The sequence below is a fragment of the Buttiauxella noackiae ATCC 51607 genome, assembly GCF_001654865.1.
Lineage (GTDB): Bacteria > Pseudomonadota > Gammaproteobacteria > Enterobacterales > Enterobacteriaceae > Buttiauxella > Buttiauxella noackiae.
In genome coordinates, this window is the sequence record NZ_LXEO01000014.1 from 115,344 (window position 1) to 173,014 (window position 57,671).

Annotated in this window: 52 protein-coding genes and 2 pseudogenes (2 of these 54 cut by a window edge); 31 read left to right on the top strand and 23 right to left on the bottom strand. The window is 52.5% G+C overall.

The features are described from left to right. Positions 1 to 412, top strand: partial view of an AraC family transcriptional regulator gene (locus tag M979_RS05785; protein WP_064554079.1) — the end only. It extends 533 nt beyond the left edge of the window; only the last 412 of its 945 coding nucleotides appear in the window; its start codon lies off the left edge, out of view; the stop codon is at positions 410 to 412. On the opposite strand, the gene tam is transcribed toward M979_RS05785, so the two are convergent. Beyond that, entirely contained in the window at positions 402 to 1,163 is a 762-nt protein-coding gene (gene tam, locus M979_RS05790; protein ID WP_064554080.1) for a trans-aconitate 2-methyltransferase, read from the bottom strand. The two genes, M979_RS05785 and tam, sit on opposite strands and share 11 nt — an antisense overlap. Before the next feature lie 118 nt (positions 1,164 to 1,281). Between tam and M979_RS05795 the strand changes: the two genes are divergently transcribed. Next, positions 1,282 to 2,301, top strand: coding sequence for a DUF2157 domain-containing protein (locus M979_RS05795; RefSeq protein ID WP_064554081.1), 1,020 nt, complete (start codon positions 1,282 to 1,284; stop codon positions 2,299 to 2,301). A 49-nt stretch (positions 2,302 to 2,350) separates the two neighbouring features. Here the strand turns inward: M979_RS05795 and M979_RS05800 are convergent, their stop codons facing one another. Beyond that, a complete protein-coding gene (locus M979_RS05800) occupies positions 2,351 to 2,758 on the bottom strand; it encodes a GFA family protein (RefSeq protein WP_034455707.1) in 408 nt (135 codons plus the stop codon). A gap of 137 nt (positions 2,759 to 2,895) precedes the next feature. Between M979_RS05800 and M979_RS05805 the strand changes: the two genes are divergently transcribed. Beyond that, positions 2,896 to 3,189, top strand: a complete 294-nt coding sequence (locus M979_RS05805; protein WP_064554082.1) for a hypothetical protein — start codon at positions 2,896 to 2,898, stop codon at positions 3,187 to 3,189. 52 nt (positions 3,190 to 3,241) lie between these two features. Here M979_RS05805 and M979_RS05810 read toward each other — a convergent pair whose 3' ends face one another. Together M979_RS05810 and ftrA are read right to left on the bottom strand one after the other, a co-directional pair. Then, complete coding sequence (locus M979_RS05810) at positions 3,242 to 3,604, bottom strand: RcnB family protein (protein ID WP_034455704.1); 363 nt, start codon at positions 3,602 to 3,604, stop codon at positions 3,242 to 3,244. 53 nt (positions 3,605 to 3,657) lie between these two features. Further along, the gene (gene ftrA, locus M979_RS05815; RefSeq protein ID WP_064554083.1) at positions 3,658 to 4,647 is read right to left on the bottom strand and encodes a transcriptional regulator FtrA; all 990 of its coding nucleotides are present in this window, start codon (positions 4,645 to 4,647) and stop codon (positions 3,658 to 3,660) included. Between the two features lie 108 nt (positions 4,648 to 4,755). Here ftrA and M979_RS05820 point away from each other — a divergent pair, with 108 nt between their 5' ends. Next, the gene (locus M979_RS05820) at positions 4,756 to 5,145 is read left to right on the top strand and encodes a rhodanese-like domain-containing protein (RefSeq protein ID WP_064554084.1); all 390 of its coding nucleotides are present in this window, start codon (positions 4,756 to 4,758) and stop codon (positions 5,143 to 5,145) included. 78 nt (positions 5,146 to 5,223) lie between these two features. Next, positions 5,224 to 5,727 carry a DUF1993 domain-containing protein gene (locus M979_RS05825; protein WP_064554085.1) on the top strand — a complete coding sequence of 168 codons (504 nt, stop codon included), beginning with the start codon at positions 5,224 to 5,226 and terminating at the stop codon, positions 5,725 to 5,727. Positions 5,728 to 5,742: 15 nt separating this feature from the next. On the opposite strand, the gene M979_RS05830 is transcribed toward M979_RS05825, so the two are convergent. Further along, entirely contained in the window at positions 5,743 to 6,660 is a 918-nt protein-coding gene (locus M979_RS05830; protein WP_064554086.1) for a bestrophin family protein, read from the bottom strand. Between the two features lie 239 nt (positions 6,661 to 6,899). On the opposite strand from M979_RS05830, the gene M979_RS05835 reads away from it, so the two are divergent. Continuing rightward, on the top strand, positions 6,900 to 8,012 hold the full coding sequence (locus M979_RS05835) for a cobalamin-independent methionine synthase II family protein (RefSeq protein WP_064554087.1): 1,113 nt from the start codon (positions 6,900 to 6,902) through the stop codon (positions 8,010 to 8,012). Between the two features lie 92 nt (positions 8,013 to 8,104). On the opposite strand, the pseudogene M979_RS23950 reads toward M979_RS05835, so the two are convergent. Then, positions 8,105 to 8,289, bottom strand: a pseudogene (locus M979_RS23950) (IS481 family transposase); the annotation flags it as partial. Between the two features lie 162 nt (positions 8,290 to 8,451). Here M979_RS23950 and M979_RS05840 point away from each other — a divergent pair. From M979_RS05840 to M979_RS23910, 8 genes are all read left to right on the top strand, one after another. Further along, positions 8,452 to 9,618, top strand: a complete 1,167-nt coding sequence (locus M979_RS05840; protein WP_064554088.1) for an efflux RND transporter periplasmic adaptor subunit — start codon at positions 8,452 to 8,454, stop codon at positions 9,616 to 9,618. Then, the gene (locus tag M979_RS05845; protein ID WP_064554089.1) at positions 9,615 to 12,803 is read left to right on the top strand and encodes an efflux RND transporter permease subunit; all 3,189 of its coding nucleotides are present in this window, start codon (positions 9,615 to 9,617) and stop codon (positions 12,801 to 12,803) included. Before M979_RS05840 ends, M979_RS05845 begins: the two co-directional genes overlap by 4 nt. Further along, positions 12,787 to 14,241, top strand: coding sequence for an efflux transporter outer membrane subunit (locus tag M979_RS05850; RefSeq protein ID WP_064554090.1), 1,455 nt, complete (start codon positions 12,787 to 12,789; stop codon positions 14,239 to 14,241). Before M979_RS05845 ends, M979_RS05850 begins: the two co-directional genes overlap by 17 nt. Positions 14,242 to 14,333: 92 nt before the next feature. Beyond that, positions 14,334 to 16,853 (top strand): heavy metal translocating P-type ATPase, encoded by a 2,520-nt coding sequence (locus M979_RS05855; RefSeq protein ID WP_064554091.1) that lies wholly within the window; start codon positions 14,334 to 14,336, stop codon positions 16,851 to 16,853. Between the two features lie 61 nt (positions 16,854 to 16,914). After that, positions 16,915 to 17,394, top strand: a complete 480-nt coding sequence (cueR, locus tag M979_RS05860) for a Cu(I)-responsive transcriptional regulator (protein WP_064554092.1) — start codon at positions 16,915 to 16,917, stop codon at positions 17,392 to 17,394. Positions 17,395 to 17,509: 115 nt separating this feature from the next. Then, entirely contained in the window at positions 17,510 to 17,707 is a 198-nt protein-coding gene (locus M979_RS05865) for a heavy-metal-associated domain-containing protein (protein WP_034455695.1), read from the top strand. Positions 17,708 to 17,838: 131 nt separating this feature from the next. Beyond that, the gene (gene bhsA, locus M979_RS05870; protein WP_064554147.1) at positions 17,839 to 18,099 is read left to right on the top strand and encodes a multiple stress resistance protein BhsA; all 261 of its coding nucleotides are present in this window, start codon (positions 17,839 to 17,841) and stop codon (positions 18,097 to 18,099) included. A 16-nt stretch (positions 18,100 to 18,115) separates the two neighbouring features. Next, a complete protein-coding gene (locus M979_RS23910) occupies positions 18,116 to 18,238 on the top strand; it encodes a hypothetical protein (RefSeq protein ID WP_280643557.1) in 123 nt (40 codons plus the stop codon). Positions 18,239 to 18,258: 20 nt separating this feature from the next. Here the strand turns inward: M979_RS23910 and M979_RS05875 are convergent, their stop codons facing one another. Beyond that, a complete protein-coding gene (locus M979_RS05875; protein ID WP_064554093.1) occupies positions 18,259 to 19,797 on the bottom strand; it encodes a methyl-accepting chemotaxis protein in 1,539 nt (512 codons plus the stop codon). A 188-nt stretch (positions 19,798 to 19,985) separates the two neighbouring features. On the opposite strand from M979_RS05875, the gene M979_RS05880 reads away from it, so the two are divergent. Continuing rightward, the gene (locus M979_RS05880; protein WP_064554094.1) at positions 19,986 to 21,344 is read left to right on the top strand and encodes an esterase-like activity of phytase family protein; all 1,359 of its coding nucleotides are present in this window, start codon (positions 19,986 to 19,988) and stop codon (positions 21,342 to 21,344) included. 44 nt (positions 21,345 to 21,388) lie between these two features. Here M979_RS05880 and M979_RS05885 read toward each other — a convergent pair whose 3' ends face one another. Beyond that, positions 21,389 to 22,324 carry a LysR substrate-binding domain-containing protein gene (locus tag M979_RS05885; protein ID WP_034455692.1) on the bottom strand — a complete coding sequence of 312 codons (936 nt, stop codon included), beginning with the start codon at positions 22,322 to 22,324 and terminating at the stop codon, positions 21,389 to 21,391. 102 nt (positions 22,325 to 22,426) lie between these two features. On the opposite strand from M979_RS05885, the gene M979_RS05890 reads away from it, so the two are divergent. Then, complete coding sequence (locus M979_RS05890; RefSeq protein WP_064554095.1) at positions 22,427 to 22,852, top strand: ester cyclase; 426 nt, start codon at positions 22,427 to 22,429, stop codon at positions 22,850 to 22,852. Between the two features lie 100 nt (positions 22,853 to 22,952). Here M979_RS05890 and M979_RS05895 read toward each other — a convergent pair whose 3' ends face one another. Beyond that, positions 22,953 to 23,924 carry a LacI family DNA-binding transcriptional regulator gene (locus M979_RS05895; RefSeq protein ID WP_064554096.1) on the bottom strand — a complete coding sequence of 324 codons (972 nt, stop codon included), beginning with the start codon at positions 23,922 to 23,924 and terminating at the stop codon, positions 22,953 to 22,955. A gap of 186 nt (positions 23,925 to 24,110) precedes the next feature. Between M979_RS05895 and M979_RS05900 the strand changes: the two genes are divergently transcribed. Genes M979_RS05900 through M979_RS05915 form a run of 4 tightly spaced genes read left to right on the top strand, consistent with a single transcriptional unit; the run spans position 24,111 to position 28,613 of the window. Beyond that, complete coding sequence (locus M979_RS05900; protein ID WP_034455689.1) at positions 24,111 to 25,358, top strand: MFS transporter; 1,248 nt, start codon at positions 24,111 to 24,113, stop codon at positions 25,356 to 25,358. Continuing rightward, the gene (locus tag M979_RS05905) at positions 25,348 to 26,436 is read left to right on the top strand and encodes a Gfo/Idh/MocA family protein (protein WP_064554097.1); all 1,089 of its coding nucleotides are present in this window, start codon (positions 25,348 to 25,350) and stop codon (positions 26,434 to 26,436) included. Before M979_RS05900 ends, M979_RS05905 begins: the two co-directional genes overlap by 11 nt. After that, positions 26,436 to 27,494 (top strand): sugar phosphate isomerase/epimerase family protein, encoded by a 1,059-nt coding sequence (locus M979_RS05910; protein ID WP_064554098.1) that lies wholly within the window; start codon positions 26,436 to 26,438, stop codon positions 27,492 to 27,494. Before M979_RS05905 ends, M979_RS05910 begins: the two co-directional genes overlap by 1 nt. Before the next feature lie 3 nt (positions 27,495 to 27,497). Then, positions 27,498 to 28,613, top strand: a complete 1,116-nt coding sequence (locus M979_RS05915; RefSeq protein ID WP_064554099.1) for a Gfo/Idh/MocA family protein — start codon at positions 27,498 to 27,500, stop codon at positions 28,611 to 28,613. Between the two features lie 70 nt (positions 28,614 to 28,683). Here M979_RS05915 and M979_RS23510 read toward each other — a convergent pair whose 3' ends face one another. Next, positions 28,684 to 28,839: a type II toxin-antitoxin system RelE/ParE family toxin gene (locus M979_RS23510; RefSeq protein ID WP_122973980.1), complete on the bottom strand. Its 156-nt coding sequence runs from the start codon at positions 28,837 to 28,839 to the stop codon at positions 28,684 to 28,686. Further along, positions 28,826 to 29,156, bottom strand: a pseudogene (locus M979_RS05920) (type II toxin-antitoxin system ParD family antitoxin). The gene M979_RS23510 and the pseudogene M979_RS05920 overlap by 14 nt, the downstream one beginning before the upstream one ends. A gap of 249 nt (positions 29,157 to 29,405) precedes the next feature. Here M979_RS05920 and M979_RS05925 point away from each other — a divergent pair. The 7 genes from M979_RS05925 to M979_RS05955 all read left to right on the top strand — a co-directional run bounded on the left by M979_RS05925 (position 29,406) and on the right by M979_RS05955 (position 37,869). Continuing rightward, positions 29,406 to 30,671, top strand: coding sequence for an ABC transporter substrate-binding protein (locus M979_RS05925; RefSeq protein ID WP_034455684.1), 1,266 nt, complete (start codon positions 29,406 to 29,408; stop codon positions 30,669 to 30,671). Next, the gene (locus tag M979_RS05930; protein ID WP_064554101.1) at positions 30,672 to 31,589 is read left to right on the top strand and encodes a carbohydrate ABC transporter permease; all 918 of its coding nucleotides are present in this window, start codon (positions 30,672 to 30,674) and stop codon (positions 31,587 to 31,589) included. It begins immediately after the preceding gene. Beyond that, a complete protein-coding gene (locus M979_RS05935; protein ID WP_064554102.1) occupies positions 31,589 to 32,434 on the top strand; it encodes a carbohydrate ABC transporter permease in 846 nt (281 codons plus the stop codon). Before M979_RS05930 ends, M979_RS05935 begins: the two co-directional genes overlap by 1 nt. A gap of 2 nt (positions 32,435 to 32,436) precedes the next feature. Beyond that, entirely contained in the window at positions 32,437 to 33,531 is a 1,095-nt protein-coding gene (locus M979_RS05940; RefSeq protein ID WP_064554103.1) for an ABC transporter ATP-binding protein, read from the top strand. 66 nt (positions 33,532 to 33,597) lie between these two features. Then, on the top strand, positions 33,598 to 35,238 hold the full coding sequence (locus M979_RS05945; RefSeq protein WP_064554104.1) for a glycoside hydrolase family 13 protein: 1,641 nt from the start codon (positions 33,598 to 33,600) through the stop codon (positions 35,236 to 35,238). A gap of 3 nt (positions 35,239 to 35,241) precedes the next feature. Beyond that, a complete protein-coding gene (locus M979_RS05950) occupies positions 35,242 to 36,891 on the top strand; it encodes a glycoside hydrolase family 13 protein (protein WP_034455680.1) in 1,650 nt (549 codons plus the stop codon). Positions 36,892 to 37,068: 177 nt separating this feature from the next. Beyond that, entirely contained in the window at positions 37,069 to 37,869 is an 801-nt protein-coding gene (locus tag M979_RS05955) for a YdcF family protein (RefSeq protein ID WP_064554105.1), read from the top strand. A 4-nt stretch (positions 37,870 to 37,873) separates the two neighbouring features. Here the strand turns inward: M979_RS05955 and M979_RS05960 are convergent, their stop codons facing one another. The 8 genes from M979_RS05960 to M979_RS05995 all read right to left on the bottom strand — a co-directional run bounded on the left by M979_RS05960 (position 37,874) and on the right by M979_RS05995 (position 46,836). Continuing rightward, positions 37,874 to 39,292 carry an L-fucose/L-arabinose isomerase family protein gene (locus M979_RS05960; protein WP_034455678.1) on the bottom strand — a complete coding sequence of 473 codons (1,419 nt, stop codon included), beginning with the start codon at positions 39,290 to 39,292 and terminating at the stop codon, positions 37,874 to 37,876. A gap of 20 nt (positions 39,293 to 39,312) precedes the next feature. Then, positions 39,313 to 40,803 carry an FGGY family carbohydrate kinase gene (locus M979_RS05965; protein WP_064554106.1) on the bottom strand — a complete coding sequence of 497 codons (1,491 nt, stop codon included), beginning with the start codon at positions 40,801 to 40,803 and terminating at the stop codon, positions 39,313 to 39,315. A 2-nt stretch (positions 40,804 to 40,805) separates the two neighbouring features. Then, the gene (locus M979_RS05970) at positions 40,806 to 41,750 is read right to left on the bottom strand and encodes a transketolase family protein (RefSeq protein WP_034455676.1); all 945 of its coding nucleotides are present in this window, start codon (positions 41,748 to 41,750) and stop codon (positions 40,806 to 40,808) included. Continuing rightward, a complete protein-coding gene (locus M979_RS05975; RefSeq protein WP_034455675.1) occupies positions 41,743 to 42,573 on the bottom strand; it encodes a transketolase in 831 nt (276 codons plus the stop codon). The genes M979_RS05970 and M979_RS05975 overlap by 8 nt, the downstream gene beginning before the upstream one ends. 86 nt (positions 42,574 to 42,659) lie before the next feature. Beyond that, positions 42,660 to 43,760 carry an ABC transporter permease gene (locus M979_RS05980; protein WP_064554107.1) on the bottom strand — a complete coding sequence of 367 codons (1,101 nt, stop codon included), beginning with the start codon at positions 43,758 to 43,760 and terminating at the stop codon, positions 42,660 to 42,662. Between the two features lies 1 nt (position 43,761). Beyond that, positions 43,762 to 45,279: a sugar ABC transporter ATP-binding protein gene (locus M979_RS05985; protein WP_083963892.1), complete on the bottom strand. Its 1,518-nt coding sequence runs from the start codon at positions 45,277 to 45,279 to the stop codon at positions 43,762 to 43,764. Continuing rightward, the gene (locus tag M979_RS05990) at positions 45,279 to 45,881 is read right to left on the bottom strand and encodes a DUF2291 family protein (protein WP_064554108.1); all 603 of its coding nucleotides are present in this window, start codon (positions 45,879 to 45,881) and stop codon (positions 45,279 to 45,281) included. The genes M979_RS05985 and M979_RS05990 overlap by 1 nt, the downstream gene beginning before the upstream one ends. Before the next feature lie 13 nt (positions 45,882 to 45,894). After that, on the bottom strand, positions 45,895 to 46,836 hold the full coding sequence (locus tag M979_RS05995) for a D-ribose ABC transporter substrate-binding protein (protein ID WP_034455672.1): 942 nt from the start codon (positions 46,834 to 46,836) through the stop codon (positions 45,895 to 45,897). Positions 46,837 to 47,047: 211 nt separating this feature from the next. On the opposite strand from M979_RS05995, the gene M979_RS06000 reads away from it, so the two are divergent. The 3 genes from M979_RS06000 (at position 47,048) to yncE (ending at position 50,816) form a co-directional block, all read left to right on the top strand. Continuing rightward, the gene (locus M979_RS06000) at positions 47,048 to 47,992 is read left to right on the top strand and encodes a sugar-binding transcriptional regulator (RefSeq protein WP_034455671.1); all 945 of its coding nucleotides are present in this window, start codon (positions 47,048 to 47,050) and stop codon (positions 47,990 to 47,992) included. A 214-nt stretch (positions 47,993 to 48,206) separates the two neighbouring features. Beyond that, positions 48,207 to 49,646, top strand: coding sequence for an aldehyde dehydrogenase (aldA, locus tag M979_RS06005; RefSeq protein WP_064554109.1), 1,440 nt, complete (start codon positions 48,207 to 48,209; stop codon positions 49,644 to 49,646). Positions 49,647 to 49,754: 108 nt separating this feature from the next. Continuing rightward, positions 49,755 to 50,816, top strand: coding sequence for a 7-bladed beta-propeller protein YncE (yncE, locus tag M979_RS06010; RefSeq protein WP_064554110.1), 1,062 nt, complete (start codon positions 49,755 to 49,757; stop codon positions 50,814 to 50,816). Between the two features lie 97 nt (positions 50,817 to 50,913). Here yncE and paeX read toward each other — a convergent pair whose 3' ends face one another. Both paeX and nifJ read right to left on the bottom strand, forming a co-directional pair. After that, a complete protein-coding gene (paeX, locus tag M979_RS06015) occupies positions 50,914 to 51,858 on the bottom strand; it encodes a pectin acetylesterase PaeX (RefSeq protein ID WP_064554111.1) in 945 nt (314 codons plus the stop codon). A 183-nt stretch (positions 51,859 to 52,041) separates the two neighbouring features. After that, positions 52,042 to 55,572 (bottom strand): pyruvate:ferredoxin (flavodoxin) oxidoreductase, encoded by a 3,531-nt coding sequence (gene nifJ / locus M979_RS06020; RefSeq protein ID WP_064554112.1) that lies wholly within the window; start codon positions 55,570 to 55,572, stop codon positions 52,042 to 52,044. Between the two features lie 292 nt (positions 55,573 to 55,864). On the opposite strand from nifJ, the gene M979_RS06025 reads away from it, so the two are divergent. Continuing rightward, positions 55,865 to 56,131 (top strand): putative hemolysin, encoded by a 267-nt coding sequence (locus tag M979_RS06025; RefSeq protein WP_034455667.1) that lies wholly within the window; start codon positions 55,865 to 55,867, stop codon positions 56,129 to 56,131. Positions 56,132 to 56,136: 5 nt separating this feature from the next. Here M979_RS06025 and hslJ read toward each other — a convergent pair whose 3' ends face one another. Further along, on the bottom strand, positions 56,137 to 56,562 hold the full coding sequence (gene hslJ / locus M979_RS06030; protein ID WP_034455666.1) for a heat shock protein HslJ: 426 nt from the start codon (positions 56,560 to 56,562) through the stop codon (positions 56,137 to 56,139). A 190-nt stretch (positions 56,563 to 56,752) separates the two neighbouring features. Then, positions 56,753 to 57,671: the 3' portion of a 2-hydroxyacid dehydrogenase gene (locus M979_RS06035; protein WP_034455665.1), read on the bottom strand. It continues 71 nt past the right edge of the window; the window shows 919 of its 990 coding nt (coding positions 72–990); its start codon lies beyond the right edge, outside the window — the gene reads right to left on this strand; its stop codon occupies positions 56,753 to 56,755.

Genomic DNA, 57,671 nt, shown 5'->3' on the forward strand with positions numbered 1-57,671 from the left:
ACAGGAAATTCTTTATCGTCTGGTGACGTCGCCATCAGGTGCGACGTTCTGGAAACAGACGCTCTCCTGGAATCAGGGGAAAGGCGTGGGTGAGGCTCTGGCGTGGATTAAGCGCCATTTCGCCGAGCCGCTAAAAATTGATGAGCTGGCAAAGCGTGTCGGTATGAGCACTTCAAGCCTGCATCATCGCTTTAAAGCCCTGACTGTGATGAGCCCGTTGCAATATCAAAAGCAGATCCGTCTGCTCGAAGCACGGCGGTTATTACTCAGTGGAGGCCAGGATGTAGCGAACATCGCCTGGCAAGTAGGCTATGAATCCCCATCGCAGTTTAACCGTGAGTACCGTCGTTCGTTTGGCGCAGCGCCGTTGCAGGATGTCGAAACGCTACGTCAGATGGGCGTTACGCTTTAGTTTTTCTTGCCACAATAAACAGGCGAGGGAACAGCATTAACACATTACCATCGTGTCGCGGCGGGTACGCCTGTTGCAAAAGCGTGTGATAACGCTCCAGAAACGCCTGTTGTTGAATGTTGTCCAGGCTTGCGAGATAAGGCCTTAAACCGGTAGAACTTAGCCATTCAATAATCGCCTGTGCTGACGGCATCACATGGAAATAGGTGGTACGCCAGATATCCACCGTGCAACCCGATTGCGCCAGCAAATCGTAATACTGTTGTGCTGGGAGCAACGCTTCGCGCCCGGAGTCAGGGCTCCCCAATTGGGCGGCGACCTGGCGCATTAATGTATGCGTGGGCTCTTGCCAGTTATCCGGCATTTGCACCGCTAACACTCCATTTTCGGCAAGTTGCGCAGCCAGGTGGGGAAACAGCTCCGGGTGGTTACTTACCCACTGCAATGACGCATTTGCATAGATAACATCTTGTTTTACCGCAGGCGTCCAGGATGTCACATCAGCCTGTTCAAACTGGCAATTCGGCAGAGCAGCGCGCGCTTTTTCCAGCATCGCCGGAGAGCTATCGATACCGGTCACTGCGGCATTCGGGAAGGCCTGGTGCAGTAAAGCAGTACTGTTTCCCGGGCCGCATCCTAAATCTGCAATATGTTTTGCACCGGGGTGTTGAATACGTGCGGCGAGTTCTGCTGCCGGGCGCGTACGTTCTGCTGCAAACTGCAAGTAAAGCGCGGGGTTCCAGTCCTGCATAGGTTTCTCCGGTGGCTTAATTGCATTAAGCGTAGTGATGAATTAAGAAGTTGTGCATGGTTTAGAATCTGATTAATTACTGTAACGTAGTGGCTAAACTCAGGTAAGGAAAACCGCAATGAAAGTGACTCGCAAACAGGAAAAGGTCGTCAAGCGCACACTGGAGGGATGGCGTCAGGAAGGGGTGATTGATGCCGCAGAGCAACAGCGTCTGCAACAAAACCTCTCGGTTCAACTGTTCGACTGGCAACGAATGAGCCGCTATGCATTCTGGGTAGCGCTGGCCTGTTTCATTATTGCGATTGGCAGCCTGGTTGCTGATGAATATTTGATGGCGTTGCTGTTTAATTTTGGCTACCTCACGCGTGCTGTGATTCTGCTGCTTATCGCTATAGCGTTTTATGTCTGGGGATTTTATCGGCAGAAGAGGACGCCGGATAAACGCTACAGCAATGAAGCCATTCTTTTCTTAGGTGCATTATTTACCTCGTTATTTTTGTGGCAGCTCGGCATGGCGCTGGATAACGGCAGTGGGAATGTGGCCCCGCTATTTTTGCTCGGTTGCGCGATATATGGCGCTATTGGCTACCTGGGCCGTTCGGGGCTTATCTGGCTGTTTTGCCTGCTGGCGTTGGGGAGTTATTTCGGCACTTCGACAGGCTATTATTCCGGCTGGGGCGCTTATTGGCTCGGTATGAACTATCCCATTCGCTTTGTATTATTCGGTGGATTGTTACTTGCGGCATGTTATCTGCTTAAAAAACCTTTGCTGCAACGTAACCTGTTTGCGGTCAGCAAAGCGATGGGGCTGCTGTATCTGTTTATCGCTTTGTGGATTTTGTCGATCTTTGGGAATTACGATTTGGATATCTGGCAAAGTGTGCGCCAGATTGAGCTGCTGCACTGGTCATTGCTCTTTGCCCTGGCGGCAGGCGTATGTATCTGGATTAGCCTGAAAACTGATGATGGCATGCTGCGCGGATTCGGCCTGACGTTCCTCGGTATTAACCTCTACACCCGCTATTTCGAGATGTTCTGGGACGACACCAATAAAGTGATTTTCTTCCTGCTGCTTGCCATTTCGCTGGCTCTTGTCGGGCGCTACGCCGAGAAAATTTGGCGGCTCGGGGAGAAATGACATTCGCCGGGCGGGTCAATGCTGAAAACCCGCCAGCGAATGGCAAAGATTACTCAGATGTAAAAGTCAGATACCCGGCCACGCCACCGCCGCCATCTTTGGGATGATGGACGCCGTCCATTACCGTGACTTTCGGGAAGTCGAAAGGTGACACGCCTTCAATGCAGGCGACATTCACGCCATATTGCTCAGGGTTTGAGCGGCGCTGGTGAAAAGTATAAATCCCGCACACGGAACAGAAGAAATGCACCGCCGCTCCGGTGTTAAAACGATATTCGGTGAGTTTATCCTGGCCTTTAGTCATCTTAATCCCCGACAACGGAGCAGAAACAGCAACCGCGCCGCGCATTCGGCAAAATGAACAGTTACAGCGGCGGATAGTGTTAAAACCATCACTCAGTTCGACGGTAAAAGCGACAGCACCACAATGACATTGGGCAGAAACTTTTTGTTGCATAGCCACCTCAATCCAGATTTTTAATCCTCCTGAGTTTAGTGGTTAACTGAGGCTTGTCATTACGCTTAGGCTGTCTTTTCGCGTCATCTTTTGCGAGGATAGCGCGGAATTTACAGCTATCAACAAAAGGTAACGATATGGCTAAGCATCCAACGGGTAAATATTTGCGCGCCCCAATTACATCCAACGATAAAAATCTGCTGATTTACGTGGTGCGTGGCTCAAAAATTGACGATATGCCACCCGATGAAGATGAGGATTACCCAGGTGATATGCAGATGTTGATGCCGCAACTGTCTAAAGAGTTCGATGGCGAATTAAATATCGCACTTGAAGAGAGCCAGTCAGGTGATGTGATTGTCTTTATGTGTACGACGGATATGATTTTTGAGTACGGTTACTCGAAGATTAAAGCCATGCTCCGCGCTTAATTAACGCCTGTTTGAAAACTAAACCCCGGTACGATGACCGGGGTTTGTTCTATTAATGACCGTAAAAAATCTCGCCTTTCATAGCGCGTAAAATCTTCCCTTCAGCGTCGGTAATCAGCACGTAATTCCCGCCCATGTACGTCCAGTGGCTTCCTGCTACTGGTGCTGGCAGGTGCCTGATTTGCCAGGCATCAATCTGATAAGGCTTAGTACGGTATAAATCAGGCACGATGTCGCCAATTTTAAATGGCTTGTAATCGGCATGAAATTCCTGAATTTCAAACGAGGACGTTGGCTGTGGCGCGGCGGGTGCCGGTGCGGCAACCGGTGCATCAGCTGCCTGAGCAGTCATCGCCAATGGCAAAGAACCGGCCATCAGAGCCGCAGAAAAAACAAATACATTCAATTTACGCATATCTTCTCCAGATACCTTCATCTGCTAACTTTCAAATAATGCCGTTATCTCTATCACGTTGTTTCACTGGTGATAATCAATTTTTCGTTACTTGAAGTAAATGACTTGCGGTATGTGGCGGGTGTGGTGGAAAACTTAGCGCGGAAATGGTGGCGCAGAGTCGCCGCACTGCCAAACCCGACTCGCTCGGCAATTTCATCAATGGAGAGTGTGCTGCTTTCCAGTAAATCCCGACAGTGCGTCAGGCGCATATTCAGCAGCCAGCGTGCGGGCGTGGTGCCGGTTGTTGCGGCAAAACGGCGTAAAAATGTTCTCGGACTCATGCCGGTGAACGCCGCCAGCGATTCTACCGAGTGTTCATCAGCCAGATGAATTTGCAAATAATCGAACAGTGGGCTTAGACGCTTGCTTTCATAAGCAACCGGAATAGGTTGTTCGATAAACTGTGCCTGACCGCCAACGCGATGAGGGGGAACAACCAGGCGGCGCGCCACACTGTTTGCGGCAGCCTGGCCGTAATCACGCCGCACCAGGTGCAAACTCAAATCGATACCGGCGGCACTTCCGGCTGAGGTCAGCACCGATCCGTTATCGATATACAACACATCTGGCATCACCTGAATGGCAGGATACCGTTGCTGCAACTTTTCAGTGTAACGCCAGTGGGTTGAAGCTTGTAACCCATCGAGCAGGCCGCTGGCTGCCAGCACGAATACACCGGAGCATATCGACATGATCCGCGCTCCGCGTGCATGTGCAGTACGTAAAGCTTCACACAACTGTGGCGGAACCGGTTCGTCAGCACCTCGCCAGCCGGGCACAATAATCGTCCCTGCGTCCTCCAACAAAGAAAGACCGCCATCAACCGCCAGCCGGATACCGCCGGTCGCTCTAAGCTCGCCAGGTTCGATTCCTGCGACCGCAAATCGATACCAATTATCGCCCATTTCCGGGCGCGGCAGACCAAACACTTCAACCACGACACCGAATTCAAAGGTGCACAGGCCGTCATACGCCAAAGCGACAACAAGAGGATTTTGCATGAGTATTCCAGACGATTGTCATGATCTTCACGTTATCTGTCATTTCTGCCATACGTCAAGCCATACGCTGCGCTCTATAGTGAGATCTCACCACCATGAGGAGTGTTTATGAGTTACGTTACTGATTATCCAGCCGCTGCCCCAGAAATCGCCGCCGCTCATTTTCTACAGCGTTTGAACCTTGAAACAGACTGCGATGATGTTCACAGTGCCATAAAAGAAGGGGACGTAGATTTTGTTCTGCTGCATGTTGTGGGCTCGCCAGAAGCCTTTGCGCGTCGCCATATTCCAGGAGCATTGCATTTGCGCCATCGGGATATGACGGCCGAGCGCATGGCAGAATGGCCTACGGACACGCTATTTGTGGTTTATTGCGCGGGACCGCATTGTAACGGCGCTGACCGTGCCGCGTTAAAACTGGCACGTCTTGGCCGTCCGGTGAAAATTATGATTGGAGGATTAACCGGTTGGGCGGATGAAGGATTTAGCTTTGCCTGAGCTGTGAATTTGCTACCCGCAGGGCGCTAACAGGGTGTAATCTTTGGCTCAAATTTGTCATATCTAAAGGAAGTCACAATGTCGATTTACAGTGAAACCAATGCACAGTTCATCCTGGGTTTAAGTAACCTGTCTGCAATCCTTGAGAAAGCGGCTGGCTGGGCGAAAGAGAACGGTAAAACGGAAGAGAGCCTGCTTACGGCGTCGCTTGCAGAAGATATGTATCCGCTGGTGCGCCAGGTGCAGATTACAACCGATATGGCCAAACGTGCTGTTGCGCGTCTGGCAGGTGTTGATGCTCCGGTGATGGAAGATAACGAAACCACTATTGAACAGCTTCAAGCGCGTATTAAAGCGACCGTTGCTTTCATGAAAGGCATTAGCGATGAGCAACTTGCTGGTGACGACGAGCGCCCAATTGTCGTGATGGCACGTGAACACGAACTGCGTTTCACCGCTCGCGGCTATGTGTATAAATTCGCCACCCCGAACTTCTACTTCCATTTCACCACCGCTTACGACATCTTGCGCCAGGCGGGTGTGCCATTGGGCAAACGTGATTTCGTCGGCCCGATCTTCTAAATAATTGTGCGCCTGCTAACTTAGCTGATAATGGCGGTTCGGGCGCAACTTCTCAGGCAGTTCCTCACGCTCATCCATATCCTGTAAATCCCGCTCAATAGTGTTGCAAATGGCATCCAGCGGCAGGTCGTTGTCTTCTGTGCCAAACGGCTCTTCCAGCTCTTCAGCCAGCGTATCAAGCGAAATAAAGGTATAGGAAACAAATACCGACAAGAACGGTGTCATGTAGTGTAGGTCGGTGACCAACGCGAACGGCAGCATAATGCAAAACAGGTACACGGTACGATGCAAAATCAGCGTATAGGCGAATGGCAACGGTGTGTTGGCAATGCGCTCACAGCCCCCAGAAACCGCTGAAAGATCGTTCAGATGATGATTCAGACTGCTCCACACCACATCAGAAATCAGACCCTGTTTGCGTTTATCGGCGAGCCATTCGCCCATCAGCAATAGTATGCGGTTACAGGGCGCGTGGCTTTTCATCACCCACTGTAATTCATCGGCAGTTAAGAATTTTTTCAGCGTCTCTTCTACCGGGCGCTTACGCAATGTGAGCCTGAGCGCGTGGCAAAAAGCAATCTGCAAATTCACAAAAGACCTAATCTGACTGCAGTTTTCACCCAGCAGACTCTTAGTCTCGCGCAAAAACGAACGCTGAGTAATCGCCAGTTGCCCCCACAGCGTGCGAGCTTCGTTAAAGCGGGCGTAACAGACGCTGTTTCTGAATCCGAGAAAAATAGCTATCGCCACACCAAGAATACTAAAGGGTGCGATGGTGAGTTTTATACCCAGCGTTTCATACCATGGCAGGAAGAAGATAACGCTTATCGAGAGCGCAACATTCAACAACAGACGTGAGTAGATTTTTTGTAGAACCGAACCGTGCCAGACGAATAGGCGGATAAACCAGTGTTGCTGCGGGCGAACAATCATATTGGGAGGCTCAAAAACAGGACGTCATATTTAACGGCAAACTGTGATGTAGATCAACTTGCAATTTACAGGGTTTTAACAACATGAATTATTTTCAATAACCATGAAAGATCTTCGTTTGTCCTCATGTTCGTCATCTGCCATTCTCAATTACACAAATAGCCGTCCAGATGGCTAAATATTCAAATAATGAATTATCACCTTGCTAAATTAATTAGCCGGGTTAGCGGAGAAAACACATGCCACAGACCACACCACATCGCGCTCCATTCCGTGCCGACATTGTCGGTAGTTTCTTACGTCCAGCCACTATCAAAAATGCCCGTCAGGCGTTTGCTGAAGGTGAAATCGACGCCAGCCAGTTGCGCAAAGTTGAAGATGATGCGATTCGTGCTTCGGTCGAGCAGCAGTGCGCTTGCGGCCTGCACGTGGTGACTGATGGTGAGTTCCGTCGGGCGTGGTGGCATTTTGATTTCTTCGACGGCCTGCAAGGTGTGGAACGCTACGAATCAGAACAGGGCATTCAGTTTAATGGGGTACAGACCAAAGCACACAGCGTGCGTGTGGTGGGTAAACTTGGGTTTGGTTCGCACCCAATGCTGGAAGATTTTCGCTATCTGAAAAGCATCAGCGGCAACGCGGTGCCAAAAATGACCATTCCAAGCCCAAGCGTGTTGCATTTCCGTGGTGGCCGCAATGCTATCGACAGTAATGTGTACCCTGATTTAAAAGAGTATTTTGACGATCTTGCAACGACCTGGCGCGATGCCATTCAGGCGTTTTATGCAGCAGGTTGCCGTTATCTGCAACTTGATGACACCGTTTGGGCTTATCTGTGCTCCGATGCACAACGTAAAGAGATCCGCGAGCGTGGTGATGATCCAGACCAACTGGCGAAAATCTATGCTCAGGTGCTGAATAAAGCGCTGGAAGGCAAGCCGGACGATTTGGTTATCGGCCTGCATGTTTGCCGCGGTAACTTCCGTTCAACCTGGATTTCTGAGGGGGGTTACGAGCCAGTTGCTGAAGTGTTGTTCGGCAGTGTCAATGTGGATGCCTTCTTCCTTGAATACGATAACGACCGTTCCGGTGATTTTGCGCCGCTGCGCTTTGTGCGCCCGGGTCATCAGCAGGTAGTTTTAGGGCTTATCACCACAAAAAATGGTGAGCTGGAAAACCCTGAGTTGATTGAACAACGAATTAACGAAGCCGCGCAATATGTTGATATCAACCAAATCTGCCTCAGCCCGCAGTGTGGCTTTGCCTCAACAGAGGAGGGTAATAGCCTTACGCCCGAGCAGCAGTGGGATAAAGTCCGCCTGGTGACGGAGCTTGCTGAAAAGGTTTGGTAACGAGCAAGCCGATTGTTCACGGACCCAGAGACATCCAGGGTGGATAGTCCAGGCCATGGTAGAGAAGTGTTCGGACACATGGTGAGCAATTTTTAACATCCTTTACCCATCATGATCGGCCTGTTTTTCAGGTCGATCATGCCCGCTCTTGTGCTGTACTAACGCACTTCATATTGTCCCCATCCAGCTTCCTTCTGCCGATATGCTCGCGGATAAACGCCTTTAGCTACACGTCCCTAATACTGAGTTTCCCACTGATATCCACTTTCCTGACCATCCCCCTGGATCGTACTTTGCCGCCAACCGTACTTTGCAAAAGATCGCTCCAATCCTCAAAAAAACCCTTGACCTTCCAACAGTGGTAAGTCGGCTAAATGGCTGAAGAGCTGTTTCGGCTCAGCAAAATTAACCGTCGATTCCCGTCTTAAAGGGCAAAATGATGAAAGCCAATTCCGTAATCTTAATGACTGCGACGATAAGCGTCGTGCTCGCTATCGCTGGGTGTAATGAGACGGCAACCGTTGCCGCTGCCGTAAAGCCGCCTGGTGTTCCGGTGGCTGAGGTGATAGTTCGCCCAGTGACGCCCTTTGTCGAACTCACCGGCTCGCTGACCGCCGTTAAGCGAGTAGAACTTCGCCCACGAGTTGCAGGCTATCTTCAGGCCGTGAGCGTACCCGAAGGAAGTGTTGTTGAAGCGGGCAGTGAACTGTTTCGTATTGACCCTCGAGTATTTCAGGCCCGAGTGAATGCTGAGAGGGCGCGCTTACGAGAGGCTGAAGCGGCATCAATGCTTGCGCAGACAGAATATACCCGAACCCAACGACTGTTCACCCAAAAAGTGGTTGCTCGCGAGCGTCTCGACAATGCAACTGCTTCGCTGAATATGGGTAAAGCCCAGGTTGATGCCGCAAAAGCAGCATTGGATGCAGCGCTACTGGACATGAGTTTCACGCGCGTCACTGCGCCAATTGGCGGGCGTGTTGGCCAGGTTCTCGTTACCGAGGGTAACTATGTCGCCAGTGGCGTAACGCCACTCACAACGATCGTCTCGATTAACCCACTTCATGTCTATTTCGATGTCGACGAGCGTACGTATTTGCAATCGCTCGCCGCAGGGCGAGTCAACGCTAGCTCGGACGGATCGCAGGCGGCAAAAGTCATGGTAGCTCTGCCCACCGATAAGACCTATTCGCGGCAAGGCCGTGTCGATTTTCTCTCCAACGCCGCCGATCGTGGCACGGGAACGGTGCGTATCCGTGCGGTTGTCGACAACCCTGATGGGCATTTGATGCCCGGTCTTTTTGCCAGGGTCAAACTGGAGACCGGCGTATCGCAATCCAGGGTGCTGATCTCAGATCAATCGATTGGCACCGACCAGGGCCGCCGCTACGTACTTGTTGTTGGCAAAGATGACAAGACGGAATACCGCCCCGTCGAGACTGGGCCGATGGTCGAGGGTTTACGAGTGATAGAGCAAGGTTTGCAGCCAGGCGAGCGCATCGTCGTTAAAGGGCTGGTACGTCCGGGTATGCAAGTCACGCCACAGACAGCAGCAATTGATGGCACGCCTGTTGTGGTCCCACCAGCATCAGGAGGCGCACAATGACTTTCCCTCGTTTTTTCATCGATCGCCCGATCTTTGCCATCGTCCTGTCGATTCTAATGGTGATCGCCGGAACCGTTGCCTTCTTCCAATTGCCACTTAGCGAATATCCAGCGGTGACGCCGCCGACCGTGCAAGTGACGGCTTCTTATCCTGGTGCCAATCCTAAGGTGATCGCTGAAACAGTGGCAGCACCACTTGAGCAGGCAATCACCGGGGTCGAGGGCATGCTGTATATGTCGTCACAATCGGCAACCGATGGTCGAATGATCCTGACGGTCACGTTTAAGCAGGGGACTGATGCCGATATGGCACAGATCCAGGTACAAAACCGAGTCTCGCGCGCGCTGCCGCGCCTGCCTGAGGAGGTACAGCGCCAGGGCGTCGTCACACAAAAAACCTCCCCGGACATCTTGATGGTGGTTCACCTGCTGTCGCCTGATAAACGTTACGATCCTCTCTATATTTCGAATTACGCTTACCTCCAGGTGCGCGATGAGCTGTCCCGCATTCCGGGGATCAGTGACGTCCTGGTTTGGGGGGCGGGTGAATACAGTATGCGGCTTTGGCTCGATCCAGACCTGATCGCCGCCAGAGGATTGACGGCGGGTGATGTTATCGCCGCAGTACGCGAGCAGAACGTACAGGTGGCGGCCGGTTCAGTCGGGCAGACTCCCAATTCCAATGCCGCATTTCAGGTGACGGTGAACACGCTCGGGCGCTTGACCGACGAGGAGCAGTTCGGTGACATCATTATTCGCACAGGGGACAACGGGCAGGTAACGCGTTTGCGCGATGTCGCTCGCATCGAGATGGGTGCCGATGCCTATGCGCTGCGCAGCCTGCTTGACGGTGAACCCGCAGTGGCTTTGCAAATCATTCAGAGCCCGGGTGCCAACGCGCTGGATGTTTCGCAAGCGGTGCGGACAACCATGCAGCGGTTGGAAGCTAACTTCCCGGAAGGGCTCAGTTCGCGCATCGCCTATGACCCCACGGTCTTTGTCAGTGCCTCACTTGAGTCAGTAGTCATCACCCTGTTGGAGGCAATCCTACTCGTCGTCATCGTGGTAGTCGTGTTCCTGCGCAACTGGCGGGCTTCTCTCATCCCCCTTTTGGCCGTGCCGGTATCGCTTATCGGCACTTTCGCCGTCATGCATCTGATGGGCTTCTCGCTCAACACCTTATCGTTATTTGGCCTGGTGCTTTCAATCGGGATCGTCGTAGACGATGCAATTGTCGTGGTCGAGAACGTCGAACGTCATATCGAAAATGGCGAGCCTCCTCCCCAGGCCGCAAAGCGCGCCATGGATGAGGTCACCGGTCCTATCATCGCGATCACATCGGTGCTCGCCGCCGTTTTCATCCCGACGGCGTTTCTCAGCGGTCTGCAGGGAGAGTTCTATCGCCAGTTCGCGCTTACTATTGCCATCTCGACCATTTTGTCGGCGATCAATTCACTCACCCTTAGCCCGGCGCTTGCCGCACTTTTGTTACGGCACCGCAAGGAAGGGGTCACACATGACCCTGGTAGCCTGAGGGGCCGCATTGATCGGTTGTTTAAGTTGCTTGGTCGGCCGTTCCAGCATGCACCGAATGCCTATGGCAACACGGTTCGCAAAGTTGTACGAGTCAGTGGTCTCGCGCTTTTGGTCTACGGTGGGCTGCTCGTGCTGACCTTCTTCGGGTTCAAGGCTGTCCCACCAGGCTTTGTGCCGATGCAGGATAAATATTATCTGGTTGGCATCGCACAGCTCCCTAACTCTGCATCGTTGGATCGCACCGACGCAGTGGTAAAGCAGATGTCGAAGCTTGCGCTTGATGAACCGGGTGTGGAGAGCGTCGTGGCATTCCCTGGGCTGTCGATTAACGGTTTCGTCAACGTCCCAAACGCTGCGGTCATGTTCGTAATGCTCGACCCATTCGAAGCGCGCACGACACCCAATCTTACCGCCACCGCGATAGCCGGGCGACTACAAGCGAAATTCGCCAGCATCCCTGATGGTTTCCTCGGGGTATTCCCACCGCCACCAGTGCCTGGCCTTGGTGCTACCGGGGGCTTCAAAATGCAAGTTGAGGACCGCAGCGGCGCCGGGTTTGATGCCCTGGTCCAGCAAACTCAGCTTCTGATGACGAAAGCCACCGAATCAGGGCAGGTTGCTGGATTGCTTACCAGCTTTGATGTCAATGCACCACAACTCGACGTGGTTATTGATCGTACCCAGGCCATGAGTCAGGGAGTGAGTCTGTCGGATATTTTCGAGTCGCTCCAGGTCTATCTCGGATCCCTTTATGTCAACGATTTCAACCGATTCGGTCGCACCTATAAAGTCACGGCTCAAGCCGATGCAGACTACCGCATGCAGGCCGAAGCCATCGGCCGTTTGCAAGTACGTAACGCGGCCGGAAACATGTTGCCTTTGTCCTCGTTTGTCACCGTCACGCCGGGTTCCGGTCCAGACCGTGTGATTCACTATAACGGCTATCCTTCGGCCGACATTTCGGGCGGCGCGATGATGGGCGTCAGTTCAGGACAGGCAGTTGCGGCTATGGAACGTATAGCGAAGGACGTTCTCCCTGAGGGCATGACCTTTGAATGGACTGACCTTACTTATCAGCAAAAGCTGGCCGGAGGTTCGGCGCTGTATATTTTCCTGCTCTGTGTACTGCTGGCTTATCTGATCCTCGCTGCGCAATACAACAGTTGGCTGTTGCCTTTGTCGGTTCTGCTGATCGTACCGATGTGTCTGTTGAGCGCGATTGTTGGCGTCTGGTTGGCAGGCGGTGACAACAACGTATTCGTCCAGATTGGGCTCATCGTGCTCGTCGGTTTGGCGGCCAAAAACGCCATTCTTATTGTTGAATTTGCGCGCAGCCTTGAAGGCGAAGGGGCAACGACGCTCGATGCGGTCATTGAGGCTTGTCGACTACGACTGCGGCCGATCCTGATGACGTCACTCGCCTTCATCGCCGGTGTCGTTCCGCTGGTATTGGCTAATGGTGCTGGGGCTGAGATGCGCCAGGCTATGGGCATCGCGGTATTCGCGGGCATGCTCGGCGTGACCCTGTTTGGATTGTTCCTGACACCGGTTTTCTATGTGGTTATGCGTGCTCTGGAAACCCGTTTCGAGCAGTACAGATCAAAGTCGAAGTCGCGCACAAGGAGGCTAAGTCATGAGAAGTCTTTCTAAAGCCGTTCTGCTTTCTCTGAGTACGCTCAGCCTGCTGACCGGATGCGTGACAGTTGGTCCCGATTACTCAATACCTTCCTCCCCGTTACCCGCGACCTTCGGCACGCCAGCCGCAGGTCTTACCTCGGGGGCCGTCGAGGTGCAATGGTGGCGCACCTTCGACGATCCTGCTTTAGACATCTTGATCCAACGGGCGCTTGCGGCGAACCACGATATTGGAATCGCTGCCGCGCGACTCGAAGAGGCAAGGGCCATGGTGCGTGAGAACCGTCAGGGATTCCTGCCGGTGGGTGGTCCGGTGCTGAGTTATGAGAAGCGCCAACGCAATGAAGTCGATACGCCACCTGACCAGCCGCGTCATACCGAATCCTATCGCAGCGCAGTGGATGCGTCCTGGGAAATTGATCTCTTTGGCCGCGTGCGGCGATCGGTGGAGGAGGCCAGGGCTCAGGCGGGTTCCCGCGAAGCGCTACTGCGAAGCACGCAGGCGAGTGTCGTTGCCGAGGTGGCCGCTACCTGGTTTGAATTACAAGGAATCGAAGCCGAACTGGCTGTTCTTACCGACATCAGCCAAAGCCAGCGCGAAAGCCTGGAGCAGGTCGAACGTCTCGTGAGTGCGGGTTCGGCCAGTGAGTTTGACCGATTCCGTGCTGAGGCGTTGTTGCGCAATGTTGAAGCGGCCGCACCCGAACTGGAACGTCGCAGTGCAGCTTCCGTCAACGCACTGGCCATTCTCCTTGGTGAAGTACCCCAGACATTCAAACCACCCGCGCCCACAGCTGGGCGTGAAACATTAGCGATTCGGACGATTTCCGTGGGTGATCCTACGGCACTCCTCGCACGCCGCGCCGATATTGCGGCCGCCGAAAGGACTCTCGCTGCGGCAACCGCCCGAATTGGGGTAGAGACAGCCGGCCTTTACCCTGATATCCAGGTGCAAGGTTCGATAGGGCTGGTTGCAGGGAGCCTTGATGCGATGAGTGGTGCCGGGGCGCAGTCCAGCTTCATTGGCCCGATTATTCGCTGGTCACTTCTCGATATTGGGCGTGTGCGGGCCCGGATAGCCGCCAGCGAGGCACGAACCAAAGAGGCGTTGAACGTCTACGACCAGACTATTTTGCGCGCACTGCAAGAAACCGATGACGCCTTTAGAGCCTACGGAGCCGCGGGCAACACGCTTGGGTTACGTCTGCTTGAGTCAGAGGCAAATCGCGAAGCGGCACGGCTTGTTCAGCTGCAATTTTCAGAAGGCGAAGGTCAATACCTGGATGTGCTCGACGCTGAACGTACCGACTTTGCAAGCCGCCGTGCGCTGGTCGTTGCTCGCACCAACCAGCGCCTTGCAGTTGTCAGCATTTATAAGGCGTTAGGCGGTGGCTGGGAGATATGTACCCAGTCGGATAACGATTGTAACGGAGCGGGTGGTCGAGCGGATTAACGCTTCGCGAAACAAATTACCCACGAAGCTTGACCTTCCCCTGAGGGGAAGGTTTAAGTTTTTTTAAACAGTAACATTAAAGGGGTAAAGCAATGGCTTTCCAACAAGTTTCCAATCCATCAACGTCCTCAGTCACTCGTCTGAGCTTACCGGTCGAAGGTATGACCTGCGCATCGTGCGTTGGTCGGGTCGAGCGTGCGCTGAAAGAGGTCCCTGGAGTGCAATCGGCAGCGGTCAACCTTGCTACTGAACGTGCCGATATCACCTTCACCGATAGGGCAAATCCCCAGGGGGCAGTCAGCGCTATCGAGAAAGCTGGTTACACTGTCCGCGAAGAGACCACTGAGCTTGCGATCGAAGATATGACCTGTGCGTCATGTGTGGGTCGCGTTGAGAAAGCGCTCGCGAAGATCCCCGGTGTATTAGAAGCCACGGTCAATCTGGCGACCGAGCGCGCAAGAGTGCGTCACCTTGCCGGGGTGGTCACAACGAATGATCTTGAAGCCGCGGTTGAACAGGCAGGCTACAAATCCCGTCGTTTATCCGCCGAGGCGGTGAATACCGGCGATCAAGATGCTGAACGTCGCGAAAGTGAGGCACTTGCGCTGCGGCGATCTTTCTTTATTGCAGGCATCCTTACCTTGCCAGTTTTCATCCTGGAGATGGGTTCGCACCTTATTCCCTCCATGCATCATTGGGTAATGGCGGTTATTGGTCAGCAGACGAGCTGGTACATGCAGTTTGTTCTTGCAAGTCTTGTCTTGTTTGGTCCAGGCCTGCGCTTCTTTCGTAAGGGCATACCGGCGTTGCTACGCGGTGCTCCCGACATGAACTCGTTGGTATCGGTCGGCACCGCGGCAGCTTACGGCTATTCGGTCGTCGCGACCTTCGCCCCTGAAGTGCTACCTGAGGGTACCGCCAATATTTACTTCGAAGCCGCCGCCGTTATCGTGACCTTGATCCTGCTTGGGCGCACGTTGGAGGCGCGTGCCAAAGGGCGAACCTCGCAGGCAATCAAACGGCTCGTAGGGCTGCAGGCCAAGACCGCGCGCGTTGAGCGCAACGGCGAGTCTGTCGAGATCCCGCTCGATCAGGTGAAGATGGGAGACATCGTACTCGTTCGTCCGGGCGAGAAGATTCCGGTCGATGGTGAGGTCGTCGAGGGGTCTTCTTATGTTGACGAAAGCATGATCTCCGGCGAGCCGGTGCCCGTGTCCAAAGGGGTAGGCGCTGAAGTCGTCGGGGGCACAATAAACAAGACAGGGGCTTTCAGCTTCCGTGTCACCAAAGTTGGTGTGAATACGGTGCTTGCGCAAATCATCCGTCTGGTCGAGGAGGCACAGGGTTCCAAGCTACCTATCCAGGCGCTTGTCGATAAGGTGACAATGTGGTTTGTCCCCGCGGTGATGGCTGCTGCCACGCTGACCTTCCTGGTCTGGCTGGTCTTAGGCCCGGCTCCGGCGCTGACCTTCGCACTCGTCAATGCGGTTGCAGTGCTCATTATCGCCTGCCCGTGTGCTATGGGGCTCGCCACGCCGACATCAATTATGGTCGGTACGGGGCGAGCGGCTGAGGTCGGCGTTCTCTTTCGCAAAGGTGAAGCTTTACAGGCACTGCGCGATGTTAGCGTCGTCGCCCTCGACAAGACCGGCACGCTGACCAAAGGACGCCCTGAACTGACCGACCTCGTTCCCGCCGAAGGTTTCGAATATGACGACGTTCTCGCGTTGGTGGCGTCAGTTGAAACCCGCTCCGAGCACCCAATAGCAGAAGCGATTGTCTTAGCCGCGAAGCAGCGGGGTATCCCGCTTGCAGCCATTGAACACTTTGATGCAACACCGGGCTTCGGTGTATCGGCCAGGGTCGCAGGCCGGACCGTCGCCGTTGGCGCTGACCGGTTCATGACACAGCTCGGCCTTGATGTGACAAGCTTCCTGGCGACCGCTCAGCGTCTGGGCGAGCAAGGAAAAAGTCCACTTTATGCGGCAATAGACGGTCACCTGGCGGCGGTAATTGCCGTCGCCGATCCGATCAGAGAGACAACACCTGAGGCTATCAAGGCGCTACACGCACTTGGACTCAAGGTGGCGATGATCACTGGCGACAATGCCGCGACGGCTGCGGCGATTGCTAAACAGCTCGGCATAGATGAAGTCGCAGCCGAGGTCTTACCCGACGGTAAAGTCGCAGCGCTGAAGACGTTCCGGATCAATGGCGCGCGGGTTGCCTTTGTGGGTGACGGAATCAACGACGCGCCAGCGCTGGCTGAAGCGGACGTTGGACTCGCCATCGGCACGGGAACGGATGTGGCGATCGAGGCGGCTGATGTCGTGCTGATGTCGGGCGACTTGCGTGGCGTGCCGAATGCCATCGCGCTTAGCAAGGCGACGATCCGCAACATCAAACAGAACCTGTTCTGGGCTTTTGCCTACAACGCAGTACTTATTCCTGTTGCAGCAGGGGCTCTCTACCCGGTGAATGGCACATTGCTTTCGCCAATTTTCGCCGCCGCCGCGATGGCGCTTTCCAGCGTCTTTGTGCTTGGCAACGCTCTACGACTCAAACGCTTCCAGGCACCCATGATGGTTGAAACCCACAACGACCGACGCTGAGTCGGTTAAACAGATAATCCCCTCGCTTGCTTGAGGGGATTCCCCCCAGAAGGAGTGAATGATGAATATCGGTCAAGCAGCCAAGTTTTCCGGTGTGTCAGCAAAGATGATTCGCTATTACGAACAGATTGGTTTGATCCCCAAAGCCCTTCGTTCTGATGCCGGTTATCGACATTACAGCCAGCCGGACGTGCATAGTCTTTGCTTCATTCGTCGCGCCCGCGACCTGGGCTTTTCGGTCGAACAGAGCGGGGTATTGTTGGCTTTGTGGCACGACCGTGACCGTGCGAGCGCCGATGTCAAGATGATGGCGCTCTCCCATGTTGCCAGACTAAAGGCGAAAATTGACGAGCTGCAAGCGATGGCGCAAACGCTCGAGCATCTTGCCGATCACTGCCGCGGTAATGACCGTCCAAATTGCCCGATCCTTGCAGACCTGGCTGAGTCCATCGCCGCAGCGGAACAACCGCCACTCACTTCACGCCGGACGCCGCGGTTTGGTGTGGATACTCGCGCTTCTTCCCGCTCATCGTCACGCTGATTGATGATTTATAAAGCCGCCACTTTACTGGAAAATTTTGTTGAAAAGCATTTGACCTTACCACGCTGTCAAGCTCGATAGTGAGTTTGAAACAGTAAACAAACAGGAGATCAAAATGCTTCATTTCTACATTCCAAAAATGACCTGCGGCGGCTGCGCTAAGTCCGTCACCCAAGCGCTACTGAGTGTCGATCCGCATGCACCCATCGAGACTAACACGGCTTTAGGTGAAGTTTGGGTTGATAGCACCATGGAGGAGAGCGATTTCATCGCAGCACTTAGCAAGGTGGGCTTCCCGGTGCGAAATACCTGATATCCCGACCCATAGCGCCAACCTACCTCAAGAGGTTAACCGCGTCACTCAGTACTGAGGAAACATTCTAAATAATGAGCTCCGCTGATTAAACGGAGCTCATATACGAATACAGAAAAGGAAAACAGATGATGAAAAACGTAACAATGACCCTCGCCGCTCTTACTCTGGCTACGCTTTCTTTCTCTTCTATAGCTGCAAACCTGGTTGACTCAGCGCCAGTGACTCAGGAGAAAGTCGGTGTCATTACCGCATGCACAAGCAGTAATAGCATTTCAAGTCTGCAACATGAAATGAATGTCAAAGCCACCAGAATGGGTGCCAGTTCTTACCGTATCGTCGGGGCTTACGGCAACAACCGTTTGTGCGGTTCTGCGGAGATTTATAAATAAGTCTGGCGCTAATGAAATGGACGCTCCCATTTATCTGGCATCAAAGGAGGGTAATAGCCTTACGCCCGAGCAGCAGTGGGATAACGTCCGCCTGGTGACGACGCTTGCCGAAAAGTTTGGTTATCGGTTTGTCGGGTGACTGACGTCACCCGATCCCGCTTACGCCAATTTGAATACCGCTACCGTTTCATTTAACGCTTGCGACTGCTCTTTAAGCGACATTGCCGCCGCTGAAGCCTGCTCTACCAACGCGGCATTTTGCTGCGTCACCACATCCATTTGCACTACAGCCTGGTTAATCTGCTCGATACCGCGGCTTTGCTCACCTGTGGACACTGCAATCTCTTCCATCAGCCCGGTGACTTCTTTGATGGCGTTGGAAATGCGTTGCATACTTTCGCCCGCACGGTTCACCAGATTGCTGCCGATATTGACTTGCTCGCCAGAAAGCTCAATTAGCTCTTTGATCTCTTTCGCTGCCACCGATGAACGTTGGGCCAAGTTGCGTACCTCTGTTGCTACAACTGCAAATCCGCGGCCTTGCTCACCTGCGCGTGCGGCTTCAACCGCGGCATTCAGCGCCAGAATATTGGTCTGGAAAGCGATATCTTCGATAATGCTAATAATATTGTCGATTTTGCTGGAACTGGACTCAATATTACGCATTGAATCAATTACTTCACTGACAATCTCATTGCCATCATTGGCAGCAGTTAGCATGCCATTTGCCAGTTTGTTGGCCTGGCGAGAGTTGTCAGAAGTCGATTTTACCGTTACGGTCAACTGCTCCATGCTGGCAGCCGTTTGACCCAGCGATGACGCCTGCTCTTCGGTTCTGGCAGAAAGGTCGGTGTTACCGGCGGCAATCTCTTCAGAGGCGTAAGCCACGGTCTGGCTCGACTCGCGCACCTGGCCGATAATACTTGCCAGTGATACACGCATTTGCTCAAGCTCGCGCATCATTGCACCAATCTCGTCATTGGCGCTGGCAACAATCGGCGTATGCAACACACCGCTGGCGATTTCAGTGCAATGCTCTTTGGCTTTATCCAGTTCGTTGAGTACCCGTTTTTTTAGAAGCCAGAATACGGCACCGAGGATAACGGCGAAGATCAGTGCAAAAATCGCGATACTCACGAGACTCTGTTTGAAACCAGATTGAGCATCTTTGTTGAGCTGCTGCGCATACTGCTGGCGGAATGCCAGTAATTTATCCAGTGCGACTTCAAATTGCTTATCCAGCTGCGGCAGGGTGGATGTCACCAGCGCACGAGCACGTGGAATGTCGTTGGCGCGGACAGCATCCAGTAAGGGTTGTAAGCCTTGCTCACGATAATTCACAAATGCGTTCTGATAGGAATCAGTCAAGACCTGTTCACCAGGCTGTTTGGGTGCCTCAAGATAAGCCTGAAATGCGATGTTTGCCTTCTCTAGTACCGATTGTGCGCCGTTGAGTGCCTGTAGCCCCTGATCGTTTAATCCTTGCTCACGTTCTTCTAACGCTTCCATGGCACGAACGCGCATGGTGCGGCTGTGATTGATTGGGTCGATAACCGATAACACCACACGGATTTCGCGATTTACATTATCCAGAGATTGGTTGCTTCGCGTTAATGACCAGATGTTGGATGCAGTGCTAACCAGAAAAATAATCAGTAACGTACTGAAAACTAGAATCGAAAAACGCCTGACGGACATGCGATACCCTTTTGTTTATAAAATAACCTGACTCGTTTCAGCCAGCACACCTGGGTATATCGGCAAGAATTGCAGGATATTTAGTTGCACAAAGTCATCACGTAAGAAAATAGTCATATTTGTGTCATATGACTGCTTTATATCTTGTTGACCAAAACGGGTGACCAAAACCAAGGGTAGCAAACACCATGAAATTAAAACCTTTTGCGCTGTTATTGACCTCTTTACTCCCTCTGGCAAGCCAGGCAGCAGAACCGCAGGTTGATCGTTATGTTGTCACATTTCCACAAGGTGACCATGTCGAATATAAAGGGGCATATGCCAGTCATTTCCCGGATGGTTTACCGGTTGGCGTGGGGTCGGGGCTGCAATTTATTCGTAAAGAGGGTAATGCACTGGTATTTGCCACGGTAACCGATCGCGGCCCAAATGCTGACTCACCAAAAGCCGGTAAAAAAGATTCAAAGATTTTTGCTAACCCCAAATTTACCCCATTGCTGATGACTATCCGCGTTGCCGATGGCAAAGCGCAGGCTACTGATGCCCATGCGCTGCATGACGAGAACGGCCCAATTAGCGGCCTACCGTTACCGGAAGGGTTAATCGGTGCCACCAATGAAATCGCCTTGAGTGACACCTTGCAGCAGTTATCGAGTGATAAACGTGGCCTGGATACTGAGGGGGTCACCCCGGATGGCAAAGGCGGTTACTGGTTGTGTGACGAATATGGCCCATTCATCATCAATATCGACGCTAACGGCAAAATCCTTAAAAAATATGGCCCGCAGGCAGAACAAGGCGAGCAGGGCGTGGCGGGGGGCTTGCCGAACATTATCAAATGGCGCCAGGCCAACCGTGGTTTTGAAGGGATTACACGCATGCCAGACGGACGTATTATCGCCGCCGTGCAAAGCACATTGGATATCGACGGCAAAACCAAAAACAGCGCGCAGTTTACCCGCCTGGTGAGCTTTAACCCGGAAACCGGCAAAACCGAGATGTACGGCTACCCCATTGATGTGGATGTCTACAAGAAAGCCAAAGACGCTAAAATTGGCGATATCGTTGCACTGGATAACAACCGCCTGCTGCTGATTGAGCAGGGCGGTGACAAAAACAAAGCCATGCGTAATCTGATTTATGTCGTTGACCTCAGCCATGCCAGCGATCTGAGTTCATTCGATAAAGAAAAAGCACCCGAGTTTGACGACGCCGAACAACTGAAAGCACGTGGTATCAAACTGGCGGAGAAAAAAGAGATTGTTGATCTGCGTAAACTGGGCTGGCAGCAAGAGAAAGCGGAAGGCATGACGCTGATTGATAACCAGACCATCGCCGTGATTAACGACAACGATTTTGGTCTGCAGCCGGTACTGGAAAACCCGGATGCTGACGATAAGAAAGCAGATGACTATGAGGTGGATGGCAAAGGGCATCTGCTGCGCGACGGTAAAGAAGTCGCGACTAAAATCGCTTTAAAACCGTTGGAAAAACCTGAATCACAAAATGAGCTTTGGGTTATTAAATTGCCTGAGGCGTTGAAGTAAGACGATTTGAAATAATACCGGGCAGCCAGATGGTTGCCCTTATTTTATTTTTCAGTATTACTTTCCATTACGCTGCGAATTGAGTCTACGAGTGCAACTGCTGCGGGTGATAATTCGGAGTCGGCAAGTCGGGAAATACCAATTTGCTCCAGAATCAGCGGCTCGAATGACGGGAGCCTCACAAGATCGTTACGGTAAGTCAAATCAGTCACAATAGACTGCGGCAAGATCCCCAATAGGTCTGTCTTTTTTAATAACCACAAGATATTAAAAAACGAAACCGCTTCAATAGTGGCATGGGGAGGATCCATATTTTCATGATAAAAAATATTATCAAATTGCTTACGCAACGTGGTCTCAACCGGAGGCAAAATCCATGCCTCGCGCTTTAGTGTCTCAAGTGTTGCATTAGGATTTTGTTCCAGTGGGTGCCCGCGCCGCGCAACAATGATGGCATTTTCGCTAAATAGTGCTTCCTGTGCGATGACTGCACTGGAACGAATATCGGATAGACGGCCCACCAGGAAATCCAGCTCTCCAGAAATCAGTCGGGGTAGGAGCTCTCCACTAACGCCTTCAACAATTTTTATACGAATATCGGGCCGGGAAACACTTAGCCTGGCAATTGCCGCAGGGATCAGGTAACTCGATCCGGTCAAAATACTGCCAATCGCAACCCTGCCTGTTTGCCCGCGTCCCATGGCATCGATCGCCTGAGATACTTGGTCAAGCTGCGCCAGCACCATTTTGCTTCTCTCGACAAAGTCCCGACCCAGTTCCGTGGGCGTCACACCACGACGATTGCGCAAAAACAGCTTTGCCTCGACTGCATCTTCAAGATCCTGAAGCAGTTTACTGGCGGTTGGTTGTGAAACCTTTAGTGAACGTGCGGCGTGAAGAACACTTCCGTACTCAAAGAGCGCTATCGCCAGACGAAAATGTCTTACCGTCGCCCAACGTTCTAATCTGTCTGTTCTCATGTGCTATCCACTTTTTGAATATCACATGCAATATATCCGGTATTTACGAATATCACAAACCTTCATATACTCGTTTTTATATTATCCAGCCGGAGTTTTCCCATGAAAGAAAATAACCTTGCAACAGTAAAAAAATACTTCAAATATTGTGTCGATGGAAAAGATGCACAGCGTGTTGATGAGTATTTTGCCAAAGATGTCATTATTCATCGCCCTGATTGCGATGCACCAATACATGGTATTGAGAATTTCAAGCAAGCGTTAACCGAACACGTATTAGACCGCTATGAATCCATTGTCACGACATTCAGCAAAGAAGTGGTCACTGAAGATGTAGTGGTGGTTCATTTAAAACATGTTGCGCGAGGTTCTAACACCTGGCATGGTTTTGATGTTCATGGCAAAGATGTTACATGGACCGCGTTGACTTATTTCCGATTTAATTCCGAAGGAAAAGTCGTTGAAGAGATTGTCGAAAGAAATGAGTTATTTATGGCAAAGCAGGTAGGGATTATTGATTATAAATAAATCAGGCTTAAATAAACGGTAACGTTATCCATATAGCACCCGAATTATTGCGGGAAATAGCGTACTTTCCCGCCCCATAAATTTAATTTCACGAAATTAACTATACCGATCCCCGCACCAGTAATTTCCAGTCCAGAATCTCATTCACAGTTTCAACTTCCGGGTTATTAATGCGCTCAAGCAGCAACTGCACGCTGCGAACGCCGAGCTGGTGCATTGGCTGTTCGATAGTGGTGAGCGGTGGATAGGTGACGGAACCAAACGGCACGCCATCAAAGCCCATTACCGCGACATCTTCCGGAACACGCAAACCTTGCTCATGAGCGTAATGCATCGCGCCACCGGCCAGTGCATCGGAAATGGCGAATACCGCATCCGGCGGTTCGGGCAGGGTAAACAGTTCAGCCATCGCTTGTATGCCCGCCTGATATTCCAGGCTGTCGGCATACACCACCGCTTGCCAGTTTTTACCAGAAGCAGCGCGATATCCCGCTTCACGCTGTTGAGAATAGAGATAACGCAGATCGCCGTTGATTAATGCGATGCGTTTATATCCTGATGTCATCAGGTGATCGACTGCGGCAGAAGCCGCTTTGAAATTATCAATGGTTACCGATGATGCGTTATAACCCGGATCGCCTTCACCACATTGTACCCAGGGTGAATCCCCAATCAGCGTGGTTAACCCCGGCAAGCAACTGATGGCATCCATGGTGATAACGCCATCGACTACTTTGCCGCTTAACAGACGCAAATAGGCCGATTCTCGCGTCAGGCGTGATTCAGAATTGCATAGCAGAATGTGGTAGCCATGCTTTTCCGCTTCCTCTTCGATACCGCGCACTACGCGGGCGCAGAAGGGGTTGGTGATGTTTGAAACCAACACTAATAGCATGCGACTGCGTGAAGTGCGTAACTGGCGCGCCAGCAGGTTAGGTTGGTATTCGCACGCCTCGATCGCCGCCAGCACTTTATCGCGCGTGTCCGGTTTAACGGCGGGATTGCCGTTTAAAACCCTGGAAACGGTCGCGGTAGAAACACCAGCAATTCTCGCCACTTTATCTATCGACATGTTGATCCTTTGGACGAACGGTTGATTTGTGAACCACATTCCAGATTTGAATTGATAGTAACAAATAATTCATCAGCATGATGGTAACCCTGATGAAATCGATTACATTTTTAATGAAGTGCGAATGTAATCGATTTCATAACAAAAACTCTTACCCTTAAATCAATACTCTGTACCGGAGGATTTATGTCTTCTCAGTCGGCCGTTGGGGCACAAGTGGCTACTCATAAATGGGTGATTCCACGCCTGTCGTTAATGATGTTTCTCGAGTTTTTCGTCTGGGGGGCCTGGTATGTCACCCTCGGGGTGGTGATGGGTAAATATGGTCTGAGTGCGTTGATTGGTGATGCGTATTCCACTGGGCCGATTGCTTCCATTTTGTCGCCGTTTGTTCTCGGCATGCTAGTGGACCGTTTCTTTGCCTCGCAAAAAGTCCTCGGCGTGTTGCACCTGATTGGCGCGGCATTACTGTGGTGGCTGCCGGGCATGTTTGAAAGCGGGCAGAGCGGCCTGTTGTGGATAGTATTTGCCTACATGCTTTGCTACATGCCAACAATTGCGCTGAGCAACAACGTAGCGTTCCACAGTCTTGCGAACAGTGAAAAAGGGTTCCCGATTGTGCGTGCGTTCGGCACCATCGGCTGGATTGTCGCGGGGTTAATTGTTGGCACCAGCGGGCTTTCTGACAGCACGGGTATCTTCACCCTGGCGGCGGTAGCCTCTGTGGTGTTGGGGATTTATAGCTTTACACTGCCTAATACGCCCGCACCAGATCGTGGCAAACCGCTTTCGATGCGTGATCTGGTTTGTGCCGATGCGTTCGCTCTGCTTAAACAGCGCCATTTTATGGTGTTTATCATTTGCGCCACTCTTATCTCCATTCCTCTGGCGGCTTATTACGCCTACGCCGCACCGTTTATTTCCGCAGTTGGGTTTGAGAACGTCAGCGGCGTGATGGCATTAGGTCAGATGTCTGAGCTGCTGTTTATGCTATTGATTCCGTTCTTCTTCCGCCGTCTGGGCATCAAAATGATGCTGCTTATCGGTATGCTGGCATGGTTTGCTCGTTACGCGATGTTTGCCCTTGGCATCACCGAAGAGACACGCTGGATGATCTACATCGGCATCATTCTGCATGGGGTTTGCTACGACTTCTTCTTTGTCATCGGTTTTATCTACACAGACAAAGTGGCAGGCAACAAAGTGAAGGGGCAAGCGCAAAGCCTGCTGGTGCTGTTCACTTACGGTTTAGGGATGCTGATTGGCTCGCAAATTAGCGGCGCGGTATTTAACCGTTCGGTTACTGCACAAGGCGCTGAGGGCTTGTTGCAATGGCAACAGTTCTGGTGGATGCCAGCTATTGCAGCCGTGGTGATTGCGGCGATCTTCTTCTTTAGCTTCAACTATAAAGAGGGCGAGCAGCATGGCAAATAAGCCGCTGCGCGTGTTGGTTGTGGGCTGCGGGAATATGGGGGCTGCCCACAGCCTTGCGTATCAGCATCTGGACGAATTTACTCTCTGCGGGCTGGTGGCCCGTGGGGATTCTAAAGCCCGATTGAAAACTCAACTCGCAGTGGAAATCCCACTATTCGATGATTTAAAACTGGCGATTACCGAAACCCAGGCTGATGCAGTATGCATGGCCACCTGGCCCGACACCCACGAAGTGCTGGCACTTACGGCGCTTGCCGCAGGTTGCCATGTATTCCTCGAAAAGCCGCTCGCCACCACGGTGAGCGGGGCGAAACGCGTTGTAGCCACCGCGCGGCTGGCAGGTAAAAAACTGGTGGTTGGCTATATTCTGCGACACCACCCGGCGTGGCAGCAGTTTATCGAGTTATCACACGGACTGGGTAAACCGCTGGTGATGCGCATGAACCTCAATCAGCAAAGCAGCGGCAGCGCCTGGCACACCCACAAAATGCTGATGCAGTCGCTTTCACCTATTGTCGATTGCGGTGTGCATTATCTGGATGTGATGTGCCAGATGACGCAATCCACCCCGCAGTCGGTGAGCGCCATTGGCGTGCGTTTAACTGAAGAAATCGCGCCAGAGCAGTTCAACTACGGGCAGCTTCAGGTGCGTTTTGAAGACGGTTCTGTGGGCTGGTACGAGGCGGGATGGGGGCCGATGATGAGCCAGACTGCATTCTTTATTAAAGATGTGATTGGCCCGCAAGGCTCGGTGTCGATTATCCCTCGTGAAGCCGCTGGCGAAGGGCAGTCAGCCAATGTGGAAGCACACACCCGTACTGAATCACTGCGCGTTCATCACTCTCAACTAAACGCACAGGGCGAGTTTGTTCACCAGGATGAATGGGTGACGGCAAGCAATGAACCCGACCACTTTGCTTTGTGCCAACTCGAACAACAGTTTTTTGCCCGCGCCATTTTTGAGGATAGCGACTTAGCGCAGCATCAACAGCAGGCCATTGATAGCCTGGCTGTGGTGCTGGCCGCAGACCTGGCTGTGCGTGAACAGCGCACGGTATTGATCAAGGAGATGTTGTAATGAAAACCCTGAAAGGGCCGTCCATATTTCTCTCACAGTTTATTTCCGACCAGCCGCCGTTTAACGCTCTCGACACGTTAGTGGCCTGGGCTGCGGGGCTGGGCTACAAAGCGGTACAAATCCCTACGCATTTGCCGCATATTTTTGACCTCGCCAAAGCGGCGCAAAGCCAGGAGTACTGTGCAGAAATTCGCGGCGTGCTGGCGAATGTCGGGCTGGAAATCAGCGAGCTCTCAACCCATCTGCAGGGGCAATTAGTTGCCGTGCATCCAGCGTATGATGCGGCGTTTACCGGATTCGCACCGCCGGAGCTGGCGCAAGATGCCGCAGGCCGCCAGCAATGGGCGGTGAACAGCCTGAAACAGGCGGCGCGTGCTTCGCAAAATTTAGGCCTGAACGCTCACGCGACGTTTTCAGGTGCGCTGGCCTGGCCGTATTTTTACCCCTGGCCGCCGCGTAATGAACAACTGCTTGATGAAGCGTTTCAAGAACTCGCCTCCCGCTGGAAACCGATTCTGGACTGTTTTGATGAGGCGGGCGTCGACGTATGTTTCGAGCTTCATCCTGGTGAAGATTTGCATGATGGTGTTACTTTCGAGCGTTTTCTGGCGCTGGTTGATAACCACCCGCGCTGCAATATTCTCTACGATCCAAGCCACATGTTGCTGCAACACATGGATTACCTGGGTTTTATCGACCATTACCACCAGCGTATTAAAGCCTTCCACGTTAAAGACGCCGAATATTTGCCGTCGGCAAAAAGCGGAGTCTACGCCGGTTATCAGTCGTGGATTGATCGCCCAGGGCGTTTTCGTTCGCTCGGCGACGGACAGGTTAATTTCAATGGGATCTTTAGCAAGCTGGCGCAATACGATTACGATGGATGGGCTACGCTTGAATGGGAGTGTTGCCTGAAATCAGGCGAAGCGGGTGCGCGTGAAGGAGCCAAATTCATCTCCGACCATATTATTCCGGTTGCCGATTATGCCTTTGACGACTTTGCGCTGCGCGACAGCGAAAGAACGGCTGTACGTCGCATGCTCGGGCTGGAGGAATAACCCATGAAACGACTTCGTTTAGGAATGGTTGGTGGCGGTGAAGGTTCGTTTATCGGCGGCGTACACCGTATTGCAGCACGTCTTGATGACCAGTTTGAACTGGTTGCCGGGGCGTTTTCATCCTCGCCGGAAGTGGCAAAATGCAGCGGTGAAGCGCTGTTTATCGAAGCCGAACGCTGCTATGCCAGTTGGCAGGAGATGGCTGAAAGAGAGGCATCACGCCCGGACGGCATTGAAGTGGTGTCGATAGTCACCCCAAACCATCTTCACGTTCCGGTAGCAAAAGTATTTTTGCAACACGGTATTCATGTGATCTGCGATAAACCGCTCGGGGTAACGCTCGGCGAGGCGCAGGAACTGGCGCAGATTATCGACGCAAGCGGCCTGCAATTTATTCTGACCCATAATTACAGCGCGCTGCCGATGGTGCGCGAAGCCCGTGCACGTATCGCCAATAGCGAGATCGGTGATATTCGTGCCATTGAAGTAGAGTATTTGCAGGACTGGCTGAACGATCGACTGGAGTTGACGGACAACAAACAGGCGAGCTGGCGTGGAAACCCGGCCATGGCGGGTGCAGGTGCGATTGGTGATATCGGCACTCATGCCTGGCAATTGGCGGCGTTTGTCAGCGGTATGGAGCCAGAAGCTTTACGCGGCGAACTGCTAACACGTATTCCAGGCCGCGTGCTGGACGATGAAGTGTATGCCGAAATGCGTTACGCCAACGGTGCGCGCGGGCGTTTATGGGCAAGTCAGGTGGCACCCGGTTTTGAAAACGATCTGCGGCTGCGCATCGTGGGAAGCAGGGCGACGATCAGTTTTCGCCAGCAACAGCCTGAGATACTGGAAATCCATCCGCATCATGGAAACAGTTACGTTGTCACGCGAAACGGTGTGAATAATCACGATTCCGTGCGTCACCAGTGCCGCACACCTGCCGGGCATCCGGAAGGTTATCTGGAAGGGTTCGCGCAAATTTACCGGGAAGCAGCGGTTAAAATTCGCGGTGGCGACGCGCCCTGGCTACCGGGCATTGCCGAAGGACTTGCTGGTATGAAGTTTATCGAGACAGTGCGAGAGAGTAGCAACCGTGGCGGTGAATGGCTGGAATGGTGAGTGTCTTGATTCCCAGGCGGAGCATTGCTTCAAAAAAGCGACTCAGTAAATGCTGATCGGCATCTTCGGCTCACTGCCAGTGTAGATGCCGGTTCACATCCTGGCTCTGACCAAGAATACGGATGATGATAATTTCTGCCTGCGCCTTCCCGAAATGCAACAGTCCATAATCCCAGATGGCAGTCAGATCATCATTCGCTTTTGGCGTAAGTTTAACTATTCTCACCCGTTTTCCTCGTCCCTGATTTCACGTTCAGCAGGAAAGCGTCCTTTTCCCATGCCTGCGGCTCCCCGCTGCTTAATCCTTCTGCCAGCAAGTCTCGCAATGCCTGAAGGCGCGACTCAGCCTGTTTTTCCCGTAGAAGCCGAAGGGATTCGCGGATAACTTCACTTTGTGTCCGGTAATCACCTGATTCAATAAGGGATTCTATAAATTCCCGCAGTTCATCACCAAGATCGACTGTCATTGTTCTGGCCATTATGCTGCTCCGATGTAAGTTTAAATCTTACAATAGTGTATTGGGCATCAGGGATAATTGCCAGTCCAGGAGGTAATCCAGGTTGTATTTCATCGTTGTTTCACAAAGTGAGTTTTCGGTTGCTTCTGGCTCACACCCCCGTAGCGCGTCCTACTCAAAAGTGAAATAAAAAATAGCGATACGTGCACCGCGTCGAGAATTTGCACAAAGGTTAGGGCGCTAAGTTGCTGATGTAGACGGTTGTTAACTAGCTTTTCAAATGGTGTGCTGTTTTTTCACCCCCTCCGAAGCTATCTGAATAAAAGAGGAAACAATGAAAAAGCTGACGTTAAGTCTTATTACCTTAGCGCTCGCGGGTGTTTCAAACGCCGCGCTTGCCGATACCCTGCGTATGGAATGCCCGATCTCCCCCGGCGGTAAGGAATACTGCAAATACGTCAAAGACCGTTTTGAAAAGCAGACCAGTAACAAGCTTGAGTTTATCGAGTTCCCTGCGGCGTCGGATGAAAAGCTGGCGCTGCTCCAGCAACTGTTTGCTGCCAAAGATGAAAAAGCCGTGGATTTGTTCCAGTCAGACACCATCTGGGTGGGGCTGCTTGATAAACAAACGCTCGATTTAACCGACGCAGTTGGGGATATGAAAGGCGATTTCTTCCCCGGTCCGTGGGCGAACGACACGGTGAACGGCAAAGTGAAAGCGGTTCCGGCTTATCTCGACACCGGCGTGCTCTATTACCGTAAAGACCTGCTGGAAAAATACAACGAACAACCGCCAAAAACCTGGGAAGACCTGACGCGTATCGCTACCAAAATTCAGGAAGAAGAGCGCAAAGCGGGGCACAAAAACTTCTGGGGAATGATCTTCCAGGGCAAATCGTATGAAGGGCTGACCTGTAACGCGCTGGAGTGGATTGACTCCTATGGTGGCGGCACCTTTATCGACGAAAAAGGGAACGTGACCGTTAATAATCCTAAGGCTGCGGCAGCGCTGGATATGGTCGCAGGCTGGATTGGTAAAATCACGCCGAAAGGGGCGTTAGGTTACAAAGAAGAAGAGTCGCGAGCGGTGTTCCAGAATGGCGACGCTCTGTTTATGCGCAACTGGCCTTATGCCTATCTGCTCTCGCAAGGCGCTGATAGCCCGCTGAAAGGCAAAGTCGGCGTAGCACCGCTTCCTGCCGGGCCAGACGGGAAATCAGCCAACGCCCTGGGTGGCTGGCAATGGTCGGTTAACGCCAATACCAAAAACAAAGATGCAGCGATTGCGCTGCTGAAAATCCTCACTGATGCCGATTCGCAGAAAATGCAGCTGAAATATCTCGGATTCGCACCGACGCGTTCGGCCCTGTATGAAGACAAAGCGGTACTGGAAACCGCACCGCATCTGACGATGTTTAAGGACATCTTCGCCAATGCAGTACCACGCCCGGCAACGGCGACCAAAAGTCAGTATCCGCGCGTTTCAAACGCCATCTTTAACGTGACCTTTAAAGTGCTCAACGGCAGCAGCGACGGCAAAACGGCGGTTGCCGATCTGCAAAAACGCCTTGAGCGCGTGAAAGGTAAGGACTGGCATTAATTGGCGCATTCAGGCTATCAACAACGGCGTCGCCGTATCGCATGGATACTGGTGGCGCCAGCGCTTTTACTTCTGGCACTGGCGGCGGGATGGCCGCTGGTGCGTACCTTCTTTTTCAGTTTCACCAACGCGATGCTCGACAACCCGTCCGAGTACCAAATGGTGGGGCTGGCAAACTACTACGCCACGCATGACGGCGACACCAGCGGTGTGTTGGTTGATCCGCTGTGGTGGCAGGCTGTCGGCAACACCTTGTGGTTTACCGTGGTATCGGTTGGCATCGAGCTATTTCTGGGGATGTTGCTCGCGCTGCTAATGAACCAGAAATTTCGCGGCCAGGGCTTAGTGCGTACCGCGATTCTGGTGCCGTGGGCGATTCCGACGATTGTGAGCGCCAAAATGTGGGGCTGGATGTTCCACGACCAGTACGGCGTGGTAAACGATTTGCTGGCGAAAATATTTGGTTATCAGGCACATCTGGCGTGGATTGCCGAGCCGTCGCTGTCGATGTGGGCGGTGGTGATTGCCGATGTCTGGAAAACCACGCCGTTTATGGCGCTGATGTTGCTGGCAGCACTGCAACTGATTCCCAGCGATCTTTACGAGGCGGCGCGTGTTGATGGAGCCAGCCCATGGCAGCGCTTTAAGCGCATTACGCTGCCGCTGATTATGCCGGCGATGATTGTGGCGCTGATTTTCCGCGTGATGGACGCGATGCGCATTTTCGATCTGATCTTCGTGCTGACCTCAAACAGTGAGGCCACGATGTCCGTTTCCGGTTATGCCCGTGAGCAGATTATTTCCTATCAGGATATGGGCATGGGCTCGGCAGCATCGGTGCTGGTGTTTATGATGGTGGCGGGTATTGCTGCCTGTTTTATCCGCGTCTCACGTTTAAACGAGAAGGAGAAGCGGTGATGAAAATGACGCGTCGGCAGCGCAAATTCGGCCATAGCGTGGTTATCTTCATTGGTGCGACTTGTGCTGTGCTGTTTTGCGTTTTCCCATTTTATTACGCGATTATCACGTCACTGCGCACCGGGCAGGAGCTGTTTTTACCCGCCTATTTACCGAGCGGCTACCACTGGAGCAACTACGTCACTGCACTGGTGGATAATGGCATCGCCCGCAGCCTGCTTAATTCTGTACTGGTGGCGACGATAACCGTCGGTATCTGTCTGCTGGTGTCCATTACTGCTTCCTTTGCGTTGGCACGCGTGCCGTTTCGTGGACGTAAATTTCTACTGTTTACCATTCTGTGTGTCTCGATGTTCCCGCAGGTGGCGGTGCTGACCGGCATGTTCGAGCTGGTACGTTTCCTCGGGCTTTATGACTCGCTCGGTGCGCTGGTGCTTTCATACACCACCTTCTCGCTGCCGTTTACCGTTTGGGTGCTCACCACTTTTATGAAGTCGATACCCGTTGAATTGGAAGAGGCGGCGATTGTTGATGGCGCCAAAACCTGGACCATTATCCGCCGGGTGTTTGCCCCGATTCTCGCCCCCGCTTTAGTTACCACCGGGCTGCTGGCGTTTATCGGCGCGTGGAATGAGTTCATGTTTGCGCTGACATTTATTATTTCTGGCGACAAACGCACGGTACCTGTTGCCATCAGTATGTTTAGCGGCGCGTCTACGTTTGAGCTGCCATGGGGCAGCATTATGGCGGCGTCGGTGGTGGTGACACTGCCGATTATCGTGCTGGTGCTTATCTTCCAGAAACGCATTGTCAGCGGGCTTACCAGTGGAGCGATTAAGGGATAACCATGGCGCAACTCGTACTCGATAAAATTCAAAAACGCTACGGCGCGGCATCTGAGGTGATTAAACCGCTCGACCTGGAAGTGAACAGCGGGGAATTTGTGGTGGTAGTCGGGCCGTCCGGCTGTGGGAAATCCACCTTGCTGCGTATGGTGGCGGGGCTTGAGGAAATTAGCGGCGGCGAGATGCGCATTGACGGGGTTTGCGTTAACGATGATTCCCCGTCAGAGCGTGGCATCGGTATGGTGTTCCAGTCTTACGCGCTCTATCCGCATATGACGGTGTACCAGAATATGGCGTTTGCGCTGGAAATGGCGAAACTGCCGGTTAAAGAGATCGACGAAAAAGTGCGCGAAAGCGCGCGGATTTTGCAACTGGAGCATTTGCTCGACAGGCGACCTAAAGATCTTTCTGGCGGGCAGCGTCAGCGTGTGGCCATCGGGCGGGCCATTGTACGCGAGCCGAGCCTGTTTTTGTTCGATGAACCGCTTTCTAACCTTGATGCTTCATTGCGCGTGCAGATGCGCATGGAAATTGCCGCACTGCATAAACGCATCAACGCCACCATTTTGTACGTCACCCACGACCAGGTTGAAGCGATGACGCTTGCCGACCGCATCGTGGTGCTTAATCAAGGGCAAATCGAGCAGGTGGGCACACCGCTTGAGTTGTACGACAGCCCGGCAAACGTGTTTGTCGCGCAGTTTATCGGCTCGCCAAAAATGAATCTGATCCCCGGTATTTTGGTTTCTGGCAACGCGCAGCGTACCGATGTGATGCTGGAAAATCGCCAGCTGATTTCGCTGCCGGTTAACGGCTCTGGCGTGCCTGAAGGGCAGAAGGTGCAGCTTGGGATTCGCCCGGAACATATCCAGATAACCGAACTGGCGCAGGCGGATATCGAAGGGGAAATTTTATTTGTCGAGCAGATGGGCAACGAGACTTTGCTCTACGTAAATAGCGGTTACGGTAGCGAACCGTTAGTTATGCGCCATACTTTCAGGCTTGAGATCAAAGCTGACCGACGCATCGGCCTGCGGTTGCCGCCGGAGAATTGCTACTTGTTTAACAGTGACGGGCGGGCGTTTGTGCGAATTTAGAAAGCTGGATTTGTCGTGCGTAGGTCGGATAAGTACTGCGTCATCCGACAAAACAAGGAGAAATAAGTGGAAAAAAAATGGTGGCACAATGCGGTGGTGTACCAAATCTATCCGCGCAGTTTTATGGACAGCTTCGGTGATGGTATCGGCGACATCAACGGCATCATCAGCAAACTCGACTACCTGCAACAACTCGGCATCAACCTGATTTGGCTCTCTCCCGTTTACCGCTCGCCAATGGACGATAACGGCTACGACATTTCTGACTACGAAGATATTGCCGCGGAATTTGGCACCATGGCGGAAATGGAAACCCTTATTGCACAAGCGAAACAGCGTGATATCCACATTCTGATGGATCTGGTGGTTAATCACACCTCCGATGAACACCCGTGGTTTATCGACGCGTTGAAATCGAAAGACAATCCGTATCGTGACTTTTATATCTGGCGTAAACCTGCGGCGGATGGCGGCCCACCAAATGATTTCCGCTCGTACTTTGGCGGCAGCGGCTGGGCGTTTGACGAGGCCAGCGGTGAGTATTATCTGCACCAATTTTCTAAGCGCCAGCCTGATCTGAATTGGGACAATCCGCGTGTTCACGATGAAGTCCACGCCATGATGAACCGCTGGCTTGCTAAGGGCATCGGCGGCTTTCGCATGGACGTTATCGATCTCATCGGCAAAGAGGTCGATGCGCAGATTATGGCGAACGGTAAAAACCTGCATGCGCTTATTCGCCAGATGAACCGCGCCACCTTCGGCAAAGGCGATTATGTGACGGTCGGTGAAGCCTGGAGCGCTACGCCAGATGACGCGCTGCTGTATAGCGGGGCCGAGCGCGAAGAGCTTTCGATGGTTTTCCAGTTCGACCACATCAAACAATTCTGGGATGAGCACGCCGGGAAATGGCGCAGCAAACCGTTTGAACTGGCGAGTTTCAAAGCGGTGATTGAGAAGTGGCAAACGGCACTGGCGCATCAGGGCTGGAATTCGTTGTTCTGGAGCAACCACGATTTACCGCGTGCGGTGTCGAAATTTGGTGACGAAGGGGCGTTTCGTGAGCCGTCGGCAAAAATGCTCGCCACCGCGCTGCACTGCCTGAAGGGCACGCCGTATATCTATCAGGGCGAAGAGATCGGCATGACTAATGTGCGGTTCGGGAATATCGATGAGTACCGCGATATTGAAAGCCTGAATCTTTATCACGAGCGACTGGCGCAAGGCGTCAGCCACGAAGAGATGATGCTCGGCATTCACGCTAACGGGCGCGATAACGCCCGCACGCCGATGCAGTGGGACGATAGTCCAAATGCAGGTTTCACCACTGGTACGCCGTGGATTGCGGTTAACCCCAACTACCGTGAAATCAATGTCGCCGCAGCCCTTGCTGAGCCGGATTCGATTCTCTGGCATTACCAGAAACTGGTGGCGCTACGTAAGCAGTATCCGATTTTAGTGTACGGCGATTTCCAGCCTGTGTTGCGCGAGCATCCGCAGGTGTTTGCCTGGCTGAGAGCACTTGATGATGAGCGGTTGTTGGTCGTCAACAACTTCACCGCTGAGCACCTGACGCTCGACATTCCGCATGAGATGCAGAACTGGCACGGTGAATGTTTGATCAGCAACTACGCACCGCGCGACCAGTTGGCGGTGAGTCTGGAACTACAACCTTATGAATCTTTTGCGTTATTAATCGGGAGGTAAACGATGGCGAACTGGTGGAAAGAGGCGGTGGCCTACCAGATTTATCCGCGCAGTTTTAAGGACAGCAACGGTGACGGTATTGGTGACCTGAACGGCATCACCGAAAAACTCGATTACCTCAAAGACCTCGGCATCGATCTGATTTGGATCTGCCCGATGTACAAATCGCCGAATGATGATAATGGTTACGATATCAGTGATTATCAGCAGATCATGGCAGAATTTGGCACGATGGCTGATTTTGACCGCCTTCTCAGCGAAGTTCACGCTCGCGGAATGCGGTTGATTATCGACTTAGTGGTAAACCACACATCCGATGAACACCCGTGGTTTTTGGAATCTCGATCCTCGCGTGATAACCCAAAACGCGACTGGTATACCTGGCGCGACGGTAAAAATGGTGCAGAGCCTAACAACTGGGAAGGGATCTTTAAAGGTTCGACCTGGGAGTTTGACCCGGTAACCGAACAATATTTTCTGCATCTGTTTACCCGTCGCCAGCCGGATCTGAACTGGGAAAACCACGATGTTCGCCGCGCCGTATACGACATGATGCGCTGGTGGCTCGATAAAGGCATCGACGGTTTCCGTATCGACGCCATCGCCCACCTGAAAAAAGAGCCGCTGCTGGCTGATGTGCCTAACCCTGACAAACTGCGTTATGCGCCGTCGATGAAAAGCCATCTGAACTATGACGGACTGCTCGATTATGTCGATGACATGAGTCGTAACGTCTTGCAGCACTACGACATTGTCACCGTTGGTGAGATGAACGGTCTGTTTGCCGACCACGCCGAAGAATGGGTAGGGGAACATCGTAACCGGCTGAGTATGGTGTTCCAGTTTGAGCATGTGCGGTTGTGGGAACCGGAAGCCGGTTTGCGCCCGGAACCTGCGGTGTTAAAGAAAATTTTCACCGCCTGGCAGGAAGCGCTGGAAGGTAAAGGCTGGAATGCGCTGTATGTGGAAAACCACGACCTGACGCGCATTACCTCGCGCTGGGGCGACACCGAACACCACTGGCGAGAAAGTGCGACCTGCATCGCTGCACTCTATTTCCTGATGCAGGGCACGCCGTTTATCTACCAGGGCCAGGAAATCGGCATGACCAATACCCGATTCAACAGCCTTGATGATTTTGATGACGTGTCTGCGAAAAACATGTGGCGTGAAATGGAAGCTCAGGGCAAAAGTGAAGAGGAAATTATCGCGTTTCTCACCAACACCGGGCGTGATAACTCCCGCACGCCGATGCAGTGGAACACCTGGCCCAACGCCGGTTTCAGCGAAGTGAAACCGTGGTATCACGTCAATGCCAACTTTGAAATGATAAACGTCGCCAGCCAGCAACAAGACCCGGATTCAGTGCTGAATTTCTACCGTGCATTAATCAAACTACGCAAACAAGAGCGCACGCTGATTTATGGGCGCTACGAGCTGGAACTGGCAGACAACCCACAAATTTACGCTTACCGGCGCGTGCTCGACGGCGCGGAGTTCGTGGTGCTGTGCAATATGTCGTCGAAATCCGCCCGCTGGACAAGCGATGAGTTGCCGCTTGAATGGGCGCAATGCGTGCTGGGGAACTACCCGCAGGTGGATGAGCTCTATCGGCTGCATCCGTGGGAGGCACGGGTTTACAAGCTCGCGTAAATCATTTTGTCGGATGACGCTGCGCTTGTCCGACCTTCGAAAAACGATTTTGTAGGGTGGATAAGCGCAAGCGTCATCCACCTTTTGCACAAGGCTAATCGAAGTCTAAGAGCAACCTTATGTAGTAACGGCATGGCCTGCGGTATGATGGGCGCTGGTTTTTAACAAGGAGGGGTTATGTTGACGACAACATTTCCAGCTTTGCAGCCGACGACCATTGATGCCATTAATACGCTTGGCGAGTGGCTTTCTCACAATGAGTTTGCCGCCCCGCCTGCGGTTTGCGATGGCGAACTGATTATCCTCGCGGGTAATGCCGTTATCCCCACCATTGATGCAGCCTGTGCGCTTGCCGCCAATACTGAATTGCCGCTGCTGATTACCGGCGGGATTGGCCATTCCACGACTTTTTTGTATGCGGCGATTGCGAAGCACCCGCGCTACAACACCATTCCCACTACTGGGCGTGCAGAAGCCGCCATTATTAAAGACATTGCGACCGAGTTCTGGAAAGTCCCGGCAGAAAAAGTGCTGACCGAAGAGAAGTCTACCAACTGTGGTGAGAACGCGCGCTTCACTTATGACTTAATGCAAACGCGGCAAATCGAGCCCGCACGCGCGATTATCATTCAGGACCCCACCATGCAGCGCCGAACCGTCGCGACCTTCGAACGCGTTTGGCAGGGGCAAGAACGTTTCCCGCAATGGCGCAGTTGGCCGGGTTTTGTTCCACATGTAGTCAGTGACGAAACCCATACCGCATTTAGCCTGAATGAAAAGGGCTTATGGCCGGTTGAGCGTTATATTTCTCTGGTGTTGGGGGAGATCCCGCGTATCCGGGATGATGCGCAGGGCTACGGGCCGCATGGCCGCGATTTCATTACTCATGTAGATATTCCTGCTGACGTAACACATGCCTGGGAAATTCTGGCGAATGACGCCGCGCTGGCGCAATTAATGCACGAGCGCGGGTTGTAAATGATTAACGATGCAGGTAACAGTTAACGCCTAAATACTTACTGAACGCCTCCTGCAATACCGCACCCGTCGCTGAGTGGTTCATGGCGACGTGGTGCTCAAAGCCATTGTTACAAATCCATGCCAGTAAATTCTCCAGGTGTGGCACTTCAATCACCGCGCGGCAGCCGACGGTATCTAACGCATCGTCAACCGATTGCCCTTCGCCGACATAGGCTTTCACTTCACCGGTAAAATCATCAGAAGAGAGGCGGAAGTAAGTCAGTGGGCCACTTTTCAGACGACCATGTACCGCGCCGCAGGTATTCTCTTTGCCAACCGTGGTGCCAATAATATCGGCGGTGCCCATCGACGGCGATTCCAGGCTACTGCTGGCAAAGTTCCCGCAGTGGAACAACACGCATTTGTTGCGATCGTCGCCAAAATTGTTGTTCCAGTCGGCAATTGAGGCTGGATTAAGCGACGCGCTGGCGAGTGCGTACATCGATAATGCGCCCATCACGTCGACTTCACAGGCGCTTGGCATAAGCTGCCCGGACATCACGCTCATAATAGAGCAGACGTTAATACCGAGATTTTCCTGAAGCGAGGTCCAGCACTGGATTGCCGTGGTGTCGATGTCGTTTGCCACGACCCATTCGCTGATCACCACAAACAATTTTGCCATCTGGGTTAACTTATCTGCGGGTATGCCGCTGGCATCGGCGTTTTCAATCAAGATGCCACGTTTCTCATGCACCCGCAGATCGTCGTCGCTGATGTGTTTGATGCGGGTGAAAATTTCAGAAAGGTCGAGGGTTTCCACCGCCACACCCATTTTTTCGAGCAGCTTTTCGCTGTAACGCACGGTGTTAAAACTGGCCGGACGCGCACCAATCGCGCCGATGCGCACGCCCTGCATTGATTTCACTACCCGGCAGATTTGTGCAAAGCGCTGTAAATCTTGTTCGAACACTTCACCGCTTAATGCGCAAACATGCTGCGTGGTGAGCGTGAAGGGGATGTTGTACTGACGCAGGTTGTTGCACAGAGAAATTTTCCCGCAGAAGCTATCGCGACGTGTCGCCAGGCCCATTTTGTCGAGATTGTCCTCTTCGGCCTGGATTAACACCGGCACTTTCAAACCGGAAAGACGAATCGCTTCTGCCACCGCTTTTTCATCGCCAAAGTTAGGCAGTAGCACCACCACACCATGAATATCATCGCGATGCTGGCGGAACAGTTCGGCGCAGACTTTGGCATCCTGACGGGTTTCGACACCGCCAAGATGCGTTTGCCCATCTTTTAGCATCACGGTTTTGATACCCAGTTTGCCAAACAGTGTTTCGGCTTGTTCATGTGCCTGCGCCACTAAATAGCTTGGGAAGAACCCGCGGTTTCCGATGATAACGCCGAAAGTTAATTGTGTTGGGATACGAGACATGGCTTCACTCCAGTAAAAAGTTAATTTGGCACAAAGCGGCAACGGGCCACGGCTTCAAGCCATTGTTTATAGTTTTCTTGCATTTTTTGTTGTTGTTCTGCCTGCGGCTGCAAACGCTCGCCACAGTGGGCTAATGCGGCAAGCGGTGTTCCGTCTTGCCACCAGCCGAGAGTTTTTCCGGCTAACAGCGTTGCGCCGAGTGCGGAGATTTCAGCCGCGGGTTGAATGATTAACGGGCGTTTCAGCACATCTGCCTGTAACTGCATCAACCAGCGGTTTTGGGTGGCGGTGCCATCCACACACAGCGATTCAAGGCGCTCGCCAGTGGCCTGTTCCATGGCGAAAAAGACATCGGCAATTTGATAGACCAGCGATTCCAGCGCGGCTCGCGCCAGCACTGCAGGGGTAGCGGCATCCGTCAGGCCACAAATCATGCCGCGGGCGTGGAGATCCCACCACGGCGCGCCCAGCCCTGAAAGCGCTGGCACGTAATAGACGCCCTGGTTGCTGTCGGTAGATTGGGCAAGCTCGGTGAGTTTTGCCGGGTCATTGATACCCAACATTTTCCCCAGCCAGGCGGCACCCGAGCCGGTATGGGTAATGTTGCCTTCCAGTGCATAATTCAATTCACCGTCGTGCCAGGCAAGCGTCGTGCTCAGGCGATTGCTACGGTTAACCGGTTCCGGGAGCGAAAGCATTAATGATGAACCGGTACCATAAGTGGCTTTCACTACGTGGCCGCAGACGCTGCGCTGTGCGTAGAGCGCCGCGTGTGAATCACCGATAAGCGCCAGTAATGGCGTGCCGATGGGCAAGCCTGCAATTGAGTTGATTTGCACTTCGCCGTGGTGGCCAGCAGAAGGGCGCACCTCAGCAAGTGCTGCACGGGGAATGCCGAATAATTTGAGTAATTCGTTGTCCCATTCGCCCCGGTAAATATTAAACAGCTGCGTGCGGGCGGCATTCGAGTAGTCGGTAGTGAATGAATGCCCGGCGGTCAGTTGCCAGTTCAGCCAAGAATCTATTGTCCCGATACACAGTTCGCCCGCTTCGGCACGTTTCATACCATCCGGAATGGCATCAAGCAGGGCGCGGATTTTCGCCGCCGGGAATAACGGATCGACGGGCAGGCCAGTCAGGCGAGTGATCAGTTCGCCATGGCCCTGTAGCAAAAGTTGCTCACAGATTTGTTCTGAACGGCGGTCCTGCCAGCTTACTACTGGCGTCAATGGTTGGCCGTCATGGCGCTGCCACACCAACACCGACTCACGCTGGTTGCTAATCGCTATCCCTGCGATGTTGACGGAGCCGAGTTGTTGCAGGCAGCCGCTCAGTGCTTCGCAGACGGCATGCCACAACGCAACAGGGTCTTGTTCTGCAAGCCCTGGTGCCGGGTGCGTCATTGCCACGCCGACACTGCAACGGGCGCAAATTTCCCCGCTGCCATTCACCGCCAACACTTTGGCGTTGGTGGTGCCCTCATCAATAGCCAGAATTACCGGGCTGGACATGGCTATGCTCCTTTGCAAAGCGCCGTGGCGGAACGAGTGACTCCTGCGGCATCAATTCCATGATGGGCACGCATCTCCTTGCGATCCGCCGCAATAGCATAGCTACCGTCTGCAATTCCGAGCCGCAACAATGGTATGCCGCATCCCGCTTCCGCTAACACTTCCGCGACCAGGCTGCCGACACCGCCATTCACGTTGTGCTCTTCAACGGTTATTACGTGTCGAGAATTTTTAAGCATGGTGAGAAGGTGCGCGGTATCGCAAGGTCGAATAGACGGAACGTTGATCACCGCCGCATTAATACCCAAATCTGCGAGTTGTGCCGCAGCAGTGACGATTTCATGCACCGTTGAGCCCATGGCGACTAATGCCACATCGTCGCCTTCGCGCAGTTGCTCAACCGCCCCTGGTTTGAACTGATAATTAGCATCGTGCAGCTCCGGCAGCGCTTTACCATCAAGGCGAATATAGACCGGACCAACGTGTTCCAGCGCGTAGTCAATAATCTGGCGGCATTCAATCGGGCAAGACGGCGCATAGATTTCGATGTTGCCAAAACCGCGCAGCACGGCGATGTCGTCAATACTGTGGTGGGTGCTGGCGAGGGGGCCGTAACTGGCTCCGGCATTGAGGCCAAATAATTTTACGTTGCTGTTGTTGTAGCAAACGTCGACTTTGATCTGTTCGTTAGCGCGCGAGATTAAAAATGGTGCCGCGTTGCAGGTCACAGCAATTTTGCCGCCCATCGATAAGCCGACCGCCGTGCCCACCAGTGTCTGTTCTGCAATCCCGACGTTCACCAGCCGGTCCGGAAACTGTTTCATAAACGGGGATATTTTTGCCGTCGAGGTTGAGTCGGCTACCACCGGCACCAGGTCTACGCCGCGTTCGACGGCGTCAATAAAGGCATTCACCATTACGGTTGCCAGGTGTTCGCTATTACTCATCTTTCAGTTCCTCCAGCGCCAGTTCGATTTCGTCACCTTTCGGTATCCGGTGGTGCCACTCCGCGCGCCCCTGAATAAAGGAGATGCCCGCGCCTTTGGTTGTGTTGGCAATCACGACGTGCGGTTTGCCATGCGGCTGCAACCCTTCAAGTGTTGCGACCACATCAGCCATGTCGTTGCCACGGCACTCGGTCACTTCCATGCCGAACGCGCGCCATTTCTCATCCAGTGGGTCAGTATTGAGAATGTCTTTGGTCGAGCCCGCGAGTTGCAGATTGTTTTTGTCGTTAATAATGATCAGGTTATCGAGCTGGTAATGCGCCGCGACGAGAGCTGCCTCCCAGTTGCTGCCTTCGGCCAGTTCACCATCGCCTGTCACGACAAAAACACGGCGCTGGCTGTTGTTGCGTTTAGCTGCAAGTGCGATACCAACGGCGACGGGCAGGCCGTGGCCGAGAGCGCCAGTGTTAAGCTCCACCCCTGGTGTTTTGTGCTTCACCGGGTGACCGGGCAGATGAGAGTCGGCATGCTGATAGGTCGGCAGCCACTCCACGGGAATAAAACCGGCCTCTGCCAGCACACAGTAATAGCCGCCAACCGCGTGCCCTTTGGACTGAATGTAGATGTCACGTTCGTCGCTGTTAATCAGCTGTGGCGAACAATTCAGTATCCGGAAGTACAGGGCGGTTAAGATTTCCACCTGTGATAAGTCGGCCCCGGTATGGCCACCAGCCGGGCTGTTAGCATTGAGCAGGACGATGCGGCGACGGACGGCGCGTGCTCTTTTTTCCAGATCCGTAACTGACAGTGCGAACGGATTCATAGTGTTACCTCTTGCATTTAAAATCATATGTGAATAATTATTCCATGTAGGTAAAAAAATACCCGCCGTTCAGGATCTGTGGTGCGCTATACCTTCCCGCTACTTTCCATGATGGTTTTCTGCGCCACGACAGCGGCTTTCTGCTGCATGCGGTTTTGCATCTGGTCGATGATGACCGCCACAATAATCACGATGCCTTTGATGACCATTTGCCAGAATTCGCTCACACCCATCATCACCAGGCCGTCAGCCAGAAAACCAATGACAAATGCGCCGATAAGTGTGCCAAGGATGGTGCCGCGTCCGCCTGCAAGCGACGTTCCGCCGAGTACAACTGCGGCGATGGCGTTCATCTCAAATGCTGTGCCGTTTGCCGGGTGACTGGCAACCAGTTGCGCGGAGACCACAATTCCGGCGATGGCGGCGCAAAAACCTGACAGCGTGTAGACCCAAATTTTTACCTGTCGAACTTTAACGCCTGACAGTTCAGCTGCGCGTTCGTTATCACCAATCGCGTAAACATGGCGGCCAAAGGGCAGGCGGCGAGCCACATAAGCAATCGCGATGGCGAGCACAATCATCATCCAGATAGCCCACGGAATGCCGAACAGCGTCCCAGAGCCAATCAAGTCAAAACCGGTATTGCCAAGTTGTGGGTTGCCGGAGAGTCCGGGGAAGGTTTCCCCACCCGAGGTCAACATGGCTGCTCCGCGCAGCACATACATGGTGCCGAGCGTGCAGATAAATGGTGCGACGTTATAGCGGGTGATAATCCAGCCGTTTGCTGCACCAATTAACCCACCAACCAGCAGTACCAAAGGCACAATTACCCACACGCTTGGGAAAATCGCGATGCCAAACATCGGCAGCACAATGCCTTTGGTAATCAGCCAACCGGCAATCATGCCGCACAGCCCGAGTGTTGCACCAATCGATAAATCAATACCCGCCGTGATGATGACAAAGGTGATGCCGAGTGCCAGGAATGCATTGATAGCAATGTGTTTAATCATGATCACCATGCTGCCCATGGCAAGGAAATCCGGCACCATGATGGCGAAGAAGCCCACTATCAAAAACAGCGCAATAAAGGTGCGAAGTTTAAGCAGTAAGAGCAGCAGATTTTCCCGCGAGCTAAACGGCGAATCTGGTCTGGCGTTGAGCGCGACAGTATCATTCGTTTTCATATCAGAACCCTTGTGCACTAGCGGAAACCAATGCCGATTCTTCGGCGTGTTCGCGGAGAATATCGGCGGTGATTTTGCCACCTGACATCACCAGAATGCGGTCAGAAACCGCCATAATCTCTTTCAGATCGGAGGTAGAAAACACCACTGCAATTCCTTGTTCGGAAAGCTGAACCATCATGCGGAACACATCGGCTTTCGCGCCTACATCGATACCGCGCGTCGGTTCATCGAGCAGCAAGAGTTTAGGGTTGGTTAGCAACGAGCGGCCAATCACCACTTTTTGCTGGTTCCCACCGCTTAACGCCTGAATTTCTACGTCAGGAGAGGAGACCTTGATTGAGAGATTGCCAATCGTGCTGGCGACTACCGCTGTTTCATCCACTTGAGAGATGGCAAAACCGCGTTGTAAGCGCCGCCATAAACTGGCGATCGTTAAGTTGCTCGCCACCGATGAACCAGGAAAAATCCCGGTGCGCTTGCGATCCTCAGGCACCAGACTCATGCCCATACGAATGCGTTCGGCTGTGGCAAGGCGCGGCGGCACCGGTTTACTGTCGAGCCATAATTTGCCCAAATAGTTGCGTTGTGTACCCAGCAGGCATTCAAACAACTCTGTGCGGCCAGCGCCCATCAAGCCATAAATGCCAACGATTTCACCTGCGCGTACCTGAAAACTGACATCATTTACCACTGTATTCCCTGCAGAATTGACGCAGGTGATGTGTTCGGCTTCAAGAATCGCGGCACCAAATTCACGCCCCGGTTTCAGGAAGCTCGATACTGGTTCGCTGCCCAGCATTTCACGTACAATCCACGGCACGTCGATATCACACACCTGCGCTTCGGCCTGGAATTTGCCATCGCGCAAAATGGTTATCACGTCGCCAATCGCCATCAGCTCTTCGAGGCGGTGGGAGATATAAATAATGGTGACGCCCTGGCGGGTAAGTTCGCGAATCACCCGGAACAGGATCTCCACTTCGGTTTTACTCAGCGCTGAAGTGGGTTCATCAAGAATTAATATGTCGGCGTTCTCAGCTAAAGCTTTGGCGATTTCTATCAGTTGCTGTTGGCCAACTTTCAGGTTTGCCACTATCTCCTTCGGGGAAATAGGCTGATCCAGGCGTTTGAGCAATTCCGCGCTGCGAGCCTGCTGCGTCGCTTCATCAATGGGCGATAGACCGTGTTGCAATTCACGCCCAAGAAAAATGTTCTCGGCGACTGTCAGGTTTTCAAACAGGTTCAGTTCCTGGTGAACCATGCCAATGCCGTGCGCGGCGGCCTGGCGCGTGCTATTAAATTGTACGACTTCACCATTGAGGCTGATTTCGCCGCTACCTGGCTGCTGAACGCCAGCCAGAATTTTCATCAGCGTCGATTTACCGGCACCGTTTTCTCCGATGATCACATTCACTTTTCCGCGCCAGACGTTGTAATCAATGTTGTCCAGCGCCACGGTGCCGGGGAACAGCATTGAAATGCCACGGGTGCGCAGAATGATTGGATCTTGCGACATTATGGTTTCCCCCGTTCCAGTGAAATTGCCGCCGCATCACTTAATGCACCATTACGCATCGTAACTGCCATCACCAGGGTGACAGGTTGCTGCTGCCAGCTTTCATCGACTTTTGGCAGGTGCTTTGCCGCTTCACGGTTATAAGCTTTTGAAAGCTGTGCGAACTGCACCTGATTGGTGAAATCTTCGAATTTGTAACCTGTCGCATCGCGGATTGCGTTGCCGCGAATCATCGGCCCAACTTGCACCTGCAGCGGTTGGTCATTGACGGTCACGGTCAACGTACGCTCGCGTTCGTTATCCAGGGAAACGCTGTCGACTTTGCCTTGTACTTTGACGAATATGCTTTCGTTGTTGGCATTGGCGGCGCGGGTTTTCAGAGCAGTACTATCCAGTGCATGGCTCTGCGCTGGAGTCAGTACTTTGCTGTTCCAGGTTTGTTGCGCTATCTGCGCGGGTGTCTGGTTTGCGAAACTCGCTTTCGCATTCGGATCGGGCGGAATAATCGGTTGCCCGTTTTCATCCAGATCCACCACCCGGCAGGCAGTGAGCAACAGGGCACTGCAACATAACCAGCAAATACCCCATTGTTTAAGCGACATACAGCCTCCCGGACTACTTAGCCAGCTTGAAGGTTTTCAGCTGATTGGCATTGCTATCGTCAATTAATACGCAGTCCATCAACTGTTTTTCCTGTAGCTGTGGTTTGCCGTTTTTCAGGAAATAATCCGCTTGTACCACCGCCATTTGCGCTTGCTCCCAACCTGGTTGCAGCACGGTGGCTTTGATATTGCTCCTGGCGATAATCGAGTCGCGTACGTAGTCACTGCCGTCAAACCCGACCACGATGACATTGGTCTTGCCTGCGGCTTTTAACGCAGCTTCTGCACCCAGCGCCATGGTGTCGTTACCAGAAATCACACCGACGATGTCAGGCTGGGTTTGTAAGATGGATTCCATGCGGGTGAAGGCTTCGGTTTGGCTCCAGTTTGCGGTTTGCTGTGCCACCATTTTCATATCCGGGTAGTCGTCGAGAATGTCGTGATAGCCCTGCGAGCGCACGTGGGCGTTGGTGTCTGACTGGCGGCCCAGCAATTCAACATACTTACCTTTACCGTTAAGCAATTTGGCAAATTTCTCGGCACCCAACTGCGCACCTTGATAGTTATTGGAAACAATCTGCGCCACGGCGACACCCGTTTTGTTGATTTCACGGTCAATAAGGAATGTAGGGACTCCAGCTGCTTTGGCTTTTTCTAATGGGCCGACGGTGGCATCTGCTCCTGCGTTATCCAGGATGATGGCTTTTGCTTTGCGGGCAATAGCGGTTTCAATCAGTTGGTTTTGTTTATTTACATCATCATCATGCGACGCGACCAGCGTGGTGTAACCCAACTCTTTGGCCTTGGCCATCGCGCCATCAGCTTCGGCTTTAAAGAATGGGTTGTCATGAGATGGGGTAATGATGGCAATCAGCCCATTATCGGCGGCATACAGGTTGACAGAGGAAGCAAGAAGAGCGGCAACGAGTGAGGTCTTAAGTAAGGTAACTTTCATTTTTATCTCCACATTGAATATATATTCAAGCATGATTTATTATTCAATGTAACGATAGGCCTGTGATTAGAATCTGTCCATGCGGAATTGAGTAAAATGATAAAAAGGCGAAAGCGATCACAAATTGTACGATTAAGCATCAAAAGGAATGCTGTCTTGTTATTTATGCAAGCTTGAATAAAAATACAAAGGAGAGAATCAGGAGGCGCTAATGTCAAAGCAGGATGAACAACGTTTGTTGGTCAAGATTGCGACGCTCTACTTTGTCGAAGGGATGAAGCAGTCAGAAATCGCCGGGTTATTGCACCTGTCGCAATCATTTGTCTCACGCGCTATTACACGCTGCCAGAAAGAGGGCGTGGTAAAAATCAGTGTTATCCAGCCCGCCAATATTTTCCTGTCACTCGAGCAAGCGCTGGAGAAAAAATACGGTATTCGCCAGGCAATTGTGGTGGATGTCGATGAGTCTGCACCCGCCGCGCAAATCAAACATGCGATTGGCAGTGCGGCAGCACACTATGTTGAAACGCGTTTGCGGCCAAACGACCTGGTGGGGATCTCTTCCTGGAGTTCGACCATTCGCGCAATGGTCGACGAACTGCACCCGCAAAGCATTAAAGCGCGCGGGGTGATTCAACTGCTCGGTGGCGTGGGTCCGAACGGCAACGTGCAGGCGACAATTCTGACGCAAAACCTGGCGGCGCAACTCGACTGCCCAGCCTGGCTGCTGCCGTCGCAAAGTATTGAGCACTCCGTTGAAGAGCGCGCCAAACTGGTCGCCAGTGACGATGTGGCTGAAGTGGTGAAAAAGTTCGCCGAAGTTGACGTGGCGATTCTCGGTATTGGAGAGCTTGAACCGTCCCAACTACTGAAAAATTCGGGCAACTATTATGGCGAAGCGATGCTCAAAACCCTCGCCGAGCGTGGAGCTGTGGGGGATATCTGCCTGCATTATTTCAATGCCCAGGGCGAGCCAGTATTAAGCAAAGAAGAAGACCCGGTTATTGGCATGGAACTAAGCCAGGTCCGCGACTGCCCGCATGTGGTGGCGCTTGCAGGTGGAAGTGACAAAGCTAATGCGATTCGCGGTGCGCTTCATGGTGGCTACATTGATGTGCTGATCACCGACTACCCTACGGCCTGCCAACTGCTGTAATTCTCCCATAATGACCGTTTTCTGATGAAGATGTCTAAAACGGTCATTTTTCCCTTCCTCCGTGACAACCTAACGGCTTCTTTCCCATTGTTTTTATTGAGAGCCATCACAGTTCATAACCATTTTGCCCGAATGACTGTTTTTGATATCTAAAGTGTTTACATGAATTTTACATAAGCGAAACATAAAAACAGCAAGCGCAGAGGAGCCGATCATGACAGCACCTGTACAACACCCGATGTATATTGATGGTCAATTTGTTCAATGGCAGGGCGAACAGTGGATTGATGTGATCAATCCGGCTACTGAAGAGTTGATTTCGCGCATTCCTGACGGGGATGCAAAGCACGCCTGTGATGCGATTAATGCTGCGGCAAATGCGCAGGCCGGTTGGGAAGCCTTGCCCGCGATTGAGCGTGCTGGCTGGTTGCGCAAAATTTCTGCCGGGATTCGTGAACGAGCAAAAGCCATCAGCGCATTGATTGTTGCCGAAGGTGGGAAAACTCAGCAATTGGCTGAAGTGGAAGTGGCTTTCACTGCGGATTATCTCGATTACATGTCGGAGTGGGCGCGTCGTTATGAAGGTGAAATTCTGCAAAGTGACCGACCTGGCGAAAACATTCTGGTGTTCAAACGTGCGCTTGGCGTCACCACCGGGATTTTACCGTGGAATTTCCCGTTCTTCCTGATTGCCCGCAAACTCGCGCCAGCGCTGATTACCGGTAATACCATTGTTATCAAACCCAGCGAATTTACGCCAAACAATGCCATCGCTTTTGCACAAATTGTCCATGATATCGGGCTACCAAAAGGAGTGTTCAACCTGGTGCTGGGTCGTGGCGAGACTGTTGGGCAGGAGTTGGTGAGCAACCCGAAAGTGGCGATGGTCAGCATGACCGGAAGCGTGGGCGCGGGTGAGAAAATCATGGCAGCGGCGTCTAAAAACATCACCAAAGTGTGCCTCGAACTGGGCGGTAAAGCGCCTGCCATTGTGATGGACGATGCAGACCTTGATATCGCGGTGAAAGCGATCGTTGATTCACGCATGATCAACACCGGGCAGGTGTGCAACTGCGCGGAGCGCGTGTATGTGCAAAAAGGTATTTACGACGAATTTATCACCCGTCTGAGCGAAGCGTTTAAGCAGGTGAGTTTTGGTAATACTGGCGAACGCAATGATGTGTCGATGGGGCCACTAATTAATGCGGCAGCGCTTGAACGCGTCGAACAGAAAGTGGCGCGTGCAGTGAGTGACGGTGCGCGTGTTGTGCTGGGTGGCAAAGCGCCTGAAGGAAAAGGGTACTTCTACCCGCCAACGCTGCTGGTGGATGTGCGCCAGGATATGGCGATTATGCATGATGAAACCTTCGGCCCGGTGCTACCAGTCACCACGTTTGACACACTTGAGCAAGCGCTTGAGATGGCCAACGACAGCGATTACGGCCTGACATCTTCAGTTTACACACGTGATTTAAATGTCGCGATGAAGGCAATTAAGGGCCTAAAGTTTGGCGAAACCTACATCAACCGTGAAAACTTTGAAGCGATGCAGGGCTTCCATGCCGGCTGGCGTAAATCGGGTATTGGCGGTGCCGATGGTCGCCATGGTTTGAATGAATATCTGCAAACCCAGGTGGTCTATTTGCAAGTGTAATGATTTACTTTCTCATTTATAAATGATAATAATTATCAACAGTTATTTAAACCTTTAGCTAACGTCCTGTTAGCTAAAGGTATTCACCTGCTGTTGATAAGGATATTTATGTCTGCTTTACCACAAACCCGCCTGCGTGCTTTGCCTGCTTTAGTGCTTACCAGCTTGCTGTTTTCCAGTTCACTGTTTGCCGACACCTCGTTTACGGTTGAAAGAAAACCGGTTGGCAAAGGAGTGTATGAAATGGCCTATAGCGCGGACCAATCCGCACTCTATGTTGCCACTTCCCAAAGCCGAAAAACGGATAAAGGCGGGGTAGTTTACCGCCTTGACCCGGCAACCCTCGAAGTGACTCAGGCGATTCATAACAACCTGAAGCCTTTCGGTGTAGCCTTTAACAAAACCACGGGCACATTGTTCCTGGGCAATACCACCAGCAGCGCGGTGACGGCCATCAACAGCAAGACGGGTGATGTGATTAAGTCACTGGTGGTGGATGAGACAAAGCGCACTGAAACTACTCGTCCGTTAATGCCGCGCCAGTTAGTGGTTAACGAAGCCACCAACACTCTGTATATGGGCGGATTGGGTGAGTCCAGCGTGCTGTGGGTGATTGATGGAGCAACATTGACGCTTCGGGATACCATTAAAGATCTCGGTAAAATGGCGACGGGCCTGGCGATTGATGAGAAATCCTCGCGTATTTATATGACCAATGCTGACAACGAATTTATTGTTATCGACAGCAAAACCAACAAGGTTATCTCGCGCACGAAACTGGAGACAGAAGGCGAGCATTTCTATCTGAATATCGCGCTGGATAGCGCAAACAACCGTGCATTTGTCAGCGATTCGAAGTCACCGCAACTGTTGGTTGTTGATACCAATACCAGCAAAGTGCTGAACAAAGTGGATGTGCCGCTGGGTCTGGATGTGTTGTTTAACCCGACGCGCAACGAAGTCTATGTGACTCATCGCAAAGCCGGGAAAGTTAGCGTAGTTGATGCGAAAAGCTACAAAGTGCTGGAGACTATCGATACGCCAGCACTGCCAAATAGCCTGGCGCTTTCACCAGACGGGCAACAGCTGTTTGTCAGCGTGAAACAACCGGGAACTCGTGAAAAAGAGCCGACCAGCCCGGACGATGTTGTGCGTATCAGCTTTAAGTAATCGTCATACTTCGAGTTGCCGCCTGGCTGCAACTCGAAGTATTTAGAGTCATTACGCGTGGTGTTTTGTCGTTTGTTTAGCAAAACACCAGAACGCTTTATTTAGGAGAAGCGGGCAAAGCTTCAATCCAGTTTATCAGCAACTCTGGCCAGCTGGCAGCGGGCAAACCGACTGCGCCACGAATCCCAAAACCATGTTTACCCTCCTGGAAAAGATGTATTTCCACCGGCACGTGCTGGGCGCGCAAGGCCGAGAACATGGCAAGACTGTTATCTACCGGGACGGAAGGGTCATCCACCGCATGAACGATAAACGTAGGCGGCGTCTGGTCCGTCACATTCTGCTCCGGTGAGTATTTCTTTATCTGCTCAGGAGTGGGTTTCTCGCCAATCAAGGCTTTGCGCGAGCCCGGATGCGCGATACTTTCCTGCATGCTAATCACCGGATACATAAGCGCCAAAAAGTCGGGGCGCGCACTGGTTTTATCTACCTCATCGCTTGCCGGATAAACAGATTCTTCATTGCGCGTAGCAAGGCTTGCAGCGACATGGCCTCCTGCCGAGAAACCCAGAATACCAATACGATGCGGATCGATTTTCCACTTGTTGGCATCGGTTCTTAGGGTTCGAATGGCCCGCTGAGCATCAGCCAATGGTGCATCTGAACCTTCCACATGCCCATTTGCTGGCATACGGTAGGTCATCACAAACAGGGTATATCCTTTAGCGTTGAAAATGGGAGCAAGGTCGCTACCTTCTTTATCCAGCACTACGCGCTGATAAGAGCCGCCAGGGGTGACTAATATCGCAACCCCATTGGGTTTTTCCGGTAAATATGCGGTGATGGTTGGTGTGCGAATACCTGTTACCGCGCGGTCCGCAAGCCCGCTGTCCTTACGCCTGTCGACAGTTTCTTGCTGCACAGGGCTCGTTTTAGCACCTGGCGCTTCGCCCTGTGGCCAGACAGAAAATTCAGGTAGTGCCAGAGCGGCACTACTCATAGACAGCAGGATTGAAGTAGCAAGCAGAGAGCGACCTAACATAGCCTTTCCTTTTTTGAATAATTAACGCAGATATAACATGTTGTTAATGTCAAAAAGGCGAGGCGGTGCTCATTTATGAATCAGATTGGTAATTTTATTGAAATAATGTTTTGAAAATAGAGCTGCGCCCATCTTGCCAGTTATAGCGAAGATGAGCGTAGTCCTTGAGGCTAATCTGTGGGGTTACTCGCTATCTGCTTTTTCCGCTTTACCTGCCATCTGGGCCAGGAAGTCGTAGCGTTTTTGCAAATCTACGGCGGCATCTTTCCACAACTGTTCGGCAACTTCTGGCTGTTGCGCGTTCAGGCGGCGGAAACGTTGCTCCTTCATTAACGTATCGGCCAGAGCATCCGAAGGTGGGCGGGAGTCCAGCGCCAGCGGAAGTTTACCTTCATCAGCACGACGCGGATCGAAGCGATAAAGCGGCCAGAAGCCAGTCGCAGTGAGCTGGCGCATCTGATCGTGGCTAAGCGCCAGATCATAACCATGCTCTTCACATGGGCTGTAGGCGATAATCAGCGATGGGCCCGGATAAGCTTCCGCTTCCTGAATCGCTTTCACCGTCTGGTTGAGCTGTGCGCCAAGTGAAATTTGCGCCACATAAACATGCCCGTACATCATCATGCTGACGCCGAGATCCTTACGTGCTTTACGCTTGCCGTGTTCGCCAAACTTAGTCACTGCACCCAGTGGTGTCGCTTTTGACGCCTGGCCGCCGGTGTTGGAGTAACACTGCGTGTCGAGAACCAGAATATTGACGTTTTCAGTCAGGCTTAACACATGATCCAGCCCGCCAAAACCAATGTCATACGCCCAGCCGTCGCCGCCAATCAGCCAGATAGATTTTTCGACCATCGCGTCAGCGTCGGTGATGAGCTGGCGCGCGTCCGGGTCGTCGATATCCGCCAGATGTTTGCGCAGTTCGATAACTTGCTCGCGACGCACTTCAGGCGTGGCTTCGGCATGGAGTTGTTCGTTCAGCTCCGCAGGTAGTTTATCGGCAAATTTGCCGACCAGGCGCATCACGCGGGCGCGGTGCTGGTCGACCGTTAGACGGAAGCCGAGCCCAAATTCGGCGTTATCTTCGAACAATGAGTTTGCCCAGGCTGGCCCGCGACCATTTGCATCGGTGGTGTACGGCGTGGAAGGCAAGTTACCGCCATAAATTGACGAACAACCGGTGGCGTTAGCAATCAGCATGCGGTCGCCATAAAGTTGGGTCAGCAGTTTGATATACGGTGTTTCGCCGCAGCCGGAACAGGCGCCGGAGTATTCGAACAGCGGCGTCAGCAACTGCGAAGTACGAATATCAATGCGCTCAAGGCTGGTGCGGTCCATTTCCGGCAGTTTGAGGAAGAAATCGTAATTCTCTTTTTCTTCTTCAACGTGCTCAAGGCGCGACATCATATTGATTGCCTTGATTTCCGGGTTCTGGCGATCTTTCGCCGGGCAAACTTCCACGCACAGATTGCAGCCGGTGCAATCTTCTGGCGCGACTTGCAAGACGTATTTTTGTCCACGCATATCGCGGGATTTCACATCCAGCGACTGCAATGCAGCAGGGGCGTTTTCCATCGCTTCTGGCTGCACAACTTTAGCGCGGATTGCCGAGTGCGGGCAGGCAGCAACGCAGTGGTTACACTGGGTACAGATGTCCGGTTTCCAGATAGGAATTTCTTCGGCGATGTTGCGTTTTTCCCACTGCGTGGTGCCCATCGGCCAGGTACCGTCCGGCGGGAGCGCAGAAACGGGGAGCGCATCACCAAGGCCTGCGAGCATCGCGGCGGTAACGGTTTTAACGAAATCAGGTGCGGCGTCGGACACCACCGGTGGGCGCATTGGGCTGGTTTCGTTGACTTCTTGCAGTGCTACTTCCGCCAGCAGTTCTCGGGATAATGCCAGCGCCTGCCAGTTACGCTCCACTAGCTCCTGACCTTTGCTACTGTAGCTTTTTGCAATCGCACCTTGCAGTTCTGCCAGTGCGCTATCGCCCGGCAGAATATTGGTGAGATGGAAAAATGCCATCTGCATCACGGTGTTGATACGCGCACCAAGCTGGCATTCACGGGCGATTTTCGCTGCATTAACCACAAAGAAGCGCGCTTTTTTCTGGTTCAGTACCGCCTGAACTTCTTGTGGCAGGCGATGCCATACTTCGTCCGCGCCGTAAGGCGTGTTGAGCAGGAAAATACCGCCTGGTTTGAGGCGTTCGGCCATTTGATATTTGTCGATAAACTGCAACTGGTGGCAGCCGACAAAATCAGCGCGGTCAATAAGGTAGGTTGAGTTAATCGGCTGTTCACTGACACGCAGGTGGGAAACCGTCAGACCGCCTGCTTTTTTGGAGTCATAAACGAAATAACCCTGAGTGAAGAACGGTGTCGAGTTACCGATGATTTTGATGTTGTTTTTGGTGGCGGACACGCTGCCGTCACTGCCAAGACCATAGAATAGCGCTTCAAGTTTGGCGCGGTTCGGCAGGGTATTTTCCGGCAATGGCAGAGACAGGTTGGTTACGTCATCGTAGATGCCAACGGTAAAGCGGGGGCGCGGTTTGGCCTGCGAGAGTTCGTTAAATACCGCCAGCACACAATCCGGGCCAAACTCTTTGGACGAAAGGCCATAACGCCCGCCAATTACGCGTGGCAACGTTTCACGTTCGCCACGGTTAAACGCTTCGGCAAGGGAGGTCATGACATCGAGATAGAGCGGTTCTGCCAGCGAACCGGGTTCTTTGGTGCGGTCAAGCACGGCAATCTGGCGGGCACTTTCTGGCAACACTTCTAATAAATGGTCGGCGGAGAAAGGACGGAACAGGCGAACTTTCAGCACGCCGACTTTCTCGCCGCGTGTCAGTAATTCGTCGACAACTTCTTCACACGTTCCGATAGCTGAGCCCATCAGGATAATCACGCGTTCGGCTTGCGGGTGGCCGTAGTACTCAAACGGGCGATACTGGCGGCCCGTGGCGGCGGCAAAGTTGTCCATCGCCTGTTCGACGTGCTCGTACACCGCGTCGTACCACAGGTTGCTGGCCTCGCGGGACTGGAAATAGGTGTCCGGGTTAGCGGAAGTGCCGCGAATTACCGGGTGCTCTGGATTCAGCGCGCGGGCGCGGTGCTCATCTATCTCTTTTTGCGGCAACAGTTCCAGAATGGTGCTGTCTGCCAGTGGGGCGATTTTATTGATTTCATGTGATGTGCGGAAACCATCAAAGAAATGAATAAACGGCACGCGACTCTTTAGGGTTGCGATATGCGAAATCAGCGCGAAGTCTTGTGCTTCCTGAACGCTGCTGGCACACAGCATGGCACAACCGGTCTGGCGAATTGCCATCACATCCGAATGGTCGCCAAAAATTGAGAGCGCATGGGTGGCGACAGTGCGTGCCGCAACATGCAGCACAAACGGCGTTAATTGCCCGGCCAGTTTGTAGAGCGTTGGGATCATCAGCAGCAAACCCTGCGATGAAGTAAACGAAGTGGAAAGGGCACCGGTTTGCAGCGCGCCGTGAACCGCAGCAATCGCACCCGCTTCTGACTGCATTTCTACTACGCGTGGCGTATCGCCCCAAATATTTTTACGGCCATCCCCGGACCATGCATCAGCCAGTTCAGCCATGGTTGAGCTAGGGGTTATCGGGTAGATGGCGATGACTTCACTGGCGCGAAACGCCACTGACGCGACCGCACCATTGCCGTCGATTGTGATCATGGAGACACCCTTACATTGCGCAATAATATGAATACGAAAAAGCCCACATGACAACGGCGAGCCGAAGAATAATCTTTTAATTCTAGCAAAGCCCACAGAAGGTGATTTTCGCTTTTGTGTCCTGCGTTGAACCTTGATTGAGGTCGTGAAAAGGGTTGGGTGGTTATGTTTTGCGCAATAAAGTGATCTGCATTGCAAAATCACACACATTTTATGGCTTTACGGCCTCGACGTAACGCAACGCCTGCGCTTATGATTCCTAGGTTTTGCAACGTTCAGGGGGAGAAGAGTAATGCGCGCTGCGTTTTTAGCGGGATTTGCCGCACTGTTATTGTCGGCATGTAGTAGTGAACCACCTCAACAAGCCACTGCAGCTCACGTACCGCCTGGTATGCGTGCAGCAATGTCAAATCAAGGGCAGGCGAGTTGTGCAATGATTGGTGGGACGTTAAGTGTTGCTCGTCAGCTTGATGGTTCGGCAATCGGTATGTGCGCGATGCCAAACGGCAAACGCTGTAGTGAAAATGCGCTTGCCGCCGGAACGTGTGGAGCGTACTAGCTTAATCAGTTGACCAGATCGGCCAGTTTATAAACTAAAGTATGCTGGCTGGTTTTGAGCGTCAGCTGTTGCGCAGCTAAGTCAACTTTTGCACCCGTGGTCAGCATGTCGTTAATCATGTGATCCAGCCCATTAAGCTGCGGTTCCGCACACATCATCATGGTCATTCCCAGACCTTTGGCTTTCAGGGTATCGCCTTCAAGTGTTGCCTGACCCATAAAGCGGTTACACATGCTGCCCGCAATGTGCATGTTCTCACCGAAACTCAGTTCCGGCATGCGATCAATCCCGGTTAACGGCTTGCCATCAACACTTTGCAGAACATAGCGGTGGTGTTGCAGGTCTTGTGTGGTCACTGTCGATTTATCGCCTGATTGCGCGCAACCGGCCAGTACCATTGCAGCCAGAGCTAAAGAAGCTAATTTTTTCATTTCTTGTCCTTAAGTTATTCGTTTCATCAATGAGTTGGTGCCAACTTTGGCAAAAAGCGGGGCGTGATTCTTTAAGGATAATCTTAAAACGAGTGTTGAATCCATTTCGTTATAGATGTCGCTAACGCTAACCCAATCGACATAACTCCAGGTGTAGGGCGTATTAGCGCAGCGACATCCGCCACAAAGATTAACTCACCTGATTAACACAAGGCTCGCCGTTCTCTAATTGACGTAAGTTTTCCAGCGTCGTTTCGGAAATGCTGGTTAACGCTTCCGCAGTCAGGAATGCCTGGTGGCCGGTAAACAGTACGTTATGGCAGGCTGACAGGCGACGGAATACATCATCCTGAATGACATCGTTAGATTTATCTTCAAAGAACAGATCACGTTCGTTCTCATACACATCCATACCTAACGCACCGATTTTTTGATTTTTCAGTGCATCAATCGCGGCTTGTGAATCAATCAAAGCGCCACGGCTGGTGTTGATAATCATCACACCATCTTTCATCTGTTCAAATGCGGCCCGGTTAAGTAAATGATAGTTCTCAGGCGTCAGCGGGCAGTGCAGTGAAATAACGTCTGATTGTGCAAACAGCGTTGGCAAATCGACATATTCCACACCCAGTTCAAGTGCTGCAGCACTTGGGTACGGATCGAACGCCAGTAAGCGCATGCCGAAGCCTTTCAAAATTCTCAGTGCGGCGATACCTATCTTACCAGTACCAATCACACCGGCGGTTTTGCCATACATGGTGAAGCCCGTCAGCCCTTCAAGAGAGAAGTTCGCATCACGGGTACGCTGATAAGCGCGGTGAATACGACGGTTCAGGCACATCATCATGCCGAGGGCATGTTCTGCTACGGCTTCTGGTGAATAAGCTGGAACTCGTACTACTGGCAGGCCTAACTCTTTAGCAGCGTCAAGATCGACGTTGTTAAAGCCCGCGCAGCGCAATGCGATGAATTTCACACCGTGCTTTTTGAGCTCTTCGAGAACAGGGCGGCTACCGTCGTCATTAACGAAGATACAAACACCATCGCAACCATGAGCCGTTTTGGCTGTTTTTTCGGTTAGTAGGAAGTCGAAAAATTCAAGATCAAAG

Excerpts from the sequence above, each read along its gene's own strand:
- M979_RS05985 (WP_083963892.1), bottom strand. The coding sequence starts at position 45,279 with ATGTCGCAAGATCCAATCATTCTGCGCACCCGTGGCATTTCAATGCTG.
- M979_RS05845 (WP_064554089.1), top strand. The coding sequence starts at position 9,615 with ATGACTTTCCCTCGTTTTTTCATCGATCGCCCGATCTTTGCCATCGTC.
- M979_RS05830 (WP_064554086.1), bottom strand. The coding sequence starts at position 6,660 with ATGATTGTTCGCCCGCAGCAACACTGGTTTATCCGCCTATTCGTCTGG.
- M979_RS05820 (WP_064554084.1), top strand. The coding sequence starts at position 4,756 with ATGAGTTACGTTACTGATTATCCAGCCGCTGCCCCAGAAATCGCCGCC.
- paeX (WP_064554111.1), bottom strand. The coding sequence starts at position 51,858 with ATGTTAGGTCGCTCTCTGCTTGCTACTTCAATCCTGCTGTCTATGAGT.
- M979_RS05865 (WP_034455695.1), top strand. The coding sequence starts at position 17,510 with ATGCTTCATTTCTACATTCCAAAAATGACCTGCGGCGGCTGCGCTAAG.
- M979_RS05915 (WP_064554099.1), top strand. The coding sequence starts at position 27,498 with ATGAAACGACTTCGTTTAGGAATGGTTGGTGGCGGTGAAGGTTCGTTT.
- M979_RS05890 (WP_064554095.1), top strand. The coding sequence starts at position 22,427 with ATGAAAGAAAATAACCTTGCAACAGTAAAAAAATACTTCAAATATTGT.
- M979_RS05935 (WP_064554102.1), top strand. The coding sequence starts at position 31,589 with ATGAAAATGACGCGTCGGCAGCGCAAATTCGGCCATAGCGTGGTTATC.
- M979_RS23910 (WP_280643557.1), top strand. The coding sequence starts at position 18,116 with ATGGACGCTCCCATTTATCTGGCATCAAAGGAGGGTAATAGCCTTACG.
- M979_RS05850 (WP_064554090.1), top strand. The coding sequence starts at position 12,787 with ATGAGAAGTCTTTCTAAAGCCGTTCTGCTTTCTCTGAGTACGCTCAGC.
- M979_RS05795 (WP_064554081.1), top strand. The coding sequence starts at position 1,282 with ATGAAAGTGACTCGCAAACAGGAAAAGGTCGTCAAGCGCACACTGGAG.
- M979_RS05835 (WP_064554087.1), top strand. The coding sequence starts at position 6,900 with ATGCCACAGACCACACCACATCGCGCTCCATTCCGTGCCGACATTGTC.
- yncE (WP_064554110.1), top strand. The coding sequence starts at position 49,755 with ATGTCTGCTTTACCACAAACCCGCCTGCGTGCTTTGCCTGCTTTAGTG.
- M979_RS05960 (WP_034455678.1), bottom strand. The coding sequence starts at position 39,292 with ATGTCTCGTATCCCAACACAATTAACTTTCGGCGTTATCATCGGAAAC.
- M979_RS06025 (WP_034455667.1), top strand. The coding sequence starts at position 55,865 with ATGCGCGCTGCGTTTTTAGCGGGATTTGCCGCACTGTTATTGTCGGCA.
- M979_RS05965 (WP_064554106.1), bottom strand. The coding sequence starts at position 40,803 with ATGTCCAGCCCGGTAATTCTGGCTATTGATGAGGGCACCACCAACGCC.
- M979_RS05880 (WP_064554094.1), top strand. The coding sequence starts at position 19,986 with ATGAAATTAAAACCTTTTGCGCTGTTATTGACCTCTTTACTCCCTCTG.
- M979_RS05955 (WP_064554105.1), top strand. The coding sequence starts at position 37,069 with ATGTTGACGACAACATTTCCAGCTTTGCAGCCGACGACCATTGATGCC.
- M979_RS05970 (WP_034455676.1), bottom strand. The coding sequence starts at position 41,750 with ATGAGTAATAGCGAACACCTGGCAACCGTAATGGTGAATGCCTTTATT.
- cueR (WP_064554092.1), top strand. The coding sequence starts at position 16,915 with ATGAATATCGGTCAAGCAGCCAAGTTTTCCGGTGTGTCAGCAAAGATG.
- M979_RS05810 (WP_034455704.1), bottom strand. The coding sequence starts at position 3,604 with ATGCGTAAATTGAATGTATTTGTTTTTTCTGCGGCTCTGATGGCCGGT.
- M979_RS05975 (WP_034455675.1), bottom strand. The coding sequence starts at position 42,573 with ATGAATCCGTTCGCACTGTCAGTTACGGATCTGGAAAAAAGAGCACGC.
- M979_RS06000 (WP_034455671.1), top strand. The coding sequence starts at position 47,048 with ATGTCAAAGCAGGATGAACAACGTTTGTTGGTCAAGATTGCGACGCTC.
- M979_RS05940 (WP_064554103.1), top strand. The coding sequence starts at position 32,437 with ATGGCGCAACTCGTACTCGATAAAATTCAAAAACGCTACGGCGCGGCA.
- M979_RS05925 (WP_034455684.1), top strand. The coding sequence starts at position 29,406 with ATGAAAAAGCTGACGTTAAGTCTTATTACCTTAGCGCTCGCGGGTGTT.
- M979_RS05855 (WP_064554091.1), top strand. The coding sequence starts at position 14,334 with ATGGCTTTCCAACAAGTTTCCAATCCATCAACGTCCTCAGTCACTCGT.
- M979_RS05800 (WP_034455707.1), bottom strand. The coding sequence starts at position 2,758 with ATGCAACAAAAAGTTTCTGCCCAATGTCATTGTGGTGCTGTCGCTTTT.
- M979_RS05900 (WP_034455689.1), top strand. The coding sequence starts at position 24,111 with ATGTCTTCTCAGTCGGCCGTTGGGGCACAAGTGGCTACTCATAAATGG.
- M979_RS05980 (WP_064554107.1), bottom strand. The coding sequence starts at position 43,760 with ATGAAAACGAATGATACTGTCGCGCTCAACGCCAGACCAGATTCGCCG.
- tam (WP_064554080.1), bottom strand. The coding sequence starts at position 1,163 with ATGCAGGACTGGAACCCCGCGCTTTACTTGCAGTTTGCAGCAGAACGT.
- M979_RS05840 (WP_064554088.1), top strand. The coding sequence starts at position 8,452 with ATGAAAGCCAATTCCGTAATCTTAATGACTGCGACGATAAGCGTCGTG.
- M979_RS05905 (WP_064554097.1), top strand. The coding sequence starts at position 25,348 with ATGGCAAATAAGCCGCTGCGCGTGTTGGTTGTGGGCTGCGGGAATATG.
- nifJ (WP_064554112.1), bottom strand. The coding sequence starts at position 55,572 with ATGATCACAATCGACGGCAATGGTGCGGTCGCGTCAGTGGCGTTTCGC.
- M979_RS05885 (WP_034455692.1), bottom strand. The coding sequence starts at position 22,324 with ATGAGAACAGACAGATTAGAACGTTGGGCGACGGTAAGACATTTTCGT.
- M979_RS05910 (WP_064554098.1), top strand. The coding sequence starts at position 26,436 with ATGAAAACCCTGAAAGGGCCGTCCATATTTCTCTCACAGTTTATTTCC.
- bhsA (WP_064554147.1), top strand. The coding sequence starts at position 17,839 with ATGAAAAACGTAACAATGACCCTCGCCGCTCTTACTCTGGCTACGCTT.
- M979_RS05995 (WP_034455672.1), bottom strand. The coding sequence starts at position 46,836 with ATGAAAGTTACCTTACTTAAGACCTCACTCGTTGCCGCTCTTCTTGCT.
- M979_RS05990 (WP_064554108.1), bottom strand. The coding sequence starts at position 45,881 with ATGTCGCTTAAACAATGGGGTATTTGCTGGTTATGTTGCAGTGCCCTG.
- M979_RS05895 (WP_064554096.1), bottom strand. The coding sequence starts at position 23,924 with ATGTCGATAGATAAAGTGGCGAGAATTGCTGGTGTTTCTACCGCGACC.
- aldA (WP_064554109.1), top strand. The coding sequence starts at position 48,207 with ATGACAGCACCTGTACAACACCCGATGTATATTGATGGTCAATTTGTT.
- ftrA (WP_064554083.1), bottom strand. The coding sequence starts at position 4,647 with ATGCAAAATCCTCTTGTTGTCGCTTTGGCGTATGACGGCCTGTGCACC.
- M979_RS05805 (WP_064554082.1), top strand. The coding sequence starts at position 2,896 with ATGGCTAAGCATCCAACGGGTAAATATTTGCGCGCCCCAATTACATCC.
- M979_RS05875 (WP_064554093.1), bottom strand. The coding sequence starts at position 19,797 with ATGTCCGTCAGGCGTTTTTCGATTCTAGTTTTCAGTACGTTACTGATT.
- M979_RS05825 (WP_064554085.1), top strand. The coding sequence starts at position 5,224 with ATGTCGATTTACAGTGAAACCAATGCACAGTTCATCCTGGGTTTAAGT.
- hslJ (WP_034455666.1), bottom strand. The coding sequence starts at position 56,562 with ATGAAAAAATTAGCTTCTTTAGCTCTGGCTGCAATGGTACTGGCCGGT.
- M979_RS05950 (WP_034455680.1), top strand. The coding sequence starts at position 35,242 with ATGGCGAACTGGTGGAAAGAGGCGGTGGCCTACCAGATTTATCCGCGC.